The sequence below is a fragment of the Rhodococcus maanshanensis NBRC 100610 genome, assembly GCF_001894865.1.
In the GTDB taxonomy this organism is placed as follows: Bacteria; Actinomycetota; Actinomycetes; order Mycobacteriales; family Mycobacteriaceae; genus Rhodococcus_G; species Rhodococcus_G maanshanensis.
The window spans coordinates 1-55626 of the sequence record NZ_BCXA01000038.1; the positions used below are offsets into that span (position 1 = coordinate 1).

The following is a 55626-nucleotide window of genomic DNA, read 5'->3' on the forward strand; positions in this document are numbered from 1 at the left end:
GGGGAGCTGGCCGAGACCTTGGATCGGCTCGCCGGCGCCCGCCTGGTCACGCTGACCGGACCCGGCGGGGTGGGGAAGACGCGCCTGGCGCTGGCCGCGGCCGAGGCGGCGGCCGAGGGCTTCCCCGACGGGGTGTGGCTCGTCGAGCTCGCCGAGCTGCGCAGGCCGCCGGCGCCGGAGTCGTCGTCCACCCGCGAGGTGGCCGCGGCGGTGGCTGTGGCGCTCGGGCTCCGCGATGATGCGGCCGCGGGTCCACGCCCTGCGATCGAGTCCGCCGATCCGGCGGACCTCCTCGCCGGTGCGCTGCGATCGAGGCGGTCGCTGTTGGTGTTGGACAACTGCGAGCATGTGGCGGACTCCGTTGCGGCCCTTGTGGATCTGCTGCTGCGTCGCGCACCCGGGCTTCGGGTCCTGGCAACCAGTCAGGAACCACTGGCCGTTGAGGGGGAGGTCCTGCTGGCCGTGCCCCCGCTGCGCCTGCCCGACGTCGATTCGGACGCGGAACCTTCGGCCGTGGCACGCTCCTCCGCCGTGCAGCTCTTTGCGGCGCGCGCCGCGGCCGCTGCCCCCGGGTTCGCGCTCGACGCCGGGAACGCGCGCAGCGTCGCCGCGATCTGTCGCCGTCTCGACGGCATCCCGTTGGCGTTGGAGTTGGCGGCGAGCCGGGTGCGCGCGTTGGGGATCCACCAGCTAGCCGACCGGCTCGACGACCGTTTCCGGTTGTTGTCCACGGGCAGGAGGGACGCCCCGGCCCGCCAGCAGACCCTCCGCGCGGTGATCGACTGGAGCTGGGGTCTCCTCGACGAGCGGGAGCGAATCGTATTGCGCCGCCTTGCTGTGCACGCGGGCGGGTGCGCCCTCGATGCCGCGGAGGCCGTGTGTGCCGGTGTCGGCGTCGACACCGTCGAGGTGCTCGATCTGCTGAGCCGTCTGGTCGACCGATCGCTCGTGGTGGTCGCGGACGACGGCGTGGAGCCGAGGTACCGGCTGCTCGAGTCGGTTGCGATCTACGGGCTCGAGCAACTGCACGAGTCCGGAGAGTTCGAACAGGTTCGACTGCAGCACAACACCTTCTACGCAGATCTTGCCGAAAGGTCGGAATCGCGACTGCGGGGCGGAGGCCAACACGCGAGCCTGCGCCGACTCGACGCCGAGGCAGCCAACGTCCGTGCCGCGCTCGACGGCGCCGCGGAGCGCGGGGACGTGGACCTCGCGCTGCGGATCGCCGACGCGATGGCGTGGTATTGGTTTCTGCGCGGTCGGTTGTCAGAGGGACGCCGGGCGCTCGACGGGGCGCTGGCGCTCCAGGGCGAAGCCACGGCCGCCCGTGCCGCCAGGGTCGGCGCCTGGTGTGCCGGATTCTCGATGTGGGTCGGCGAGGGCGCCTACCTTGCGGAGCGGAGCCGGGCTGCGTTGCGGGCGTTCGACGGTGTCGACGATCGACGTGGGCGGGCGCGGGCGCAGTGGTTCCTGGCGTATGTCCACCTGAGGCTCGGCGCGCTGGAGGCGGGGTCCGAGCTGGTCGACGCGGCGATCGCGACGTTCCGTGAACTCGGCGATCGCTGGGGCATCGGGGCGGCGGAGCACGCCCTCGCGATAACCGCGCTGTTCCGTGGCGAACTCGATTCGGTCGGGCGTCACGGCTCAGCAGCCGCGGCCCTGTTCGCGGAACTGGGGGACGGATGGGGACGGATACAGACCACCGACGTGCTGGCCGCACTCGCGGAGATCGCCGGGGACTATCCGGAGGCCGCCCGCCTGCACCGCGCGGGGATCGGCCTCGCCGAGGACCTGCACCTGTGGACAGATGTCTCGTACCGCCTGTCCGGACTCGGTCGAATCGCCCTGCTCACTGGTGATTTCGATGAATCCAGGGAGCTGCACGACCGGGCGATGCGCGTCGCTGCGGAGCAGTCGCACCGGTTCGCCGAGCAGTTCGCCGAGGTCGGGCTCGCGCTGGTGGCCCGCAGGCGGGGCGATCTGGACGTGGCCAGGGCGCATCTGCAGCGCTGGCTCGAGTGGAATCGACGGCTCGAGGCCGCCCAGGGGGTCCCGTTCTACGGGGTGGTGCTGATCCTCGCCGAACTGGGCTTCAACGCCGAGCAGCGCGGCGAGGCCGAGGAGGCCCTGGCGCTGCATCATGAGGGGCTCGCGGCCGTCCGGGAGACCGGCGATCCCCGCGCGATCGCCCTGGCGCTGGAAGGGATCGCAGGCGCGCACGCGGTTGGCGGCCGCCCCGAGCTCGCGGCGAGGCTGCTCGGAGCCGCCGCCGCGGCCAGGAGTTCGGTGGGGCAGCCGCTGCCCGAGGCCGAGCGCGGCGACGTGAACAGGATCGAGGCCCTGATCCGGGACACCGTGTCCGAGGACGTGTTCGCCGAGGAGTTCGAGCGCGGCGCCGCCCGCGGGATCGGCGATGTCCTGGGCGATCCCGAGCTCGCCGCCGGACGCGCGACGGTGCGGTAACGGGACCCGGTTCCCGGCCGACAAACATACTGTCCGTGCTGTTCCACCTCTCCGAGAGGCAGTCGACGATGAACCGCACCCTCCTCGCCGGGTCCGGCGCCCTGGCCATCGGTCTCGCAACCCTGCTGGCCCCGTCCGCTTCGGCCGAGCCGGACAGGGGGCAGGGTGGGCCGGAGTCGCATCCGTGCAGCGATCACTTCGTTGTGCCTCTCGACCCGCAGGCTTGGACCACCGACAAGATGGTCGTCATCAGCCCGTACGGCACGGATCGCATCTCCTGCGGCTCGTGGCACGGGTTCTTCTATGCGAGCCAGACCGATCCCCAGGGCAAGGTGCACGCCCTGCAGAACCCGCTCGCCGCCATCGGGCTCTTCGGCTCGGGATCCGGGGCCGGGTACGGAGGCGGCAAGGTCTACGTCTGGCAACCGTAGCTCAATCTATTGATCACGAACACATGTTCGAGTATAATTCGAACATGGATCTCGACGAGATGCTCACCGCGCCAAAGAAAGTGGCCGCATGGCAGCTCGTCGACGCCGATCTTCTGCGGCTGATTCCCGAGTTGTCCCTGCGGATGCGGCAGCTCGAGGCGCTGCGGGTCCGCCTCATGCACCAGGTCGATCAGCGTTGCGTGGCCGAGCAGGTCGGGGCGTCCTCGCCCGGCAACTGGCTCGCGGGCGCGACCACCATGGCCCCCGGCCAGGCGAACCGGATCGTCCGACTCGGGCGGGAGCTGGCCAAGCACCCGGAGGTGGCGGCCGAGTTCGACTCCGGAAGAACCGATTACGACCAGGTGCGCGTGATCGTCGAACTCCTCGCGAAGGTCCCCGACGGCGACGCCCCCGCCCGCCCTGACAACAACGCCACCGGCACCACCGCGACCGAGGCCGACGGCGACACCCAAAAGGTGTTCGACATCGTCGGAGCCGACGCCACCCGAACACAGGCCTGCGCCCGCTATCTCCTCTACGCAGCCCGCACCGAAGACTCCACCACCCTCGCCCGCCGTGCGAAGGCGCTCGAGCTGATCCTCAACGGAGACAAGAAGAACCCCGACTCCGAAAACGCCGAACTCAACGAGTTCCATGCCTCACCCGGACTCGGTGGCCGCGTCCACCTCAAAGGACACCTCGACGCCGCCTCCGGCGAAGCCCTCCTCACCGCCCTGTCCGCCCTCTCCAAACCACGCCCCGGCGCCGACAACCGCGACGGAACAACCGGCAAAGACCAACGCACCCCCGCCCAACGCCGCGCCGACGCCCTCACCCACATCATCCGCACCCACCTCGACATCGCACACACACCCACCGAAGGCGGCGAAAAACCCCACATCAACGTCTTCGTCGACGCCGACGACCTCGCCGCCACCACCGACAACCACCACCAAGGCGAACGCCAACAGGGGCGACGGCGCGGCCCCGCTTGGATGCCATGGCTCGGACCGATCACCCTCGACCTCGCCGCCCGGATCTCCTGCGACGCCGACATCACCCCCATCACCATGGACCCCGACGGCAACCCCATCGACGTCGGACGCACCACCCGGCTCATCCCACGCAAACTCCGCCGCGCCCTGAACGCCCGCGACTGCGGCTGCGCCTTCCCCGGCTGCGGCCGACCCGCCGCCTGGACCGAAGGCCACCATATTCAACACTGGTCCAACGGCGGCCCCACCAACCTGTCAAACCTGGTGCTGCTCTGCCGCTTCCACCACACCACCATCCACCGCGGCGACTGGACCGTGGCCATCAGCAAAGACGACGGGCACCCCTGGTTCACCCCACCTCCATGGGTCGACCCCCACCGACAACCCGTGCCGGCACACAACCGGCGCAACCAACTCCCCTTCGCCGCCTGAGGCGATACCACCGGGTCTGCGCCCGGGGGATTGGAGCTGAGTCGAACAGGCGCGGGGCGATTGCCGTGGATCACGCTGCATTGAAGTTGCGGTTGCCCGCCTCGCCGGCCCAGTGCACGCGGGAGCCGCGGTAGGTGACCCATGGTGTACGAGGACTACCATGCGGGCTGGTCTGCTCGACTGACCCGCTTCATTCTCGGAAAGGTATGGCCCGATGGACCCGATCGACCGACTCAGGGAAGAAATCGTGCGGACCGGGTTGCTGACGGCGCCCCAGGCGGACGACGGATTCGTCTTCGGGACCGCTCGGATGCGTGCTGTGGGAACCGATGTCAACGTGAACGTCGACCCCGAATTCGACGACCGTTCCGACATGGACACCGGGACGCTTCTCGCTGCCGTCGAACGGGTGCTCACGGTGACCGACGCACGATGGGGTCAGATCGTCCACTCGGTCGCCGAGGAGCTCGAGGAGGCGGTCGGCGATCAGCCCGTGGTCGAGGCGACCGACCTGCGTGATGATCTGACTCTCACCTCGATGGCAGTCTTCCACGACGCGGTACTGCTTTCCTTCGCCGCGCCGAAGCAGTTTCCCGACAGCTGGATCCGGGCCCAGCTCGACGAGGATCTCGACGTCGATGGCGTCGCCGTGGACGAGAAGGACGACGACACCGAGGTCGTCGAGTTCGAGTCGCTCGACGACCTCTTGGACCACCTGACCGACGACCGCTAGGTCGTCCGCACCGGGCGACCAACCGGGCGGGCGTGCCCTCTTGTCAAGGGGGGTGCAGCGGGCTCAGGCACTGGTCGGCGTGGTCTGCGCGGAGGCGATTCGCCAGCGGTCGCCGTCCTCGACCATCACGTAGGTGAGCTGCCCCGAGGTCGCAGGCAGGGCCGTTGTGGCGGAATCCCTTCCGTCGAAGACCCGTTTGACGCAGGTCACGATCGCCACGTCGTCGCGGTGGAATCGGATGTCCTCGACCTCGACCGTGGTGGTCACGTCCGCGAGTGGTGTCGCCAGGGCCTGGCGCATGGCCTCGGCCAGCGCGTCCCGGCCCGAGACGCGGTGGCCACCGAAGTTGACGATGGTCACCTCGGCGGTGTGCAGCGGGATGAATCGGTCCACGTCGTTCTGGAACTCCACGGCGTCGGCGACGAGGCGGCGGATGGCGGCGAGTGCGGATGAATCGGTGCTCATGTCAGTGCTCCCGGTGGGGTCGTGGTGGTCAGGGCAGGTCCGTGCGGCCGTCCAGGTTGGCGACCATGCGCCGCAGGACATTGACGGTCGCGACGTAGTCGGTGGTCGGTACGCCCTCACGCATCTGGCGGTGCGCCTTGGCGTTCCGCTCGTGGGCGCGGAGCCTCCCGGCCTCACCCTCGTCGGTCAGGGCCAGGGTGCCGTCGCTGCCGCCGACGCGCAGCCAGCCCCTGTCTGCCAGATCGTCGAAGACGGCGCCGAAATCTGTTCCTTCCTCGGCGAATTCGCCGAGACGCTGCGCCAGCGTCGTGCGGGTCCAGGAGTCGGGGGACCCGCTCACGTGGTTGAGGGTCCACCAGTGTGGCTGTGTGAGTCGTTCGACCGCGAGCTGACCGCGGAGCGCCCCCATGATCGCGCGGGCGGCCAGGTCGGTCCAGTAGCCCATGGCCTGGGCGGCGATCACGTCGTCGGGGTAGTCGATCATGGCCATGTCGTTGTCCTGTCAGTGGTGGGGCACAGGTCAGTAGGCGGCGGTGAACCGGACGCGGTGATGCCGTGGCCGTTCCGCCTCGTCGAGCAGCGCCACCGCCAGGTCCTCCACGGAGAGCACGGAGGCACCGTCGGCGTCGACCAGCAGGTCGTCCGCGCCCAGCCGGAACAGTCCGGTCCGTGTGCCGGGCTCGAGCAGTGCGGGCGGGCTGAGGTACGTCCACTGCGCGGACGCATCGGCACGGCATACCTCGAGCTGGTCGGCGCACGCCCGCGCGATGCCCCGCAACGAGGCCGGGAAGTCGGGCTCGTCCATCACGGTCACCCCGGCCCTGCCGGGCACGGTCAGGGTCGCGGCGCCGCCGACGACCAGCAGCCGCACCCGGGTCCGGGCCAGGCCCGCGAGCAGTACCTTCGTGGTGGCGACCAGGTCGCTCTCCCGGCCCGGTGTCGGTCGGGTCGCGCTGATCACCAGGTCCTGGCCGATGCTCAGGTCGATGACGTCCTCGAGGTTCGCCGCGTCGCCGATGCGGACCTCCGCTCCCGCAGGCACCTCGTGTGCCCTGGCGGGGGTCCGCAGCACGGCCGTCACCTCGTGGCCTCGATCCAGGGCCTCTGTCACCGCCCGGCTGCCCACCTGTCCTGCCGCGCCGAAAACTGTGATGCGCATCGTTGTTCGCTCCTGTTCGATTTGTTTGTCAGTGGAATGTCGGATTGCCCGGGGCGGTGCGATCACGCCGGAAGGACGGGGCCGCGCCTGGCGCTCACGCGTTCGGCGACCCAGACCAGGAAGGTGGCGAGGGCCAGTGCGCCGCCGAGGGCGCTCACCCCTGCCCACCCGCCGCGCACCCAGGCGACGGCGGTCAGTGCCGAGCCCGCCGCGCCACCGACGAAGAAGGCGGTCATGAACGCCGAGTTCAGCCGATTGCGGATCTCGGGGGCGAGGGCGTAGATGACGTTCTGGTTGCTGTTGAGCACGGACTGCTGCGCGACGGTCAGGGCGATCGCTCCGGCCAGCAGCCACACCAGCGACGTCGCACCCGCGGCGATCGCCACCCAGGACACCGCCAGCAGAGCGGTGCCGATGCCGGCCACCCACTGCACGTAGCCGCGGTCGGCGAGCCTGCCCGCCACCGGGGTGGCGATCGTCCCCGCGACGCCGACCAGGCCGAAGAGACCGATCACCGCTTCCGACCACCGGTAGTGGTCCGCGACCAGCAGGAAGGTGACGGACGTCCAGAACACGTTGAACGAGGCGAGCGAGAGCGCGGCGATGACCGCCCGCCAGCGCAACACGGGTTCGGTTCGGAACAGGACGACGGTGGAGCGCAGCAGTGCCGGGTAGGACATCCCGGCGGGGGTGTGCAGGCGGGGCAGAACGCGCCACAGCAGCACCGCCACCACGATCAGCAGCACCGCGTTGACGAAATAGACCGTGCGCCAGCCACCGAACTCCGACAACATCCCCGAGACCGTCCGCGCCAGCAGGCCGCCCAGCAGGAGGCCGCTCATCACGGTGCCCACCACCCGGCCACGATGCTCAGGATCGGCCAGCGCCACCGCGAAGGTCACCAGCACCTGCGCCGCCACCGAGGTGATGGCGGCAAGCGCGGTGCCGGCCAGCAGGACGGTTCCGTTGGGTGCGGTGGCCGACATCAGCAGGAACGCCGCGGTGGCCCCGAACAGCGCCACCGCGAGGCCGCGCCGCTCCAGCAGGTCTCCCAATGGGAGCAGCATGATCAGGCCAAGTGCGTAGCCGGCCTGAGCGGCGGTGACGACCATCGCCGCCGTCGACGTGCTGAGTTCGAGATCCTGACGGATCACGTCCAGCAGCGGCTGCGCGAAGTAGTTGCCCGCAGCCACGAGTCCGGTCGAGACCGACATGAGCAGCAACAGCCCTCGGCCGATCCCGGCCTCGGCAGCGTTGTCGCGCTGCGTGGTTCGCGTCATCACGTTTGTCATGAAGGAAGCCTGGCCAGAAAAGATCAATGAGTCCAACACATGTTTGTCACCGCAGCGATCGTGATTCAAGATAGATGGGTGGAGCTACAGCAGATGCGGTACGTCATCGCCGTCGCGGAGGAGAAGAACTTCACCCGCGCGGCCGAACGCTGCCTGGTGGTCCAGTCCGCGCTGAGTCACCAGATCGCGCGCCTGGAGCGAGAACTCGGTGCGAAACTGTTCGACCGGACCAGTCGCCGGGTCGAGCTCACGCCCGCGGGTGAGGCGTTTCTCCCCGAGGCCAGGCAGAGCGTGGAGGCCGCGGAACGGGCCAGGGCCGAGGTCACCGCCGCCGCGGGCGAGATCCGGGGCCGGCTCGCGATCGGTGCCATCCCCACGGTGGGGGCGATCGATCTCGCCGCGTCCCTGAAGGACTTCCGGGCGCGCCATCCGCAGGTACAGATCAGCCTGCGCATGGGGGCGAGCGGCGATCTGGTCGATCAGGTCCGGCTGGGATCGCTGGACGTCGCGTTCCTCGGACTGCGCCCCGAGACCCCGCCGACGGGCGTCTGCGGCGTCGAGCTCGCGCGCGGCGAGTTGGTCGCATTGGTCCCGGCCTCGCACCCGCTGGCAGACGAACGCGCCGTTGACCTGAACCGGCTCGCCGACGAGGTCTTCGTCGACTTCCCGGCTGGGTCAGGAGGGCGAGCCCAGACGGACGAGGCCTTCGCCGCAGCAGGCGTCCGGCGTCGGGTCGCCTTCGAGGTGATGGCGGTTGACTTCATTGCGAGGCTGATCAGGCAGGGCCTGTGCATCGGGCTGTTGCCTGCATCCATCGTGTCGGAGTTCCCCGACCTGCGGGTCGTCGAGCTGGTCGACCCCCCGACGAGGGTGGAGCACCTGGTGTGGGGCCGGTTGCGGCCCACGCCCGCGGCCGCTGCCTACCTGTCGGGGCTCGGGGTCGCGGACGAGCAGCTCCTGTCGCCGCCGCGCCGCCGGGACGGGTAGGGGTCGCGGGCCGGGCTCACCGCGCCAGGGCCGACTCGATCAAGCGCGGCCGGCTGATGCCAAGGAGTTCCAATGTTCTTGCGGCGGTGCCGTGCTCGAGCTCCGCGACGCCGACGACCACGTCCGCGCCGGCGATCGGCCTGCGCTCGGACTTGGCGAGCGCGGTCGCACGCCTGAAGGCGGCCTGTGCTGGTTCCGTCAGCCGCAGCGGCCCGGTCCTCGGCCGTTCCAGTGCGCCGGGCAGTGCGCCGGAGCGACCGGTTTCGCTCAAACCCGCAGCGGTGAGGGCATCTTCGTGCACGCGAGCGATCGCGTCGCGGAGAGCATCCCTCGACACCCCTTCCCGGTCGAAGACGCGCTGCGCGGATCCGTCGGGCAGGGACAGGGCCGCGAGGAGCAGATGCTCGGCTCCCGGGTTCTGATCGCCGAGACGATCGGCCTCGGCCTCGGTTTCCGCGAACAGCTGCTTCATGGTGCGCATGTCGCGTAGCGCGCGAGTGATCCTCATCGACTACTCCTTGTCTGCTTGGCGGCCCCGTCGCCGCGCCCGTGGTGGGCCCAGTCGCTTGTGCGCCGCCTGGCCGGAAATGCCGAGCGCCAGCCCGATCTGGGCCCAGGTCCAGCCGGCGTCGAGGGCTTGTTCGACGGCCTCGATCTCGAGCTGATCCGCCCGGCGCCGAAGGGCGACCACGGACGCGAACGACTGGTCGGGACTCTCGCTCATGTCCATCAACTTAAGTTGATACGGTGAGGCTGTCAACCTTTGTTGATGGGAAGCGGTCTCGGCTACCGGTCGTTCAGTGGGCCCGGCGGCTCAGCGGGCCTCGACGGGTGGAGGGCTGCTCTCCTGGTCGTGCCACACGAACAGCAACCGATCCCGCTCGAGGGTCGCCCAGGCGCGGGTGGGCGTCGGGTGCGGGGACCCGCCTGCGGCCTCGCCGTCGCCGTTCCAGCGCCAGCGGTGGATCGGGCAGTCGATCGTGTCGCCCACGACGGAGCCGTGACTCAGGTCGCCGCCCATGTGCGGGCAGCGGGCGTCGAGGACCCGGATCTCGCCGCTGCGGTCGGCGAACGCGACCAGCTTGGTGCCGAAGGCCTCGATGGCATGCGGCTTGCCGTCACGGTAGTTCTCGGCCGGTCCGAGGCAGTGCCATCCGGTCTCGACAGCGGTCAACGCGCGTCCCTTCGTTCCTGGCGTGGGCGCGCGCAGTCCAGGGTCCGGTCGCGCGGCGCATCGACGCCCATCCGCGCAACCGTGTCAATCCGAGGGTGGGGCGTCAATCGGTCCATCCGCTGGGCGGAACGTGCGTGGTTCGGCGGCGACTCGAGGCCTGCTCACCAGTCCCAGCGGGGCACTTCCTGGCAGGGATGAAGGTCGACGTCGTCGGTCGCGTGCGAGTTCTGCACCGCCACTTCGGTCCCGAAGCGGAGGTAGTCGCGCAATGAGGTGCGGAATCGCGTGTCGGAGGGTAGTCCGGCGTCGTCGGCGGCGGTGAGGAACAGGTCGACGAACCGTTGACGCTGCTCCTCGCTGATCTGCTTGCCGCGATGGACCTCGAGGAGCGCGGGGAATCCGCCCAACTCGTCGGTGTAGGTGGTGGGCCCGCCGAACACCTCGGCGAGGAAATCCGTCAGGTGATCGATGTGGCTGGGGCTGCCCGCACCGAACAGCGGGTGCAGGAGCGGATCGGCGAGGACCCGCGGGTACCAGGTCGCGACGAGGCGGTGCAGTCCTTCCCGGCCGCCGACATGCTCGAAAAGTGATTCGGTGGTGTTCCTGTCCGCTGTCATGGCACTCCTCGGTTGGGAATGATTACATGATTACAGAATTACTTCCGGTCTGCGGAGGATCGAGGTGCCGCTCCGTCACCAGCGGTCGGCGACCCCGGGTGCTGTACGGCACCCGGGGTCGCCCTGATGGGCTAGCCGACCAGCTTGGCCTTGAGGGCCGCGATGGTCGCCGGGCTCAGCCCGAGGCCTTCGGTGAGGTAGTTGCTGACACTGCCGTAGTCGGCGGTGATCTGCGCGAGGCCGGCCTCGAGGAAGCTCTGGTCGACACCGAGGACCGGCGTCAGGTTGGCGGCGGCCTGCGCGCCCATGGCCGCGGTGATCTGCGCCAGGGTCTTCTGGTTGGTCTCCGCGAGATAGGTGTTGCTCAGCAGGTAGTCGTCCATGACGGTGGCGGCGGGGACGCCGGCGATCGACTGCAGCAGCATGGAGGTCCAGCCGGTGCGGTCCTTGCCCGAGGTGCAGTGGAAGAGCTGCGCGCCGTCACCGGTGGCGATGTCCGTCAGCACCTGTGCGAAGCCGGCCCGACGGGCGGGGTCGGTGACGAAGCTGCGGTTGGTGTCGATCATGAACTGGCGGCCCTGTTCGGGCGACTGGATGGTCTGGGCGAGCTGGACCAGGTCCGCGAACTCGATCGGGATGCTCTTGTATGCGACGCCGTCCGGCAGCTTGTCCTGGCCGCCGACCAGCGGATTGGCGATCTCGGCCGCGCCACGCAGGTCGTAGACGTCGGCCAGTCCGAGGGTGGTGAGGGTCGCCTTGTCGGCGTCGCTGGTCTTGGTGAGCGCGTTGGAGCGGTAGATGACGCCGCGCTTGAGGTGCTTTCCGTCGGAGGTGGCGTAACCGGCGCCGTCGTTGCCCGCCACATCGCGGAAGTTGGCCACGGACGACAGCTTCGGCGTCGGTGCGAGGACCGGATTGCTCGAGCCCGGGTCGAGCAATCCGCCGAGCGAGCCGGTGTCGATCGAGCTGAGGTCGAAGGCGCCCGCGGTGGCGGGCGCGGTTAACAACAGGCCGCCTGCGAGCAGAAAGGCGGCGGCCCTCGCGGTACGGGTGGACAGCGTTCGGGAGCGTGTGGACATGTGATGGAGCCTCTCTCTGTCTGCGTGGAACGGACCGACCGAAGGGATTGACGGACGGTGGTCGAGCCCGGCGAGGGCCGGGGCCGGTCAGGGGGCGACGTCACCGACCCCGGTGAAGCCGTAGCGCTGGTGGGGGCCGATGACCGCCACCTCGAAGAGGCCTGCGCCGGTGTGGGAGTCGCCGTCCTCGTTGACGGTGAACCGGGCGAGGTTGTCGACCGGGCACAGCATCTTCTTCCACGGCTCGATCGCCGAGACCTTCTCCCGCAGTCCCTGGACCACCAGCTCGCCCTGCCACATCCCGTGGCGCCAGTCCTGCTCGAGGCCGTAGCCGGTGCCGACGCCGAGATAGTGCGGCAGCACCGGTTCGCAGGTGACCGAGAGGATCCGGTCGGGCTCGCCCGGTGCGCCGGGGCGTCGGAAGTGCAGGGTTCCGGTGGCGACCTCCCTGGTGCCGGGAACGAAGGTCAGCTCGTGGTCGGGCCGGCCCAGCCACTCCGGCTCCCTGGTGCGGTCCGACCAGACCCGGGTCGCGTCCTCGACGATGCGACGACCCTGCTGGTCCTCCTGGATGACCGTGACGATGGTGAAGTCGCCGAACTGCATGATCGAGTAGATCCAGAAGAAGTTCTGGCTCGCGGCGAGCGCCGGATCCGCCTTGCGCCCAGGCGGTTCCGCCTCACCGACCGGGCGGACACCCCACGAGCGGTCGCGGTTGCCTCGCCAGGTGTCCGCGGTGACGGGCAGTACCTCGCCGTCGACGGTGAGGGATCCGGACCACGAGCCTGTCTGCACGAACCGCTGGGTGTCGAACGTGACCCGCTCGAGCTGGCGGTGGAAGTGCCTGGCCTCGAGGTTGGCGGGCCCGTCGGACTCGAAGACGAGATCGAAGCCGAGGTCGGGTGCCTCGGTGCTCGGGTCCAGCACCACCCGCAGGCGGTGCAGGCCCTCGAGGATCTCGATCCGCAGCGGTCCGACGGACAGGTCCATCCGGTCCTCGCCCAGTGCGCGGGACGCCCGGAAGACGATGTGGTCGTCCCCGCGTCGCAGCACCGCAAAGCCGTCGCACACACCGAGATTGGGGTACTGACCGAGTCCGATGATGAGGAACAGCGGGTCGGTGTCGCCGTCGAGGCCGGGATGGCAGTTGAAGTAGTAGCGGTCGTAGAAGTTGCGGTCGGAGGTGCCGACGTGCCGGATGGTCTCGGCGATCTGGTGCACCGGGTAGTCGTCGAGCGGGGACAGCGTCATCGGGCGGATCCCGTCGCCACCGACGACCAGTAGGTGCCGTCGAGCATGGCCTCGAGCGTCGCGCGGTGCAGGATCATCTCGTCCGGGTTCGCAGGCAGCTCGGCCTGGCCGAACGCGACGGCGCGGCACTGCACGCGGAACATGATCACGGCGTGCCGCAGCGCGGCGTAGAGGGTGTAGAAGTCCAGGTCCGCCGCTCGGTGTCCGGTCAGCTCCATGTAGGTCGCGGTCACGTCCTCGCGACGCAGGAAGTCGGGCATGCCGGGCAGGCCGGCCATACCTGCGAGGTCCTCGAAGAACCTGTGCAGGAAGATCATCCAGCTGAGGTCGAGTTCGCGCGGCCCGATCGTGGCCATCTCCCAGTCGAGCACCGCCGTCGGCTCGAAGTCTCGGAACATCATGTTGCCGATCCGAGCATCGCCCCAGCAGAGCACCGCGGGCCCTGCCTCGGTGGGCAGGTTCGACTCGACCCAGTCGAGTCCCCGCTCGATCAGCGGGGACCGGGGACCGTCGGCGGTGGCCCACTCGTAGTACCGTCGCTGCGCCGCCACGTGCGCGCGCAGTGTTGCCGCACCGGTCAGTTCGGTGCCCTCGGCGACCAGGTTCGGGCAGGCCTGCTGCGGATGAGCCATGGCGTGCAGCTCGGCCAGAACCCCGACGGAGGCCCGTTGGAGCCGGGACCGATCCTCGGCGGAGGCCTCGGAGAGCCAGGACCCGAACGTGTAGGGCATGACGTCCGGCGGGACGTCCCCGTCGAGCCGTTCCATGACGAAGAACTCGCCGCCGAGTGCCTCCGGGCGGGACTCCGACCAGTAGACCCGGGGGATCGGCACGGAGGTGTGGGCGGCGACCGCCTGCATCACCTCGTACTGCTGGTTCAGGTCGTAGGACGGGAAGAGCGGCGCCGCGCTGGCGGGCGGCGCGATCCTGGCGACCAGGCGGTACTCGGATCGGGCGCCGTCCTCGGTCCAGGTCGCATCGAACAGCACGGTCTCGTTGGACATTCCGTTCGCCGACGGGACCTCGATTGAGGTCACCTCGGGGTTCGCGCCGAGGCCGAGCACGGTCCCGAGCCAGCGCTCGAGGCTCGCCCGCATCACGGCGGGGTCGTTGCGGGATTCGCCGGGCCGGGCGAGTTCGGCGTAGTCGGGATCTACGTCGGCAGTTTCAGAGGTCATCACCACTCCTCGTGGTTCGGGTGGCGCCGATGCGCACGTGGCGATAGTCGATACACGTTGTATCGACTAAAGTCGTGACAGAATGTAACGGCCATCACACGAGGACGCAAGGGGTTTGTCAGAAATGCCGAAGGAAACCGAGGCCAAGCACCGTCTCGGACCGCAACGAAACCCGGCGATCGACGCGGCGGTGCTGGAGGCCACCCGACAGCTGCTGGCGGACAAGGGGTACGCAGGGACCTCCATCGACGCCATCGCCACCCGCGCGGGCGTCGGGCGCCCGGCGATCTACCGGCGCTGGCCGTCGAAGGCCCACATCGTCAACGAGGCGATCTATCCGGTGCTCGACGCGGAGCAGGCCGCCGATCTCGGCGCCGGTCTCGGCGCCGAGGGCCCGATCGCGGACCAGGTTCGCGCGCTGGTCCATGGTGCGGTCGCCCTCTTCGCCGCACCTGCCACCCGGGCGGCCGCCCCCGGGCTGATGAGCGAGGTCCGGACAAACGCGGAGCTACGCGAGGTCCTGGTGGTGCGGATGCTCGCCGGAGTCCGGGTCGAGCTCAAGCGTCGCCTCGAGGCGGCGAAGGAACGGGGCGAGATCCGCGCGGGGGTCGATGCCGACACCCTCCTCGACATCATGGCCGGTGCGGCCATCTTCGCGATGTCCGTCCGCGATGTCGAGGACCCGGGGCCGTTCGCCGACTCGTTGGCGGACATCGTCCTGCACGGCATCATTCCCCCCGGGCAGTAGGCGCGACAGGGTCGGGCCCTGTCCGGAATTCCGGTTTTCCTGCGTGCGCGCACCGGCCGATCGATATCCTCGAGACGAGTCCGTATGCGGTCGAGTGATCGCCGGGACCTGCGAACGCAGTCAGCGTCCGGGGCGGCCCGCTGGACGGAAATTCGGATACACCCGTCGGGAGGGTGACGAATGGATCTGTCGGAGAACCTCGGCGCCGAGGTGGGTCCGAAAGCCAACAGTGTTGTGAAACATCGACTCTCGTGATGCCCTGAGGTGCGCGAGCGCCGGAACCTTCGCCGAAGGAGGCACGATGAGATTCACCCGATTCGCCCGAGCCGTTCTGCTGGTGCTGACCATGCTCGCGACCGCATTCGCGGCGTCCGTGGTGCCGGCCTCCGCCGCGCCACGACCGACGATCGTGCTGGTGCACGGCGCGTTCGCCGACACCACCAGCTGGGACGGCGTCGCGGCCGACCTCCGTGGGCGTGGCTACACCGTCGTCGTGCCCGACAATCCGTTGCGCGGACCCGGCTACGACTCCGCCGCGATCGAGAAGACGCTCGCCGGGATCTCCGGCCCGATCGTCCTCGTCGGACACTCCTACGGCGGCGCCGTCATCACCAACGCCAACAACCCGAACGTGAAGGCCCTCGTCTATGTCGCGGCCTTTGCGCCGGCCCAGGGCGAGCCGGTGATGCTGGCCCTCGATCCGATCCGGTTCCCGGGCAGCCAGCTGCTCCCGCCTGCGCTACAGGTGAAGGTGGTCGACGACGCCCAGGCCATCGGTGGGAAGAACCTCGACGGCTATATCGCCGACGATGCCTTCCATCGCGTCTTCGCGCCCGACGTCAGTGACGCGACGGCCGCGACCATGCTGGCGCACCAGCGCTCGATCGCGTTGTGGGCCAACATCGAACCGTCCGGCCCCACCTCCTGGTCGGCCACGCCGAGCTGGTACCTGGTCTCCGCGGGAGACACGGTCATCCCGCCCGCCGCGCAGCGATTCATGGCCAACCGGATCGGTGCCCACACCAGCGAGGTCCAGGCCTCGCACGTCGCGTTGGTCTCCCAACCGCGGGTCGTGGCCGACGCGATCGTCGCCGCCGCCGACGCCACCTAGGCAGGCACGGGCCGTCGAGCAGGTGCCCGCACCTGCTCGACGGCCGAGTGCCGCGCCGACCTACCGGTTGCGGTAATGCTCCTTGAGCGAGCGCGACAACACCTTGACCTGGCGTGTCCGTTCGGCCTGCAGGCGCGCATCGGTGCGCGCGGCCATCCACTCGTTCTCGCGTTGCAGCTTGCGGTAGCTGTCGAGTCGGCGCTGCGGCAGCTCATCGCGCTCCACGGCCTCGCGTACAGCGCAGCCCGGTTCGGCGGCGTGGTTGCAGTCACCGAACCGGCATTGCTCGGCGAGGACGTCGATCTCGCTGAAGGCCCGGCCGATTCCGTCGGCCGCGTCCCACAACCCGACACCGCGAAGCCCAGGCGTGTCGATGAGGGTGCCGCCGCCGGGCAGCGGCACCAGCTCGCGGTGCGCGGTGACGTGACGGCCCTTGTGGTCGCCTCCCCTGACCTGGCCGGTCGCGAACAGGTCCTCGCCGAGAAGCGCGTTCGCCAGCGTCGACTTGCCCGCGCCGGACTGCCCGACGAGCGCGACGGTGCCGTCGACCGCCGCGACCAGAACGTCGAGGCCGTCCCCGGTCCTGGCGCTGACCGCGAGCACCGTTGCGCCCGGCGCGATCGCCGCGACGTCGGCGAGGGTGTGGGAGACATCCAGGGTCGCATCGGCTTTCGTCAGCACGACCACCGGCATCGCCCCGCTCTCCCAGGCGAGGGCGAGGAAGCGTTCGATGCGGCCGAGGTCGACGTCGGTGTCGAGCGCCGCCGCGATGACGACGGTGTCCACGTTGGCGGCGAGCACCTGACTCTCGGAGCGGATCGACGCCGAGGCGCGCACGATCGCGCTGCGTCGGGGCAGAACGTCTGTGACGGCCGAGTCTCGGACGGTGACCCAGTCGCCGGTGCAGACCGAGTGGGCGCCGGTGTGTGCACGAATCTGCCCGGATGCGGTGACGACGTCGCATTCGCCGCGGTCGACACGGACGATGCGGCCCGGTTCGCAATGCTCGAGATCGAGGGTGCTGAAGGCATGGGAGACCGACTCGTTCCAGCCGAAGCGGACGAGGTCATGGGGATTGGACATGGTGGGGTGATCCTTCGACGGGGCGCCGACCGGGTCACGTCACGTGGGGGCCTCGGTCAGGCGGGAGGGCAGGGGAGCGAGACGGCGCGCGCAGCGCCGAACGGCCAGACGGCCATGAGGTTCGCCTCCCTGGAATCGACTGTCGGATCGGGACACCACCGATGTTGCAGGAGGCGACCGGCCTGCCGCAACCGAATTTCCGGCCGCCCGGCCGCCTCGCTGTTCGAGCATCGACGTGATCAGCCCGGTCTTCATGCGCTGTTCGCTATTTCAGGTGTGCGCGTACGTCGGCCCGCTCGCCTTGCGGTCCGAACAGGTGGAGGATCTCGACCGGGTGATCGCCTGCCGGGCCGAACCAGTGCGGCTCGCCGGTGTCGAACTCGGCCACCTCCCCGGGGCGCAGGACCACCTCACGTTCGCCGAGGATCAGGCGCAGGTCTCCCGCCAGGACATAGAGCCACTCGTATCCGGCGTGGGTGACGAGTTTCGGTGTGCGCGGCCCGATCACCTGTTTGAAGACCTGCACCCGGCCCGGGTAGTGGGTCAGTGCGATGACGACGCTGCCGTTGCGGCGTCGTTGCGGTGTGAGGTGGACGCGCGGATCGCCGGTCGCGGGAGCGCCGACGAGCTGGTCGAGGGCCACCCGATGAACCCGGCACAGGGGCACGAGGAGATCCAGGGTGGGGCGCCGCTTGCCGGATTCGAGCCGTGACAGCGCGCTGATGGAGATGCCGGATGCGGCGGCGAGTTCCTCGAGGGTCATACCGCGATCGCGGCGAAGCGAGCGCAGGCGTGGCCCGATGTCGGCGAGCATTTGCTCGAGTTCGGTGTCCATGCCGGCCATTTTGCAGTCTTCGCAAATCTTCTACCCGGTTCGTGTGATCGACTGCGACGATCCCCTCGACGAATGGGGATCGGAGCGACGGAGTCCCGCGCCCGGTCCGGTTGACCGACCGGAGGAATGCGCGTGCAATCTCAGCCTGGAATCAGCACCACCGCCCCGCCCAGCCCGGTCGGCCCTGCGCCCAGTTCCAGACGGGGCTGGATCGTGCTGGCGATCTGCTGCCTGAGCCTGTTCGTGGTCGGCTTGGACACGACCATGGTCAACGTGGCCCTGCCTGCGATCGGACAGGATCTGGACGTCGGCACTCGCGGCCTCGAGTGGACGGTCAACGCCTACACGCTGGTCCTGGCGAGCCTGCTGATCTCCTCCGGTGCGGTGGCCGATCGGGTCGGGCGGCGACGGGTCTTCCAGCTCGGGCTGCTCGTGTTCGGTGCCGCGTCCGCCGCATGCGCGCTGGCGCCCTCCGTTGGTGTCCTGATCGGCGCCCGGGTCGTGCAGGGCATCGGCGGGTCGATGCTCAGCCCGGTGGCGCTGGCGATCGTGGTCAACGTGATCACCGACCCCAGGGAGCGGGCCAGGGCGATCGGTGTGTGGGCGGCGGTCTTCGGCGTCAGCATGGCCGCTGGTCCCGTGACCGGTGGCGCGCTCGTCGAGAGCCTCGGCTGGCGATCGGTGTTCTGGATCAACGTGCCGGTGGTCGTTGCCGTCCTGCTCTTGACCGCATTGTTCGTTCCGGAATCGAGAGGCCAACGGCCGAGAAGGCTCGACGTGCCCGGTCAGCTGCTGTTGGTCCTCATGGTCGGCGGTGCGGTGGCGATGCTGATCGAAGGTCCGCGAATCGGATGGGTTTCCCCGCTCGCGCTGATCGGATACGCGGTGGTCGCCGCCGCCACGGCAGGATTCGTGTGGACCGAGTCCCGGCGACCCGAACCCCTCATGGATCCGCAACTGTTCCGACGAAAGCCGTTCACCGGGGCCGTCATCGGCGCCGTGGTGGTGTTCGTGGCGCTGAACGCGACCCTGCTGCTCGGCACGCTCTACCTGCAGGATGGGCGAGGGATGAGCGCCCTCGCCGCCGGTGCCGTCACCCTTCCGATGGCCCTCGGTGCCACGGTCTGCGCGCCGCTCTCGGGGATCCTTGTAGGACGGGTCGGTCCGCGGCGGCCCCTGCTGATCGCCGGTACCTTCACCACCCTCGGCGGCCTGTGCCTGGTGGCATTGGACGACGACACCAGCCTCCTGGTGTTGCTGCTGGCCTACCTGCTGCTCGGCATCGGCTTCGGCTTCTCGAACGCACCGATCACCAACACCGCGGTCAACGGATTGCCTGCCGACCGTTCGGGAGTTGCGGGCGGATTGACCTCCACCGCGCGCCAATTCGGGGCCGCCCTCGGCGTTGCTCTCGCGGGCGGCATCGTCGCCACCACCGCCCCCGCCGACCTCGCGCACGCCTCCCGCCCCGGCTGGATGCTCGTCGCCTGCTGCGGACTGCTGGTACTCCTCGTCGCCCGCGTGTCGCCGACCGCGGGGAAGTCGAGTTGATCGCCTTCGCGGCGCCCGAGCGGGATCGCTGCGAAGAAAATTCATGACGGTGTCGATCCACGACCTTCCCCGTTCGACCTATGGATGAGAGGGTCCGAGAAGGACCTGGACACCGAGGGAGACAACGATGAAGTACATGCTGGTCATGCGAGCCACCGACGAGGCCTTCGCGGGAATGATGAACACCGACTTCAACGAGATGCTCGAGACCGTCGGCCGGTACAACGACGAGATGATCAGGGCCGGGGTGCTGCTCGCCGCGGAAGGACTCGACGACGCTGCCGAGGGCGTGGTCGTCGACCACTCGTCCGAGCAGCCCGTCGTCACCGATGGTCCGTACGGCGAGACCAAGGAGCTGTTCGGCGGCTTCTACATCCTCAACGTGGCGTCGAAGGAGGAGGCCATCGAGTGGGCGAAGCGGTCGCCGATCACCGGCCCCGGCTTCAAGACCGAGATTCGCCGGGTCCCCACGATCGACGAGTTCCCACAGGAAAACGAGTGGATCCAGAAGGAGCGGGCGTGGCGTGAGGCCACCGGCCAGCTCTGAGCGGATCGACGGGCGATGGCAGATCCCACCGGCCGTGAGGCCGTCGCCGCCGTCTGGCGGATCGAATCCGCGCGGATCGTCGGCGCGCTCGCGCGGTACACCGGCGACTTCGCGCTGGCCGAGGATCTCGCCCAGGAGGCGCTGGCCGAGGCGCTCGTGACCTGGCCGCGCGACGGCGAACCCCGCAACCCCGCGGGGTGGCTGCTCACAGTCGGCCGTCGCCGCGCGATCGACGCGTTCCGTCGGCGCTCCGCCCTCGACGAGCGGTATGCCGCCCTCGCCCACGACCTGGGCGAGGGTGGCGCCGTCTCGGGGAGCGCGCCGGTCGATCCGGCCCGGGACACCGAGGACGTGCTGTGGGATCCGGACCAGATCGACGACGACGTGCTCGCGTTGATGTTCATCTCCTGCCACCCCGTGCTGTCCCGAGAGGCGAGGGTGGCGCTCACCCTGCGGGTGGTCGGCGGTCTGACCAGCGACGAGATAGCCAGGGCGTTTCTTGTCCCGACCGCGACCGTGCAGGCCCGGATCACCAGGGCGAAGAAGACACTGGCTGCGGCCAGGGTGCCGTTCGAGGTGCCGACGGCGCAGGAGCGTGCCGAGCGGCTCGGCTCGGTGCTCAGCGTGGTCTATCTGATTTTCACGGAGGGTTCCTCGGCCAGCTCCGGTGGCGAACTGATCAGGTTCGACCTCGCGAGCGAGGCGCAGCGGCTCGCCCGGGTGCTGGCCCGGTTGGTGCCGAACGAGCCGGAGGCCCACGGCCTGTTGGCGCTGCTCGAGCTGACCGCGGCGCGCTTCCCCGCCCGCACCGGGTCGGACGGCGAACCGGTGCTGCTCGAACACCAGGACCGCCGCCGCTGGGACCGCGCCGCGATCCGTAGGGGACGCGCCGCCCTGGCCCGCGCCGAGCGGGCCGGACGGGGCCTCGGTGCCTATGGCCTGCAGGCGGCGATCGCCGAATGTCACGCCGTCGCAACGTCTGTCGACGCGACGGACTGGGGGCGGATCGTACTCATCTACGAGGCGCTGGGCCGGCTCGCGCCGTCGCCGGTGGTCGAGCTCAACCGCGCGGTGGCGGTTTCCATGGCCCAGGGGCCTGCCGCGGCGCTGCCGATCGTGGACGAGCTGGTGGCGGCCGGGGCGCTGTCGAACTCGCACCTGCTGCCGACCGTGCGCGGGGAGTTGCTCACCCGCCTGGGACGGACCGACAAGGCGCGCGCCGAGCTGGAGCTCGCCATTCGGCTGTGCGGCAACGAGCGCGAGCGCGCGGTGTTGGAACGTAAGCTCGCCGAGCTCGGCTGACGACATGGACGAGAGTGGTGCCGGACATGTCCGGGTTGGTCCGGATTGTCGTGATTGTGCCCGGAACCTCCACGCCGACAACATGAATCGCTCGTCGGCTGCTTCCGTCCATCGGCTGCAGTCGCGCCTGCGGTCCGGTAGGTTCGCACGATGTGACGAGCACCAGTCGAGTACCTCTGTCCGTACTGATCTGTGGTGGAGGCATCGCCGGAAATGCCGTGGCGCTGCAGTTGACGCGCGCCGGCTTCCGCGTGACCGTCGTCGAACGCGCGCCCGTCCCTCGGCCGGGGGGCCAGGCCGTCGACCTTCGCGGCCCGAGCCGGGAGGTCGCCGAACGGATGGGCCTGGTGCCGGGCATCCGTGACCATCAGCTCGACGAGCGAGGCATGGTCTTCGTCGGCGACGACGGCCGTGAGTTGCTGCGGATGCCCGCGGAGATGTTCGGCGGCAATGGCGTTGTCGCGGACATCGAGATCACCCGCGGCGACCTGAACCAGGTGCTGTTGGACGCGATCGACGCCGCGGGCGGCGGGTTGGACTACCGCTATGGCGAGTGGGTGGAGGGGCTGCGGCAGGACGCGAGCGGAGTGGAGGTCACGTTCGCCTCCGGCGGCGACGCGCGGTTCGACCTGGTTGTCGGTGCCGATGGCGTGCACTCGGCGACCCGTCGGATGGTGTTCGGGGACGAGGATCAGTTCGCGACCTACCTCGACGGCTACATGTCGTTCTTCACGGTGCCGACCCCGGCCGGTATCGATCCGCACTGGTTCGCCATGCACTCGGTGCCCGGTGCCAGCAATGTCGGTCTTCGTGCCGATTTCGACCCCGCGACGTCGAAAGCCGTTGTCATGATTCGGATGCCGGCGGATCCAGCGCTGCGCCGCGACACGGATGCCCAGCAACGGCTGATCCGCGAGCGTCTCGCCGGTGCCGGCTGGGAAGCACCGGCCATTCTCGATGCCATGGCCGTCACGCCGGACTTCTACTTCGACGAGCTGGCCCGGATCGACATGCCCTCCTGGTCGAAGGGGCGCGTGACGCTGCTCGGCGACGCCGGCTACTGCGGTTCACCGCTGTCGGGTCAGGGCACCGCGATGGCGCTGGTCGGTGCCTACGTGCTGGCCGGGGAACTCGCAGCCACCCCGGATGACCCCGCCGGGGCGCTGGCTCGCTACGAGGAGATCCTGCGGCCGTTCGTGGCCGAGGCCCAGAAACTGCCGCCGGGAGGCCTGCGGTCGATGACGCCCAAGTCCCGTTTGGGGATTCGCGCCGGACGGGTGGTCAGCAAGCTGATGATGTCCCGCCTGCTGCAGCCCGTCATGGCCAAGGCGATGACCAAGACCGAGATTTACAGCCTCCCGGAGTACGCGAGCGCGCCCGTCGCGGAGTGACCGCGTCGCGCATGCGGTGACAGCCTTTGAACCGCAGAATGGTTCTGCAAAACCGGCTAGCGGTCTAGTGTGAGGTGATGGCCGAAGCGGGACTGGCGGCGGGCAAGGTGGACGGCGGGGTGCGCAGCATCGCCCGGGCAGTCGACGTGCTCCAGTTGTTCGACGTCGACCACCCCCGTCGCACGCTGCGCGAGATCGTCGCGCTGACCGACCTGCCGAAGACCACCGTGGTGCGGGTACTGGCCACCCTGGACGCGCTCGGACTGATCGTCGATCAACGCGACTCCACCTACAGCCTGGGCGCGGGGTTCCTTCGCTGGGTCGATCTCGCACGGTCGTTGTGGGAGGTCGGAGCGGACGCGCGACGCGTCATGACCCGCCTGGTCGACACCTGCGGCGAAACGGTCAACGTGTACATCCGTCAGGACCTCAGCCGGATCTCGATCGCGCAGGTCGAAGGAACCGCCACCGTGCGCAGCGTGGTGAAGACCGGCGTCCCGTACCCCCTCGAAACCGGCGCCGCGGCGAAGATCCTCCTCGGCGGGGCGCCCGAGTCGGTCCTGCGCCAACTCGTCGAGTGCCGCACGGACCTCGACGTCGACTCGCTTCGCCGCGAGGTGCTCGGCATCAGCCGGGCGGGATACGCGGTGACCCACGGCGAACGCGAACTCGGCGCGTCGGCCGTCGCGGCACCCATCCTGTCCGCCGACGGACGCGTGCTGGCGGCGCTGTCCATCGGCGGTCCCACCTCTCGATTCACCGCCGACCGGGTGGACCGCTACGTCGATGCGGTCACCGAATCCGCGGCAGAGATCAGCAGCATCGGTCTGGGAAGTGTGGAGGCGTTCCTATGAACGAAGTGCACGAACACGACATCGGGGGCGGGGGCTCGGACGCGAGCGCCGGACTGCTCGCCGGCACCCGCGTCCTGGACATGACGAACGTCCTCGCGGGCCCCTTCGCCGGGTATCAACTCGCGCTCATGGGCGCCGACGTCATCAAGATCGAGACACCAGGAACCGGTGATCTCGCCCGCCAGCTAGGCGACAGCGCCGAGCTGAGCGGCGAGCTTCTCGGGACGTCCTTCCTGGCACAGAACTCCGGAAAGCGTTCTGTCACGGTCAACCTCAAGACCGCAGGCGGCAAGGAGGTGTTCGAGCAACTGGTGACCGGCGCGGACGTCCTGCTCGAGAACTTCCGCCCCGGTGTACTCGAACGACTCGGATTCGGTTGGGAACGACTGCATTCCATCAATCCGCGCCTCGTGTACTGCGCCGTTTCCGGATTCGGCGCCGACGGGCCCATGCGGACCAGGCCCGCCTATGACCAGGTCGTCCAGGGGCTGTCCGGGATCATGTCGGTCACCGGCACCCGCGACACCGCGCCGCTGCGGGTCGGCTATCCGGTGTGCGACAGCTTCGGTGGGCTCGCGGCGGCCTTCGCCGTGTCCTCGGCGCTGGTACGTCAGCAGCGCACCGGGCAGGGCGCCTACCTCGACACCTCGATGCTCGACGCCGCCCTCACCTCGATGGGATGGGTGGTCTCCGACCATCTCATCGCCGGCCGAGAACCGACTCCCATGGGGAACGAGAACATCACCTCGGCGCCGTCCGGTACCTTCCGCACCGCCGACGGCGCCCTCAACATCGCCGCCAACAAGCAGGAACAGTTCGAGACCCTGTGCCAGATCCTCGAGCGCCCCGAACTCGTCGAGGATCCGCGCTTCGCCACCCGCGAAGACCGCAAACTCAACAGGGACGTTCTGCGCGAGGAGCTCGAAACCTCCCTCAAGGCCAAGACCGCAACGGAATGGGACGAGATCTTCCTTGGCGGCGGTGTCCCGGCGGCCCCGGTGGTGTCGGTACCTCGGGCCCTGCGCTCCGATCAGGTCGCCGGTCGCGGCCTGGTGGCCACCGTCGAGTCCCCGGCCGCGTGTGGCGGCACCGTGCAGGTCCTCGGGCTTCCCACCCATGTCGACGGACACGCGGTGTCGCCCTCGTCGCCCGCACCGAGACTGGGTGAGCACACCGACGAGATCCTTGCCGAGGTCGGCTATTCTCGGTCCGAGATCGACAGTCTCCGTGGGGATCACGCGATATGAGTAACGCGCGGGAGGACGCGCTGTCCCGCACCAGCAGCCGCGATGTCGTCGACTGGTGGTCCACCGCGGTCAGCGACATCGAACCGGGCGTCATCCGGATGCGCGGGTATCCCATCGAGCAGCTCATCGACGGGGTCGGATTCGTCGACATGATCTGGCTCATGGTGCGGGGCGACCTGCCGACGCGTGCGCAGGCGTCGCTGCTCGAGAAGGCACTGGTGTCCGCGGTCGACCATGGGCCGCAGGCGCCGTCGATCGCGGCGGCCCGCATGGCCGCGACCTGTGGTGTCGGCTTGCACGGCGCCATCTCCGCGGGTGTGGGCCTGCTCGGCGACGACCACGGCGGCGCAGGCCAGCAATGCGTGGAGGTCCTCGACGGGATCCGCCGGGCCACCCTCGCGGGTGACGACCTGACGTGGGTCGTGCGGCGTACCCTCGACGAGTTCGCCGGCGATCGCCGGTACGTGCCCGGCTTCGGACACCGCTTCCATCCACGCGACCCCCGGCGCGACCCCCTGCTCGCCGCGGTGCGGAATCACGTCGACCTCGGCACGGTGTCAGGGGCGCATCTGGCCGTCGCCGAGGAGATCGAACGTCAACTCGCGGAGGGGCATACGCGCCCGGTGCCGATGAACATCGACGGGGCCACCGCGGTCATCTACGCGGAGCTCGGTTTCGCGCCCGAGTTGGCCCGCGGCCTGTTCATCCTGTCCCGATCGGTCGGGATACTCGCGCACTCATGGGAAGAACGCGTGGGAGGCCACCGCATCAAGGGGCCGATGCCGCCGCCGTTGCTCGCCGCCTATGTCGGACCTGGTGAACGGGCGGTGCCCCGCGGCGAGAATGCTGAGCACACCGCTGGCTAGCCTGGGTGGGTGGCCGGAAACTCAAGCGTTCGAATCACGCGCCTGCGAACGTTGATCGAGCATCCACGAACCGGCGCCGGTGAGCGGGCAACGGCGCAGCGGATGCTCGATCGGATCCTGAAGAGGTCAGCCAGGGACGGCTCCGGTGACCCTGCCCACGGTGCGCGGCACGATCGAGTCGGCCGGCACGCGGGTCTCTCGCACATCGCGGACGCGATCCGCGACGACATCGCGTTCGCGCGGGTGGACTTCACGGCCGCCACAGTGCCGGGGCAGCCGGCCGTGCATGATCCGATACGCGATGCCCCTCCCGGGATCACCTACCTCGTCGAGACTCCGCACGATGCCGGCGTTGTCATCACGATCGACGACGTCCCCCGGGACTGGGGGTGGGTGTCCGAGGACGGCATCGAGACCGTCAGCCCGGCCCTGCGGGCGCTCGCCGACGAGCTCGCCGACATCATGGACGGCTACAACCGCGGTGATGCGGACGTCGGGCACCGGTTCTTCGGAAGTGTTCGCGTGAACGGCGAGACATTGGTGTGGGGGTCACCCGGTTCCTGACGCCGCAACCGCCCGCTGGAAGTGCGCGGGTGGGTAGTGCGCATCCCACGTGATGATCGCGTGGCTCTCTGTTGCGCAAGCGCTCTCAGGCCCGCGCACCCCACAGGTTTCGGACCAGCGACCACGGCTGTTCCTGGTCAGGGGAGCGGCCAGCGCGCAATTGGTCCGCGGCCCAGGCGTCACCCGCACGGATGACGGCGGCGGTCGCGGCGACGAGCAGGTCGCGATCGCAGTCGGCTGTGACGATTCCGTTCGCGACTCCGTTGTCGACGACGTCGGCGACCCAGCCCGCGAACGTGCCCTGCTCGCGGAGCAGGAAGGCGGGGTCGATCAGGGCGAGATCGTCGGGGTGCTCGGCCAGATGCGCACCGAGAGCCGTCCCGGCGGCATGTATCGCAGCCCAGAATTCGTCGTGGTCGTCGATCCGCCGCCACGGCCCCAGGGCTGCCGCGAGGCGCACCGCGATGTCGTCGAGCACCGTGTGGAGAAGGTCGTCGCGGCCGTCGAAGTAGTTGTACGCGGACGATTTCGAGATGCCCGCCGCCGCGATGATCTGGTTGTACGAAGCGTGTTCGGTGCCATCGGTGGCAAAGGCGTGCTGCGCGACTTCGAGGATCTGTCGTCGTTCCTCGGCCGGCAGGCGGGTGAATCGCGGTAGGGGCACAGTCGAATAGTAGCGATTCACGCGCGGGGGTGCATATCATCGGTGTGTACTAGTAGTACACACCGATGGTTGGAGGAGGGGTGATGGAATCGGAACGGGAAATGGTCATCGAGGCGGCGGCGTTGTCGAAGCGGTTCGGGGAGTTCGTGGCGCTGTCGGGTCTGGACCTGTCGGTCGCGCGGGGTGAGGTACACGGGTTCCTCGGTCCCAATGGCGCCGGGAAGTCGACCACCATTCGGATCCTGCTGGGGCTGGTGCGCTCAAGCGGTGGCACTGCGCGCCTGTTCGGGCGCGACCCGTGGACCGATGCGGTCGCGCTGCACGATCGGCTCGCCTATGTCCCAGGTGACGTGTCGCTGTGGCCGGCGCTTACCGGCGGTGAGTGCCTGGACGTGCTGGCTTCGGTACACGGGGGCTTTGACCCGCGACGTCGGGTGGAGTTGATCGAGCGTTTCGAGCTCGACCCAGGGAAGCGGAGCCGGGACTATTCGAAGGGGAACCGTCAGAAGGTCGCGTTGGTGGCGGCCCTTGCCACCCGCAGCGAACTGCTGATCCTCGATGAGCCGACCTCCGGGTTGGATCCCTTGATGGAGCAGGTGTTCCAGGACGTGGTGCGGGAACGGGCACACGATGGCGCCACCGTGCTGTTGTCGAGTCACATCCTGGCGGAGGTGGAGGCGCTGGCCGACCGGGTGAGCATCATCCGCCGTGGGCGAACGGTCTCTTGCGGCACCCTCGAGGACATGCGCCGTCGCGCCGCCACCCGTGTGCGTGCGGTGACCGATGCGGCACCGGCGGGGCTCTCCGATGCCGCGGGGGTGACGGCGGTACACGTCGAGCGGGCAGGCGAGCGGTTCGCGGTGTCGTTCCATGTCGATGCGGACGATGTCCGGGAGGCGATGGGCGTATTGACCACTGTCGGCCTGCGCTCGATCACGGCGACCCCGCCCAGCCTCGACGAGATGTTCCTGCGCAGCTACGACGAATCCGCCGAGCCTGCGGTGGTGCGTGGATGAACGGCTACCGCAGGCTGCTTGCGATCCACTGGCGCAGCAATCGCCGCGTGATCCTCGCCTGGGCCCTCGGGCTCGCGGCCGCCTTCGCCGCCACCGCGTGGTCGATCGACAGCCTTTACAGCACACCGGAAGAGCTGGCGGCCTACGCTGCGGCGACTGAGGCAGGTAGTGCCATGGAGATGATCAATGGCACACCGTACGGGGTGACCAACATCGGCGGCGTGATCGCATACGAGTTCGGTTTCGTCAGTGCAATTGCATTCCCGCTGATGGGGATTCACCTCGTGGTTTCCATGACTCGCGCAGAGGAGCAGTCGGGACGCATGGAGCTGCTGCGTGCCGCGAGGATCGGGCGGCTGGCGACGAGCGGTTCGGCAATGACGCTGGTGTCCGGCGGTCTCGCGCTGGTCGCCGCCTCGATGGCAGGGACACTGGCGCTCCTCGGCATCGGGTGGCCGGGCGTCGTGCTGTACCCGGTGTCGTCGGCGTTGCTCGGAGGGTGCTTTGCCGCGCTCGCGCTATTGGGGGCGCAGGTGGTCGCCACCCCGCGCGCGGTCACGGCGATCGGACTCGGCGCGCTGGTATTCGGGTTCCTTGCCCGAGGGGTCGGGGACGTCAGGGACAACCTGGTGGTGTGGCTCTCGCCGATCGGGTGGGCAGAGCAGAGCCGGCCGTTCGCCGACGCGAGGTGGTGGCCGACTCTGGTATCGATCGGCTTCGTGGCGCTAGCCGTGACCGCCGCACTCTGGGCTGCGGACCGACGCGACCTCGGGCAGGGCCTGTTCGCCTCCCGGCCCGGCCGCACCGGGGCCGCACCGAGACTGCTCGGCCCCTATGGGTTCGCCGCCCGCCAGCACAGAGCGGCCACTGTTTCATGGTGCGTCATCAGCGCGCTGGTGGGCGCCTCGTTCGGCTCGCTGGCAGACGCGCTCCGAACGATGATGGCGGACAGTGAGACGTTTCGGGAGGCGTTCGGTGGTGGCGGCACCGACCTGGACGGGTACCTCGCATACGTGGTGACCTTGTTGGCTCTGATCGGTCTCGGCTTCGGGCTGCAGAGTGTCGGCCGGATCGCGGAGGAGGAACGGGACGGCAGACTCGAGATGGTGATGGGGGCCGGGACGGCACGGAACCGATGGCTCGCCGCGCACTGCCTTGCCGTGGCGGGCGGCATGACCGCCGTCGCGCTGTCCGGTGGCCTTGCGCTCGGCATCAGCGACGCGCTCGCCGTCGGCGAGCCAGCCGCGGTGCCTCGCTTCGCCGCGGCGACGCTCGCGTACCTGCCTGCGATGTGCGCTGTGCCCGCGCTCGCGCTGGCGGCCTACTGCATCAGCCCGCGCCTACTCGGAACCGGCTGGCTGGTATTCGTCGTCATCGCCGTCGTCGCGACTCTCGCGGATGCCCTCCAGATGCCGGACTGGATGCGCGATCTCTCACCGCTGACCTGGGTGGGACGGGTCCCCGGGGAGCCGGTGCACATGTGGGCGGTGCTCATCACGTCTGTGCTCGCGCTCGGGTTCGCCGTTCTGGCGGCGACGGGTCTGGGCCACAGGGACATTCCCGGCGGGTCGGTGCATCCGCTGCGGTATGCACTGCGCCGCGCCGGATTCGGAGGAGGCAGGAGAGAGGTGTCGTCGGTGGTGTGAGCTCTGTGACTTCGTTACGCGGCCATGGCGGGCCTGGACTTGGATGCATTTGACCCGCTGACGGGGTAGCGGATGGGTCAGGATGGTCGGTATGCGTGAGATCACCCTTGACCTGGACGAGGTCCGGTTGCGGGCCCTGACCTGGGGGCCCGCGACCGGCCGGCTGGCGCTACTGCTGCACGGCTTCCCGGACACGGCGCACACCTGGCGGTACCTGGGGCCCGCGCTGGCCGACGCGGGTTGGCGGGTGATCGCCCCGTTCACCCGCGGCTACGCCCCCTCGGGGGTGTCGGAGGACGGTAGCGGCCACATCGCCGCCCTGATGGACGACGCTGTCGCCATCCACGCCCGGCTCGGGGGCGTGTCCGACGCGGTGCTGGTCGGACACGACTGGGGGGCGATCACCGCGAACGCGCTTGCCGCCCACCCCGACAACCCCTTCGTCGCCGTGGCGGCGCTCGCCGTCCCGCCGTTCGCTTCCCTGCGGACGCCCGCCGCGCTGCGCGTGCTCCCGCGGCAGCTGCGCAACAGTTGGTACATCCTGTTCAACCAGCTCCCGGTCCTGCCCGAGCGCGCCGCGGAACCGCTGGTCCGTCGGTTGTGGGCCGACTGGTCACCCGGGTACGACGCCAGCGAGGACTTGCCGGCCGTGCTGGAGGCGATCGCCGATCCGGCGCACCGTAAAGCCGTGATCGGCTACTACCGGAACAACATCCGGCCGTTCCCGCGTCCCCCCGCGCGCTACCGGCGCTGGGCCGGAGCCGAGATGCGGCTGCCGGTGGTCCCGATGCTCTACCTCCACGGTGATACCGACGGCTGCCTGGATCCGCGGCTCGCTGCCCTGGTGGGGGCCGGTCTCCCGCCGGGCAGCGAGGCCCACCTGATCGCAGGCGCAGGCCACTTCCTCCAGCTCGAGCAGCCCGCGGCCGTCAACGCCCGCATCCTGGAGTTCCTCGCCCAGCGGTGAGGTCGCCGCGTGATCTACCGGGCGAAGTCGATCTGCCGACGGCCGTTGGACAGCGCGGTGACGACGCACGTGCCGAGCGGTCCGGTGCGGTCGTAGAGGGTGGCGGTCCCGATCGAGATGCCCTCAGAGGTGACGGTGTTGTCGGCGCGGAGGCCCAGTTCATACCCGACCGGGAGTCTCGACAGCGTGAGTGTCATGTCGGTGTTGATGTAGCCGGCGCCGTGGGAACCCCAGTGGCAGACGTGATTTGTGGTGTCGCCGAGGACCGCGGCCCGCTGGAACGGCGAGATCGGTTCGCCGTCGACGAGGGGAGGGAGGCTGTGCCACGAGGTCTTGCGGTCGGCATTCTGGTTCGCCGCGAAGTCGTGCGTCCACTCGCGATCGCCGCTCTTGAACAGCGGTGGCGCACCATAGGGGGACACGCTGCCCTCCGACGGCACCGGCAGGTCGGCCTCCGGGCTCCACATCCGGCCCGCGGGCTCCGGGCCGGTGGTCAGGAACGCCGCCGAGGCACGTGCCCGCACCTGGTCGTCCTGCACGATGGAGGCGTCCGCGACGGTGATCCGGGTGCCCTGGCGGACGACCTCGCTGCGCACCTCGATCGGGGCGTTGAGGACCGGTCTGAACAGGTCAACGGTCATCCGGGCCGGGACGAACCCGGCGGGACAGTGCGTTTCGAGGCTCCTGGCGAGCAGACCGCACACGGCGTGACCACCCACCTGGGTCGGTGTCCAGTGGCTCACCGCCAACTCTTCCGCCACGAGTAGATCTCCACGTCTGGTGAAGAAACTGACCATCGTCACCGAACCCCCTCCGGATACGCGATGAGTCTAGATGCGGCGCCCGGGAACTGGCGCGGGCGGTCGGCTAATCGCCTGTGGGCGAGCGTGTCTGAGCGGAGATGGCGGTCCCCATCCAGCGATGCAGATAACGCCGGAGCTCGTCGTCGCTCCGCGGCGGGTTGCCGGGCGAGATGAAGAACGACTGCATCGTCCGCAGTTGGTATTCGACGAGTTCACGCAGCGCCGGCTCGTCGTATCCGTGCCGGTCCCAGTCGACGTCGAATCGCCTGATCATCGTCATGCCGAAGACGAGGGCTTCGTCGGACGTGATGCCCTCGGTGTGCGAATGCGAACCGGACAACATGATCCCCAGGTGGGGGATGCGGGGCGCCTCGTTCAGCGTGTAGATCACGGCCTCCACGACCGCTTCCCGTGGCTCCTCGATCCCTTGCAGATGGTGCGCCAGGCGGTCGAGGAACCCGCCGACGGAGGCGATGGCCGCGGCGCGCAAGAGGGCATCCGTGTTGGGGAAGTACCGATACACCGTCTGCCGGATGACGCCGAGCGATTCCGCGACGTCGGCGATGCTGACCTCCGCGCCGGTCCGCCCGATCAATTCGACCGCGGCGGACACGATTCGACGAGCCGCCTCGTCATCGTCTGCCGGCGGACTCCCGCCCCATCCACGTCTGCGTGCCACCGAGCGGACGGTACCAGCACCGCATCCGGCCGCGGCGCGAACAGCGGTGGATTCAACCAAAGTGATCATACACAGTTCTGATTATTTGTATGATCACTCGGAATGCGGCCCCACCTGCCCTGACAGGGGTTCGCCGGCGCCAACGGAAACGAGGAATCGCGCATGACAGATCTGAAACCCCGGAAGATGGACTTCGGGTTCGAGGGCGAGGACGTCCCCTTCCTGTGGAACCCGGAGAACCCGGCGTGGTCGAGCATGTCCAACGCGGTCTCGTTCCTCGCTATCGGCTTCGAGAAGATGATCGTCAAGCTGATCCTGCAGGCGAAGCCGCTGATCACCGATCCCGAGGTCGCTGCGGAGGCGGTCGCGTTCATGCGTCAGGAGGGCCACCACTCCACCGCGCACCGCCAGCACGTGAACGCGCTGATCCGGCGGTACCCCGGCCTGCAGAACACCCTCGACGCCGTGACCGGAGAGTTCGATCTCCTCACCGAGCGGACCTCGATCAATTACCGGCTCGCGTACACCGCCGACCTGGAGGCGACGTTCACTCCGGTGTTCAAGCTGATGCTCGACAACGAGGCCACCCTGTTCCGGCCCGGCGACGACCGGGTCGCGTCCCTGTTCCTCTGGCACTTCGTCGAGGAGGTCGAGCACCGCAGTTCGGCGCTGATCATCTACAACTCCGTCGTCGGCAACGAGCTCTACCGGATGCGGATGGCCGCGTCGATCTTCGCGCACGTGATGAAGTCGATCCGGATCGCGTGTGCCGGCTTCAACCAGCACGTTCCGCTGTCCGAGCGGAAGGTCGACTCGATGTCGATGTTCGCCAGGCACCGGGCCAAGCAGAAGGTGCTCACCGCCTTCGCGCCGTACCTGACCAAGGGGCCGATGCCGCGCGCCTTCGATGGCCTGCCGATCGGTGAGCAGCTCACCGCCCTGTCCGGCGCCATCCGCAGCCAGATGCCCGGCCACAAGCCCGAACACGAGAAACTGCCCGTACTCGCCGACGAGTGGTTCACCCGCTACGACGCCGGCTACGACTGCACGCGCTGGTACACCGGGGACTCGCAGAAGCCCGAGGCCGAGCCGGTCTCCGCGGGGGCGAACTGATGTCGGACCACTGCTCGCCCACCTTCTCGGATCTCGCTACCCGCCTTGGCTTCTCGTGTGAGGAGGCCGGTGGGCTCGTTGAGGTCCGTAACCCGTTCGCGCTGGAGAACTGGACCCTGCCGGTCCTCGAGTTCACCATCGTCCTCGGGGCGGTGCTAGCGCTCGTCTACGCGATCCTGCGGCTGCGCAGGCACGGTGATCCCACCAACCTGGTGCTGTGGTTCGGTGCCACCGCGTTCCTGTTCGTGATCGAGCCGCCGATCTACTTCCCGGCCACCTTCGGTACCGAGGAGTACCTGGGAACGATGTTCGCGCACAACGTGTTCACCGTGGACTTCCTGTGGGGTCGGCTGCCGCTGTACATCGTCGCCATCTATCCGCTGATGGCAACGCTGGCGTTCGAGATCGTCCGGATGCTCGGCGTGTTCCGGCGGTACGGCGTGCTCCTCGGCGCAGTGTGCGTCGGCTTCGTCCACCATGCGTTCTACGAGATCTTCGACCAGCTCGGGCCGCAGCTGCGCTGGTGGGAGTGGATGCTGGACAACAAGGTCAACCTGCCGTTCTTCGACTCGGTTCCGCTGCCGAGCGTTGTGGTGTTCGCGGCGCTGTGGCCGATGTCGTTGGCGCTGTGCGTCCAGTTCTTCGTCGGCAGGCACGTCGATGCGGGCCGGCGCTTCTCCGGCCTGCAGCTGGTGTGGCGCACCGTGGTGATCGGTCTCGCAGCCTCGGTCGGGGTGTTCGTGCTCCCGCTCCCGGCGACCGTCTTCGGCATGGGGAGCGACACGGTCCGTGGGTTCCTCTACGCCGCGGAGTTGGCCGTGCTCTCGGTCGTCGCCGTCGTGGTCCTGGTCCGGCAGTGGAGTCAGCTCCGCCGGCACCCGTCGGAGGATCCCGGCTACACCGACCGCTTCGTCCAGGTCTACGCACTCGTGTACCTCGGGGTGATGGCGGTGCTGTGGGCGACCGCGTTGCCCGACTTCTTCGGCGCCGTCGACGGTGTGACCGGCAACGGGGATCCGATCGGCAATCTCTGGTACACGATCGCCTGCTTCGCGGTCGCGATCGCGTGCGTGGCCGCCACCTTCACCGTGCCGCGCGGCCGGCCGACGGACGGCGGCGAATCCGTGCCCGGTGAGAGCGCGGTGCCGCAGTCGGCCTAGGCCGGTTCGATGCGCTGAACGGTTCGGGGCCCGTCGCCACTGAGGGCCCCGAACCGCAAGCTCGAATCGTCGAACTCGGGCAAGCCAACCGTGCCGTCAGACGGCCGCCTCGATGCGCAGGGTGAGGAACGGGTGTGCCCGTCACCAGGGCACTGTTCCTGCGTCGTCGAAGAATCCGCCGGTCGGTCCGTCGTCGGGCAGGGTCGCGAGGTTGATCGCGATCGCCGCTCCCTGTTGTGGGGTGCGGACGCCTTGGAAGCCGGTGAGGTCGGTGGCGGTGAAACCGGGGCAGCCGGAGTTGATCAGGATGTTGGTGTCGCTCAGTTCCTTCACGTATTGGATGGTGACGGCGTTGAGGAAGGTCTTCGACGCCAAGTACGCAATGGGAATCGGGCCCATGTCGATGTCGGGCGTGGTTTGCAGGGCGACCGAGCCCACGCTGCTGGACATGTTGACGATTCGCGGTGATGCCGAGCCGCGCAGCATGGGGAGCATCGCGTTGGTGACCCGGATGACGCCGATCACGTTGGTTTCCACGACAGCTCGCACGGTCGCGAGATCGACCGTGGTGGGTGTCTGTGGCATACCGCCGGTGATCGCGGCGTTGTTGACCAGGACGTCGAGCCCACCGGCATAGTCGGCGATCAGCTCGGCCGCGGCGGCGACACTCGCGTCGTCGTCCACGTCGAGCGGCACGCCGAACGCATCGGTCCCGGCCGCGCGCAGCTTCTCCACCGCGGTGTCGCGGCGTTGTTGATCCCTCGCGCCCACACCGATTCGCCAGCCGAGGGCGCCCAGGCCCGCCGCGATCTCGTATCCGATTCCTTTGTTCGCGCCGGTCACCAGCGCGATCGTCGGTTCACTCATACCGTCGATCATGTTGCGGACTCGGGTGGGGTGTCCAAGACCGGTCGGGTTGGCGGCGATACCGCACGGGTATTGGTCGTGGTAACGCGCCGGATACGATGACATGGTGGAGACGCGGGAGTTGCGATACTTCGTCGCCGTCGCCGAGGAGTTGCACTTCGGGCGGGCGGCACAACGGCTCTCGATGGCCCAACCACCGCTGTCGCGGGCGATCCAGCAGCTGGAACGGCGGCTCGGAGTCGTTCTGCTGCAACGCAGTTCGCGCGCGATCACGTTGACCGCGGCCGGGTCGGTGCTGCTGCGGGAGGCCCGGCTCGCCCTCGAAGCGGTCGAAGCCGCCGAGCGCCGCACTCGCCGCGCCGCTGCCGACCGACCCGGTGTGGTGTTGGCCGCCAAGGCAGGAGCGTCCAGCGAACTGTTGTCGAAGCTGCTGGACGCCTATGCCGCCGAACCCTGCGCCGTCGCGGTCGAGGTGGTGCTGGGCGGGCCCGGCGAACCGGAACGCCTGCTACGCAACGGGAGTGCCGACGTTGCCCTGCTCCACCGGCCCTACGACACGACGGCCGGATTCGACACCGAGGACCTGCACACCGAACAGCAGGTCGTGGTCCTGCCCGCGGGGCACCCCCTCGCCAACCGGCACCACATGTCGATGGCCGAGGTCAACGCCCTGACCGGCCTGCCCCTGCCGCGCTGGCCGCGACCGGATGGTAGTTATCCGGACGGTCCCGGCCCGCAGGTTCGCGACCATACCCAGTTGACCCAGCTGATCACGCTCGGACGGGCCTGCGCGGTCATGCCCGAGTCGCTCCGAGCCCAACTACGCGACGATCACGCCATCGTGCCGGTGCCGGACGCACCGGCCGTCACGACCGTCATCGCCTGGCCACCACACAGCAGATCCAAATCCATCGCCGACCTCGTCCGTACCGCGATACGCCTCTAGCCGATGACATCCGGGAATTCCGCCTATCGCGCGATGTGATGGGTCAAAACGAACGTTTTCGACCCATCAAATATCCGCCCGATTTTCGGCGGATACTACGGCGACCCCGAGGGGGCAGTCGGCGGAGGAGGGTCCGAGCAGGAGGTCGTACGCACCGGGCCGGTAGGACCAGCACCTGCTCTCCTCGTCCCAGAGCTCGAAGGCTCGACGCGGCAGGGTGATTGCGGCCGTCGCTGTTTCGCCCGGATTCGCTTCCACGCTCGCGAATCCGGCCAGCGCGCGAGCGGGCCGATCTCCCGGGTCGCCCTTGGCGGCCAGGTACGCCTGCACGACCTCGCGTCCGCGCCGGGATCCGGTGTTGCGGACGCGGACCGTGACGGTCTCTCCGTCCCACTCGACGCCCTCGTACTCCCAGGTGGTGTATCCGAGGCCGTGCCCGAACGGGTATGCGGGCGCGACATCTGAGCGGTCCCAGGCGCGGTAGCCGATGAACAGGTCCTCGGTGTAGGCGAGCTTGCCGTCGACGGGGGTGACGTCGGTGACCGGGCAGTCCGCGAGTGTGGCGGGCCAGGTGGTCGGCAGCCGGCCGCCGGGCTCGGTCGACCCGACCAGGACGTCGGCCAGTGCCGCGCCCGCCTCCTGTCCGGGGAACCAGCTCAACAACACCGCCGCGACCTCGTCGCGCCACGGCATCTCCACCGGCGAGCCCGCGTTGACGACGACGACGGTTCGCGGGTTCGCCGCGGCCACGCGGGTCACCAACTCGTCCTGGCGCCCGGGCAGGTTCAGGGTGGTGCGGTCGAACCCCTCGGATTCCACCTGCTCCGTGGTCGCGACGACGACGACGGCCACGTCCGCCTGCCGCGCGGCCTCCACGGCCTCGGCCATCAGCTCCTCCGGGTCCCGCTGCGGATCGCGGTGTCCGAGGCTGAAGCTGACGATGTCGATCGGCGAGCCCTCCATCTTCACCGGCGTGTGCCTCAGGGCCACCTCGACGGGCTCCCCGGCGACCAGCTCGACGGCGCCGCGGTCCTTCGGGGCGCCGAAGAACAGCTCGAAGGGGTCGAAGCTCTCGAGCGCCTGGTCGCCGTCGAACAGGGTCTCGCCGCCGACCGTCAGGGTGAACTGCCCGAGACCCTTGGTGCCGAAGCTGTGCGAACCGCTCTCTTGCGGCGTGAACGTACCGAGCACCTCGATCGTGTGCAGCGTCGCGTATTCGATGCCCTCCGGGAGGGTGCCCATCCAGGTGATCGCGCCGCCCGGCAGGTCGAGCTCGCGGAGCAGGGTTCCCTCGGCGTCGTAGCACCGGGCACGCAGCTCGAATCCCCTTTCGGCAGTACCCATCTGGTCGCTCACCATCGCGCCGATGCTGTAGCTGAGCGAGCCGTCGGGCAGCGCGGCCGTCAGCCCGTCGAGCGGGGAGACCACGGCCTCGGGGAAGACCATGGCGGAGCCGCCGCCGAGGACGCGGGCGTCGCGGGCGGCCAGTCCGATCAGCGCGACGGTGGTGTCGGCCGGATCGATCGGCAGGACCGGTGCATCGCCGCGGGTCGCGTTGCGCACGAGGACAAAGGAACGGCTCGCGATCTCGTGGGTGAGCGCACGGCCGTCCACGGTCTCGGGGAAGTCGGTCACGGCCGGGCGGGCGCCCTCGAGCAGGCCCGCCCTCGCTGCGAGCAGCAGGACTCGGCGCACCGCGTCGTCGACCACCGACTCGTCGACCTCGCCGCCCCGGACCGCCTCGGCCAGGAGCTCGCCGTAGACGGAGCGCGGGCCTGGCATCGCGATGTCGAGGCCGCCCAGGATCGCGCCAACGGTCGAGTGCGTTCCCATCCAGTCGGAGACCACGCAACCGTCGAAGCCCCACTCGCCGCGGAGCACGCCGTTCAGCAGCTCGCTGTGCTCGCTCATCGTGGTGCCGTTGACGCTGTTGTATGCGGACATGATCGCCCACGGCCGCGCACTCTTGACGATCGTCTCGAAGGGAGCGAGGTAGAGCTCGCGCAGCGCGCGCTGGGAGACGATGTTGTCGACGGACATGCGGTCGGTCTCGGCATCGTTGGCGACGAAGTGCTTGACGGTGGTGCCGACGCCGCCGGACTGCACCCCGCGGACGTAGCCGGAACCGATTGCGCCCGTGAGGAACGGGTCCTCGGAGTAGGCCTCGAAATGCCGGCCGCCGACAGGCGTGCGGTGCATGTTCACGGTCGGGGCGAGCAAGAGGTGCACGCCCTTGCGGCGTGCCTCCTGCGCGAGCAGCACCCCCGCCCGGGCGATCAGTTCCGGATCCCAGGTCGCGGCCATGGCAGTGGGCGACGGCAGCAGGATGGACGGGTCGTCGGGTCCCCAGAAGACTCCGCGCACGCCGACCGGCCCGTCGGACATCACCAGGGAGCCGAGCCCGATCTCGGGGAGGGCGGGCAGCGTCCACATGTCCTGTCCCTGCAGCAGTCGCGCCTTCGCATCCAGATCGAGCTTGGCGAGCGCCGCTTCCACGGCCTCGCGCGTTGCGTCGTCTTCCATCGTGAACTCCTTCGTCATCGAGCAGGCGTCGTCGGCTCACTGGTCCGCCGGAAGGTGATCCTGACAGCCTACCTTGCGATCGCTAGGTGTTGTTATCTAAGCGTTATATATGGCCTAGTCTCGATCGGCTCGGTTCTCGACGTGGTCGCCCGCGCCGAGCAGGGCGACGAAGTTGCGGAATGCGGCGGGCATGTCCACCTCGTCCGGGGCCAGCAGCCACTGGATCTGCATGCCGTCGAGCATGGCGATGAGCAGCGGCGCCGCCTGCTCGGGCGTGAGTCCGCCCGGCAGTCGGTCGCCGAACTCCTTGCGCAGCAATTCCGCGAACACGACGCGGGCGGCGGCGTAGCGCTCGGTGAAGTACTCGCGCGCCGGGTGCTGGCCGGTGGTGCTCTCCGCGGCAAGTGCGGTGAAAGTCTGGACGATGCCGGGGCGTTCGGCGTTGAACTCCACGATCTGTTCCAGGTGGGAAAGTCGCACATCCGTCGACCTCGTGAGGAGCGCCGCGGTATCCCATTGGTCGCGGGCCTCGAGCACGCCGATCAGCAGGTGCTTCTTGCTGGGGAAGTAGTGCAGAACGCCCGGCTGCGTCAGTCCGACGCGCTCGGCCACCGCGGCGAGGGTGGTGGCGCGGTAGCCGCGCTCCGCGATCTCGGCCATCGCGGCTTCGACGATGGCCTCGCGCCTGGCTTCCGCCCTGGCTGCCCGCCCGCCCTGCTGTCGCTCCGTCACGAGGTGAGCCTAACGACGGGAGCGTGCTCTGGGCGCGCAGGGCGTGCGCGCCTATTAATGTAACGAGTTACTATGTAATGGTGAATTCTGAGATCCCGGCCCGCGCAGGGCGTCCCCGTGACCTGAGCAAGGACCAGGCGGTGCTCGTCGCCACGCGACGACTGCTGGCGGAGGTCGGTTACCAGCAGACGACGGTCGCCGCGATCGCCAGGAGGGCGGAGGTGAACACGCCTGCCATCTATCGGCGGTGGCCCACTCGCGAGGCGTTGATCGAGGAAGCAGTGCACGGGACCGGGGGTCACCCGCTGCCCGAGGAGTCGGGTGACCTGCGCACGGATCTCGCGACCTGGGTGCGGGTCTTCCTGGTTCGTGCCGCACGTCCCGCCGCGCGCGCCGGTGTGCCGGGCTTGCTCGCCGATTCGCAGTCCGCGGAGGCGCGCCAGCGCCTGCTCGCCATCGGGATGCCGGTGCGCAAGGCCTTCCAGGATCTTCTGGACGGCGCTGTCGCCAGGGGAGAGATCGCCGGCGGGGTGAATGCGACGTTCCTGTTCGACCTGCTCTCGGGCGCCACGACCATGCGTGGGCTCACCAGGGGAGTGGAGGACGAGGAGGAATTCGTCGACGCGCTCGCCGGCTCCCTGTATGTCCTCGCCGCGCACGCGACCGAGGCGACGGACATCAAGTCGGTGCGCCGATGAAGGTCGACGTGCAGCTGGACGGACGACCCGAGGACGCGGCCTCGCGGGCGCGTGAGCTCGTCGCGCTCGGTGCCGACGGGCTGTTCACCTTCGAGGGTGCCCACGACGTGTTCGTCCCTCTCGTCGCCGCGTCGGGTGCGGTCGAGGCGGACCTGATGACGAACGTGGCCATCGCGCTGCCCCGAAGCCCAATGCATCTGGCCCACACCGCCAACGACCTGCAGACCCTGAGCCGGGGGCGGTTTCGTCTCGGCCTCGGTTCACAGATCCGTCCGCACATCGAGCGCCGCTACGGCGCCCAGTGGTCGAAGCCTGCCGCTCGCATGCGCGAGACGGTGCTCGCGATCAAGGCGATCTTCGCGGCGTGGGAAGGCCGGGCGCCGCTCAGGTTCCAGGGCGAGTTCACCACGCACACCCTCATGCCTCCCACCTTCGATCCCGGCCCCAACCCGTACGGGCCCCCCGAGATCTGCCTCGGGGCGCTGGGCCCGTTGATGACCCGGGCGGCCGCGGAGGTCGCAGACGGACTGCTCGTCATGCCGTTCAACAGCGCCAGGCACTTCCGGGAACGGACCCTGCCCGCGATCGAGGAGGGCCTCGAGATCGGCGGGCGGTCACGGTCGGACCTCGCGATCTACCCCCAGGTCATCGTGGGAACCGGCCGCACCCCCGAGGAGCTGGACGCGGCGGCGCGCGGTGTGCGGCGCCTGCTCGCCTTCTACGGCTCCACCCCGGCGTATCGGCCGGTGCTGGAGGTGGAGGGGTGGGCGGACGTGCAGCCGGAACTCAACGTGCTCTCCAAGCGCGGTGACGTCGCCGCGATGACGGAGTTGATCGACGCCACCATGATGACCACGCTCGCGGTACACGGGACTCCTGAGCAGTGCGCGGCGGAGATCGTCGCCCGGTTCGGCGACCACGCGGATCGGGTGTGCTGCTACTTCCCCGGCTATCCCGTCTTGAACGACCATGTCGCCGAGTTGATCTCGGCGCTGAAGGCGCCGCGATGACGGTCGGGGTGTCCGTCTCGGTCGAGCAGGGGGTCGCGGTGGTGACCCTCGACCGGCCCGAGCGGCGCAATGCGTTCACCGGTGCGATGGGCCGGGCGCTGAGCGAGGCCTATCGGACTCTCGACCAGGACGATGCGATCCGGGCCATCGTGCTCACCGGCGCGCCCCCCGCGTTCTGTGCTGGCGCCGATCTCGGCGGTGGTGGCGCCACCTTCGACGCTCCCGACGCCGAGTTCACCGCCTCGCCGGTCGATCCGCCTGCCTTCGGTCTGCGTATACCGGTGATCGCCGCGGTGAACGGGCACGCCATCGGAATCGGGTTCACCCTCGCGATGCAGGCCGACATCCGGATCGTCGCCGAGGACGCCGAGTACGCGATCCCGCAGGTTCGCCGCGGGGTGCTCCCCGACGCGATGTCCCACTGGACCGTTCCGCATTTCGCGGGCATGGCGGCCGCGGCGGATGTGCTGTTGACGGGCCGCACCTTCGACGGCGCCGAGGCGGTCCGGCTGGGGCTGGCGAGTCGCTGCCTGCCATCCGGCGAGGTGCTGCCTGCCGCGCTGGAGGTCGCCCGTGACATCGCGGTGAACACCGCGCCGATGTCGGTCGCGTTGTCCAAACGACTGCTGTGGCAGACCGCGCGACATGGGTACGGCCCGGATCGAGTGGCGACCCTCGAGACGGACCTGCACCTGCGGGTGATGGGCACACCCGATGCGGCCGAGGGAGTTCGCGCGTATCTGGACAGGCGCGAACCCCGGTGGACGTCGCGGCTGTCCACGGACTGGCAGGAGGATTCGCCGGAATGACACAACAACCCATCCCTCCGTCGCAGGGCGCCGTCGACCGCGCGCGCACCGCGGACGAGGTCCTCGACGGCGTCGAGCTGAGCGGGCGCACGGTGCTCGTCACCGGGGTGACGAGCGGTCTGGGCGCCGAGACCGCTCGAGCACTGGCAGGAGCGGGCGCTCACGTCGTCCTCAGCGCCCGCGACACCGCCGCGGCAGGCGCGGTGGCGACGCGGATCCGTGAGGCGCATCCCTCGTCGGAACCGGAGGTTCTCGGTGTGGACCTCGCGGACCTGGAAAGCGTTCGCGCCCTGGTCGATCGGATATCCGAGCGGCGGCTGCCGGTGGACGTCCTGATCAACAATGCCGGGGTGATGTACCCGCCGTTCGAACGCACCCGCGACGGGTTCGAGCTCCAGTTCGGTACCAACCATCTCGGCCACTTCGCGCTCACGTCTCTTCTGCTGCCGTCGTTGACGGCCGCCGCCGATCGATCGGGTGTCCCGGCACGGGTGATCACGGTGTCCTCGGACGCGCACCGGGCGCACCCCGTCGATCTCGTCGATCCGAACTTCGAGCGCCGTACCTACGACAAGTTCGTCGCCTACGCCCAGTCCAAGGCCGCGAACGTGCTGACGACCGTCGAGCTCGAGCGACGGTTCGGCGGACAGGGTGTGCACGCCTACGCGGTTCACCCGGGAGTGTGCGCCACCGGCCTCGCGCGCCACATGTCACGGGACGACATGGCGGAGATGAAGCGCATGTCGGCTGGCTCACCGAACGCGCTGACAAACCTCAAGTCCGTCCCGGCCGCCGCGGCGACGTCGGTGTGGGGAGCGAGCGCACCCGAGCTCGACTCGGCCGGCGGCGCCTATCTCGCGGACTGTGGGATCGGCGCGGCCAGCGGCCACGCCACCGACCCCGCCACCGCAGCGGCGCTGTGGGAGTTGTCGGCCCAGCTGACCGCCCCGTGACAGACCGGGTGCGACCGGGTGGCGGTCGCAGCTCCCGGCGGTCCGGTCGGAGGCTCCCTGCTCCACGTCCCCAAGCCAACGAGGCGACGGTGGCATGTTCCAATGGTCGTGGAGGTTCGGTTGGGGGAAACGGACCGAGGCGGGGGCGCAGTGTGCCGACTCGGCCGACTGCGCCACGGGGGGGAGGAGTTGCAGTGCGGATGGTTCTTCGGGGGCGGGCCCGGCGATCGCGTGTCGTCATCGCGGCCGGATCGGCGTTGTTCATCGGGTTCGCCGGGAGTGTCACCGCCATCGCGGCACCGACCCCGGAGCCGGGCGTCCCTCCCGGGTATGCCGAACAGGAGATCCGCTGGCATCCGTGTCCCTCGGACATCCTCGATCATGCGCTGGCCGGCGACGGTTACGTGGCGGCCCGGTCGGCGGTACTACCCGGACTCGACTGCGCCCGGATCCGAACCCCTCTCGACTGGGCGCGTCCCGCGGATGGGCGCGAGGCGACCTTCTGGATCTCGAGGCTTCCCGGCACGGGCGCCGCGTCCACGCCGCTGCTGACCAGTTCCGGCGGTTCGGGCGCCGGTAGCCTCCTTGATCCTCACAGCTTCTCCGGTGGAATGCCGAGACTCCGAGATTCGTTCGACCTCATCGGTTTCGACGCGCGGGGAACATCGACATCGTCGACGGCGCAGGTCTGTGATCCGGCCGTCTCCGGGGATCCCGCGCTTCTGGGAACCGGTCAACGGGAGGGCTATTACGTCCTCGACTTCTCGGCACGGTCCGTTGCCCGTCAACTCGACGATGCACGGCGGTGGACCGAGCGATGCCTCGCCGGGGCGGCGAGGACCCCGGATGGCACGTCGACGGCGCCGTACGTCACCTATTGGCAGACGGTCCGCGACCTGGACCTGGTGCGGTAGCTCCTGCACGCGGACAGGTGGAGCTACCTCGGGGTGTCGCAGGGGACTGCGCTCGGGCGGGAGCTGGCGCGGACCTTCCCCGAACACGTCGACCGATGGGTGCTCGACTCCGTTGTCGATCCGCTCAGGAGCCCGAATGAGGTTCTGCAAGAACGGTATCAGGCTCGGCAGCAGGCGGTCGAGACCGCGTTCGCGCCCTGGGTGGCGACCCGCGGAACCGTTTTCGGCGACTCCGCGGAGCGGGTGTTGGCGTCGATGACGAAGCTCCGCGACGACCTCGCCGCCCGGCCCATCCGACTCCTCGGGGAACGGACCTTCACCTCGAACGACCTCAACCCCATCCTGTTCGGTGTCGGGAACGCCGCGAACGAGGCCGTGTTGTCGAAGCTCCTGACGATTCATGCAGCGGTGTCCGGGGATTCGTCACCCGCATCGGTCCAGGCTGCCATCTTGATGATCTCCCAGTTCCAGCTCTCGCCATTGATCGACCGCGAGCTCGGTGCCGTTCTGTCCGGCGGCCCGCGGCAGGGCTGGTGGACGGCCTACAACTGCAACGCCGCGGAATGGAGCCACGACACGGATGTCGTCCTGGCGGAGCAGAGGCGGGCGGCCGAGCAGGCGCCGCTGACGTACCTCGGGATGGGCTTTCCGGCGGCGTGCGCATACTGGCCGTTCCCCGGGCAGGCGGATTCGCGGTCGGGCTGGGGTGAGGTGCCGGGCATGCTGCTGATCACCAACGAGGATGACGCCGTCACGCCGGCCGGCGGCGCGCACACCCTCCGTGGCCTGGTCGCCGGCTCGCGACTGGTCACGGTGGAGGGCAAAGCCGCACACCTCGTCCTGCCTCAGCGAATGCCGCTCGGGCTTCCTGGCGGCGTGCCGGGAACCAGCTCGTGCGCCACGGACATCGCCGTCCGCTATCTGACGACCGGTGAACTGCCGCCGAAAGACCATATCTGCAAACCCGATTGAGCCTGGAGGCCATCGTGAACGGCATGACGTCGAAGCGATCGCGGCCGCGCCGCGTCCTGCGGATGGTCGGGAGGATGTTCGTCGGTCTCGTCGCACTGGTCGTTGTCGCCGTCGCGGTCTCCGCAGGCATCCACCGGTGGCAGACTCCCCGCGACAAGGCGGCCATCGAGGCGGCGATCGGTTCCGATCATCGCTATGTCGAGGTGGACGGGCGCCGGATGAGCGTCGCGGTCCAGGGTTCGGGACCGCGGACCATCGTCCTGATGCCCGGCCTGGGCACGCCTGCACCGATCCTCGGCTTCGCCCCGCTGGCACGGCGCCTGGCGGGGAAGAACACCGTCGTCACCGTCGAGTACTTCGGGCTGGGTCTCAGCGACGGCACCGATGCCCCACGAACCAGTGAGGCGATCGTCGACGAGACCCGGGCCGCGCTCCGGGAACTTGGGCTGGACGGCCCCTACGTCCTGATGCCCCATTCGATTTCGGGTCTGTACGCGATGTGGTGGGCGACCCACCACCCGGACGAGGTCGCCGCCGTGGTTGGCCTGGACGACGAGCGCTACACCTCGGAAGGAGCCAAGGATGACCCGGACTGGCCGAGTTGGATGTCCGGCGTCAATGCCGTCGGCGGCACCCGAGACCTGATCGCCCTGGACACGAGCGCCGACTATCTCGGACTGGTGGCCGACTACCGGGAGAGCCTCGGCGAATCGGCCGACTACACCCCGGACCAGCAGGATTTGTACTTGCGTGCGTACTCGTGGGTGTTGAACTCCACCATGTTGGACGAGATGGCACGCGAAGCGGAGAACGTGCGAGCGGTCGAGGGCGCCGTGTTCCCGCCGACACTGCCTGCCCTGTCGATCCTCGCCTCCTCCTCGCTCGAGGTGGAACCGGAATGGGAACCCTCGCACCGCGCGGCGATCAGCAATCCCGCAATCCAGCAGGTCACGGTCATGGACGGCCACCACTATCTGTTCCACGCCCACGCCGCGGCGATCGCCGCACAGACGGAGCGCTTCCTCGACGATCACGTGAAGGCGTCCTGAGGCGCCGGAATTCTGGTATGGCTGGTTTGTCTTATTCTGGGCCTGCTGTCCATGCCGCAAAGTGCGGCACGATTCGGTGCATGGACCGGATCAGGAGATACCCAGACCTCGCCCGGAGTGATCGATCCGATCTCGACGAGGTGCTCGACGCCGCGGCGGTCGGCACCCTCTCGACCGTGGTGGACGGATTGCCGTGGGTGGTCCCCATGCTCTACGCCCGAGATGGCGACCGTATCGTGCTGCACGGATCGACGGGTGCAGGCGCCCTGCGGCACGTCGCGGCAGGCGCGCCGGTTGCCTTTTCCGTGACGATGCTCGACGGAATCGTGGTGGCGGACACCCTGTTCGACTCCACGGCCAACTACCGGTCGGCCGTCGTTCGGGGCCGCCTGACCGCCTTCCATGGGGACGGTGCGGTGGACGCCCTCGACCTGTTGTCCGATTCACTGATTCCCGGCCGGAGCTCGGAGGTCCGCACCCACACGAAGAAGGAGCTCGCGGCGACCCTGGCGATCGCCCTGCCGATCGAGCCGGGCTGCTGGACGGTCAAGGTGCGCGACGCACCGCCGCCCGCGCCGTCGGCGAATTCCGGTGAATGGGTGGGCGTGGTCCCGCTGCGCACCGTCGCCGGTGAGCCGGAACCCGCACCGTGGGTGGGTGAGGACGTCCGGGAGCCGGAATCCGTGCGCCGACTGGTAGCCGCGGCGAGGGTGTGATGGCCCCATCGGTCGAGTCACATGTGACAGCATGCTGTCACATGTGACAGAATGCTGTCATGAAGAAGCAAGTGGTGCACCTGGCCATCTACGACACCCTCGCGGACTGGGAGACCGGTCACGCGATCGCACACATCAACCAGCGTCAGTGGCAGCGCGAACCGGGTCGCTACTCGGTGTCCACCGTTGGGCTGACCCTGGACCCGGTGACCACCAGCGGCGGCGTGCGCATGATCCCGGACCTCGTCCTGGCCGATCTCGACCCCGGGGACAGCGCGATGTTGATCCTGCCCGGGGCCGACACCTGGATCGGGGGCGACACTTTGGCCCCGTTCGCGGCCAAGGCGCGCAGGTTCCTCGACGCGGGCGTGCCGGTCGCGGCAATCTGCGGGGCGACCTACGGACTGGCGGGGGAGGGCCTGCTCGACGACCGTGACCACACCAGCAATGTCGCGTACTTCCTGGCCATGACCGGCTACGCGGGCGGCGGCCGGTACCGGGACGAGCCCGCGGTGACCGATCGGGATCTGATCACCGCAGGCGCGACGAACCCCGTCGAGTTCGCCCGCGAGATCCTGGGTCGCCTCGACGTCTACACCCCGGAGGTGCTCGACGCCTGGTACCGGCTGTACGCGCGCTCGGATGCGAGCGCCTTCGAGGTGTTGCAGGCGGCGACCGCGCAATGACCGAGCCGAAGCCGGCCGAGCTGCTCTCCGGCGCCGCCCTGACTGCGTTCCGGCTCAACGGCCAGTTCCTGGCGGTGGCGGAGCAGCTGGCTCGGCCGGCCGGTCTCACCGCCGCGTGGTGGCAGGTGCTCGGCGCTATCGTCGACGAACCCCTGCCGGTCGCGGGCATCGCACGGGCCATGGGCATCACCCGGCAAAGCGTGCAGCGGATAGCGGACCTGATGGTGGACAAGGGGTTTGCCGAGTACCTACCCAATCCCGCCCATCGCCGGGCAAAGCTGCTGCAGTTGACCGCCGAGGGTCGGGCGGCGATGTCGCGCATCACGCCCGACCAGCGCGCCTTCGCCGACCGGCTCGCGAATCAGCTGGGGGTCGAGGAATTCCGGCGTGCCCTGGATGCGCTGGAGAAGATGTCGGCTGCCCTCGACACGCTGGCAGATTGACCCGCCGCGAGAGAGCCCGGTCCCGAATCCGTCAGCGCGGGGCGTCGCAGGCGTTGCGCAGTACCGCACGGTTCGACGCGATGTCCAGGCGCACCAGCGGCGGCGCCCCGTCGGCGTCGTCCTCGCGATGCATCAGGGATACCTGGCGCTGCTCGAACTCGTGGTGCTTCGAGCCCTGGAACACCGCGGTGACCTCCTCGAAGCCGGTCGCCGACACGGTGCGGCCGCCACCACGACGGGTCCACGGCAACATCCGTCCGCCGGTCACCCGATTGAACAGGGTCTCGGCGAACGCGGCCAGGACGAGCAGGCACACCAGCCCCGGAATCGTCATGGCGAACAGCATCCCCATGCGGTCCGAGTGTAGTGACCACCCGCGGCGGGTGCGGTGACAGCGACTCTGCGTCGACCACGCGGACGCGCGACAAGGTCGAGGTCGTGGATCGGACGCCGGTGGTTGGGCATGCTGCTTCGATGAGTACCCGATACCCGCCGATCGAGCCGTACGAGTCGGGCCTGTTGGAGGTGTCCGACGGTCACCTCCTCTACTGGGAGAGCGTCGGTGACCCCGGCGGGGTGCCGGTGCTGTTCCTGCACGGCGGCCCTGGCTCCGGCCGCACCGCCGGTGCCCGGCGGTATTTCGACCCGCAGCGGTGCCGGGCGGTGTTGTTCGATCAGCGTGGCTGCGGCCGCAGTCGCCCGCTCGCGGACGGACCGGACGCGGACCTCGCCTCGAACACCACAGCCCACCTGGTGGGGGACATCGAGCGACTGCGTGAACATCTGGGCATCGACCGGTGGATCGTGAGCGGGATGTCGTGGGGAGTGTCGCTGGCACTGGCCTACGCGCAGCAGCACCGGGGCCGGGTGCTGGCGATGGTGCTCGGTGCGGTGACCGCCGGTACCCGCGTCGAGATCGACTGGATCACCCGCGCGATGGGGCGGGTGTTCCCGCAGGCGTGGGAGCGGTTTGTCGGAGGCGTCCCCGAGGCCGAGCGCGGCGGGGATCTCGCGGCGGCCTATGCGCGGCTGCTGGCCGACCCCGATGCGGCGGTCCGTGAGGAGGCGGCCAGGAGATGGTGCGAGTGGGAGGACGCGCACGTGTCCCTGGTGCCCGACTGGTCACCGAGCCGACGGTACTCGGATCCGTTGTTCCGCAGCGTCTTCGCGCGACTGGTCACGCACTACTGGAGTCATGACTGCTTTCTCGAGGAGGGGCAGATCATGGCCTCGATGGATCGGATCGCGGCGATTCCGGCGGTTCTCGTGCACGGTCGCTACGACGTGTCCGGTCCGTTGGACACCCCGTGGCGGATCGCCGGGGCATGGCCGGCGAGTCGGCTCGTGGTCGTCGACGACGCGGGACACGGCGGCGGTGGCTTCGTCGCGGAGTTCACAGCCGGCGTCGACGCGATGCTGGCCGGCGTTCCGCATTCCTGAGGCGGATGCCCCGGGAGTGCCCGGTGGTTTGTCCGGAATTCGCCCCGGGATTCGGCCGCTTGTGAATTAATGGGTCGTCCCTCGAGTCGGTCGAGGCGACGGCAGATGCCAACGGCAAGAAGGAGTCTCGATGCTGGTGTTCGACCCGATCTTCTCGTTGTTCAACGAGATCGCCGGTGCGCTCGGTTCTAGCGACTCGAGCGTCGAGACCTAGAACCCCTGCGGAAACGGTGGGCCGAGACGCAAGATTCGACCCACCGTTTCCGTGTCCGGGGTGTCCGCAGTCGCGTCGCCCCGAGCGCTCAGATGTCGAAGTACGTGCCGGGTACCGGCGTGTGCAGTCGTGCGTCGAGCCCGGCAGCCTCGAATGCCGCGGTGAACCGGTCCGCGCCCTCGGTGAAGTGTGCCCAGCCGTCGGTGTGCACGGGGATGACGACGGACGGGTCGAGGATCCGGGCCACCTCGACGGCCTCCGCCGACGTCAGCGTTACCGGTACCGGGAAGCGTCCGGGATCCGCGGCCCCGGCGAAGAGGACGGCGATGTCCACGGGGCCCAGCCGTTCCCCGATCTCACGAGTCAGCTCGACCGACGCGTTGTCGCCCGAGATGTAGATCGTGGGAATTCCCTTGCCGCTGAGCACGAATCCCGTGACCGTGCCGGTGATCGGTTCGCATCCGGTGGGGCCGTGCAGCGCCGGGACCGCCGTGACGGTGAGCTCACGGTCGTCCGGGGTGGTGATCGTCGTGTGTTCCCACGGCGCGAGTCCGGTCACCCCTGGCAGTCGTCCTGCCGCCTCCGGCGTGGAGAGCACCGTCTCGACCCGGTCCAGCAGCCGCCTCCCTGCCTCGTCGAGATTGTCCGCGTGCTGATCGTGCGAGAGGAGCACGAGGTCGATGGGGCCGAGTGCCTCCGCGGGCAGTGCGGGCGGGGCCAGCTTGGTCAGGGTGACGCCGCCCTCGTAGCTGCCCGGCTCGTCGAACGTCGGATCGGTGAGGATGCTCAGCCCGGCCACCCTCAGGTGCAGGGTGGGGCCACCCACGAGGACCGCCCGAACTCCCTGCGCCGCTGCGGAACCGGTCGATGTCGTGCTCTCTGTTGTCGAGGTCATGCCACAAGCATCGGCCGATCGCCCCGGCGCGGCCAGTGGCCCGCAGGACAGGTTTCGCTAAGATCGGGCCATGGTCAGATCCGTCGCGGTGATTGCCTTTCCCGATATCAGCCCGTTCCATCTCTCGGTACCCTCGCTCGTTTTCGGGCACACGGAGTCCCCCGACACCGCGCCGCGCTATCGGGTCACCATCTGCGCCGAGGATCCGGGCATCCTGCCCACCAACGCCGGCTACGACATCGCGGTCCGGCGTTCCCTCGACGCGCTGGTCGAGGCGGACACGGTGGTGATCCCGAGCTGGGTGCCTGACAGAAGGCCGTCGGACGCGGTGCTCGAGGCGATCCGGCGGGCACACGGACGCGGGGCGCGCATCGTCGGACTGTGCCTGGGCGCCTTCCCGATTGCCGATTCCGGGATCGTCGACGGGCGGGAGGCGGCGACCCACTGGCATGCAGCGGAGACCCTGGCGCGTCGGCATCCGCAGGTGACGGTCCGGTCGGACGTGCTGTGGTCGGATCTCGGCGACGTGGTGACCTCTGCCGGTACGGCCGCGGCGCTCGACTGCTGCCTGCACCTGGTCCGATCGGACCACGGTGTCTCCGCCGCCACCGCGCTCGCCCGCCGACTGGTCCTGGCTCCGCATCGCAGCGGCACCCAGGCGCAGTTCATCCCGGTCCCCGTGCGCGAACAGGACGGTGAGGACGAGATCGAGCGGGCGATGGCGTGGGCCCGGTTGAACCTGTCCGAGCCCGTCGACCTCGATCACTGGTCGCGCGTGGTGCTGATGAGCAGGCGCACCTTCACCCGGCGGTTCCGCGAGCGCACCGGGTCGAGCCCGCAGCAGTGGTTACTCCTGCAGCGGCTGGATCGGGCGCGCCTGCTGCTGGAAACGACCGAGCTCGGTGTCGACGCGGTGGCCGTCGAGTCGGGCTTCGGATCGACGGCCTCGCTCCGGCTGCATTTCGGGCGCACGTTCGGAATCAGCCCGTCGGCGCATCGCGCCCTGTTCTCGGCCGGGAGCTCGGAGCAATCCACTGCCGACCGGTCACGCGTGTAGCGTTCCGGGTATCCCGCTCCGACACCCGGGGCGATGGGTCGGAGGTCAAGGGGACGACGGTGGACCGGGCGCGAGAACGACGGCCGACCAGCGCAGACGTCGCGCGTCACTCCGGTGTGTCGAGGGCCACGGTCTCCTACGTGCTCAACGGTCGAGACGATCACCCGATCAGTGAGCAGACCAAGCGGCGCGTGCTGGCGAGCGTCGACGCCCTCGGGTACACACCGAACCTCGCGGCGAGCGCCCTGCGCGCCGGCCGCAGCAACATCGTGCTGATGCCGATGCCTGACATCCCGCTCGGCTTCGCGGTCGACGCGATCCTGCAGGGGCTCGATCGCGGCCTGTCCGAGCGGGGGCTCCGCTTTCTCCTGCACGGCGACCGTGGTTCGAGCGGCGTGACAGGGGCTCGTGCGTGGGCGCAGCTCCGCCCGGCCGCGGTCTTCACCGACACCGTGCGGTGCGACGCGGAGGCGGCGGCGCTGCTGCGGAGGGCCGGGGTTCGGGCCGTGCTCCTCGCCGGACCCGAGGTGGTCCCGTACGCGCCGACGGCGCGGTTCCAATTCGATTCGCTGGCCGACTGCGCGGCAAGGTATCTCGCGGGCAGTCGCGGCCATCGACGACTCGCGTGCCTGGTACCGGGCGGCGAGCTCGCCGATCTCGGCGAGCGCCGGTTCGGGGTGTTCGTGTCGGCGGCAACGCAGGAGGGGGCCTCCGTCGAACGGGTCGACTGTGCCCTCTCGATCGACACCCTGCTTCCCGTCGTCTCGGCATGGCGTGATCCGGACCGGCGCCCGGACGCGGTGTACGCCTACGACGACGAGTTCGCGTTGGTGCTGATCCAGGCCCTGCGGGAGGCGGGGCTGGAGGTGCCGCGCGACATCGCCGTCGTCGGGTCCGACAACCTGCCGCTCGGCGCGATTCTGCGGCCGCACCTGACGACGACCTGTGTCGACCTGCAGGCGATCGCGTCGGGCCTGGCGGAGTCGATTTCCCGTCTGGTCGACGGGCGACCCTTCGAACCGCTCGGCGATCTATTCGCCCCGCGGGTGCTGGTTCGGCAATCGGCCTGACCGGGCCCGCGTCGGTGTGCATGGCGCCGGCCGCGTTACCGGTCCGGGGTCACCGCGGGGTGATGACGGCGCGGTCCCCAGATTCCGCACGGACGGCGATGACCCGGCTGGTCAACGCCCATCCGGCATCGGTCCGGGCCCACGAATCGGTGTAGTCGCCGAGGCACTCGTAGACCGCGCCCTCGTTCGCGCCCGCGCCGACGTGGAACGCGCGGAAGTACGACCGGGTTCGGGCCGCGTCTCCGTCCAGCTGCACCTGCACGTTGCCCATGAGGTGCTGGGTCGCGCCGCACACGTCGAGGTGGGCCCGGACCACGGCGAGCACCGCGTCGACGCCCTCGACGAAATACGCGCGGGCGTCCTCGGTCATCGCCGACCGGAGTCCGGGCCAGTCCTTCGCGTCGAGTCGGGCCTGGAACCTGTACAGGCTGTCGACCACCGCCAGGTGGTCTTGTAGCTGCCCGAGATCGGCAGGCGGAGTCGAGCGGAACGTCGGATCTGGCTCATCGGTTCGCACGGTCGCGGCGCCCTTCCCTGCTCGATCGGTCAGGTTTCCCCTGGCCCAGTGGGTGACACGTGTAACAATGCATGCGCCTGCCGCCCGGCGCAGCAGGATTTCCCGCTGAGTGAGACGCGTCACACCGGGGTCGGTTGTCCGGCCGCAGTCTTGTGCACGCACCGGACCTCGGCGGCCGCCTCAGCCGTCAGTACCGCGGTCCCGCCATGGCTCCGGTCGCATTCACCCGAACACTGGAGGATCACCCATGACCCACCCCGATGTCCTGGCGCCGGCGAAGCTGGGCCCGCTGACGCTGCGCAACCGGATCATCAAGTCCGCGACCTTCGAGGGCAAGACGCCGAACGCTCTCGTGACCGACGAGCTGATCGAGTTCCACCGTCGCCCGGCTGCGGGCGGGGTGGGCATGTCTACCGTCGCGTACTGCGCGGTGGCGCCGGAGGGCCGCACCGAGCGCGGGCAGTTGTGGATGCGACCGGAGGCGCTGCCGGGGTTGCGGCGGCTGACCGACGCCATTCATGCCGAGGGGGCGGCGGCGTCGGCGCAGTTGGGGCACGCCGGTCCGGTCGCGAACGAGAAGTCGACGGGACTGCCTGCGTTGGCGCCGTCGCGCTCGTTCAATCCGTTGAGCATGAGGATGATCCGGTCCGCGTCGAAGGACGACATCGAGCGGATCACCGAGGCGCACGGGACGGCGGCGCAGCTGGCCGTCGATTCCGGTTTCGATGCGGTGGAGATCCATTTCGGGCACAACTATTTCGCGAGTTCGTTCCTGAGCCCGAAGCTCAACAAGCGCAAGGACTCCTTCGGCGGTTCGCTGGAGAACCGGGCGCGGGTGGTGCTGGACACCGCGCGCGCGGTGCGGGCGGCGGTCGGGGACAAGATCGCGATCCTGGCGAAGCTGAACATGGATGACGGTGTGCCGGGCGGCTTCTGGATCGATGAGGCGATCCAGGTGGCGCAGTGGTTGGAGGCGGACGGCAGTGTCGATGCGTTGGAGCTGACGATGGGCAGTTCGCTGCTCAATCCGATGTATCTGTTCAAGGGCGACGCCCCGGTGCGGGAGTTCGCTGCGGCGATGCCGCAGCCGGTGCGGCTCGGGGTGCAGCTGGTGGGCAAGCAGATGCTGCACGCCTATCCGTACCGGGATCTGTTCATGCTCGAGCAGGCGAGGCAGATCCGGGCGGCGGTGACGTTGCCGCTGGTGTTGCTGGGCGGGGTGACCGATCGGGCCGGGATGGACATCGCGATGGCGGAGGGTTTCGAGTTCGTCGCGATGGCCCGGGCGTTGCTGCGCGAGCCCGATCTGGTCAACCGCATCGCCGAGGACGCTCGGACGAAGTCGCTGTGCATCCACTGCAACAAGTGCATGCCGACGATCTTCTCCGGCGCACGCTGCGTGCTCGTCGAACGCGCCGGATAGTCGAGGCCGGGCCGGGGATCAGATCGTTTCCTCCGTTGCCCCTGGAAGGACTGCCGGGCGCCGTTGTATCCAGGCAATGGCGATCCCGGCGACTACCACGGTGCACAGCGTGGCTCCCGTTGTCGTCCACTGCCCGGCAGTGGATGACAACGCGGTGTGCGACGAGGTGAGCGGCGTGTATGCGGTCCACCCGAACTGGGCGACGAGTGGCACGGTGATCGCCGTGGGTGCGGCCAAGGCGATCGTGGTGGCGGGCGCCTCCGTCGAGGGCAGGCACGCCGCGATGGTGTACGCGGCAGCCAACGGCAGGAGCAGCACGACCGCGCCGATGCGCAGATTGTCCCAGGGTGGTTCGTCGAAGGCGGCCGATGCCGCGACGACCGCGAGGGCGGCGATGCCGAGGAGAGGTCGGGGCCATCGTCGACCTGCCATCACACCCAGCGCAACCATCGCAGCCGGTATCACCAGCGCGAACCACGACCCGCCGGACCAAGCGTCATTCCCGGAAGCTGTGGCGATGAATGCCAGAGCGGCGAGTAACACCATCCCTTGACGGCGAGGGAGCCACACCGCACCGGCGACGAATAGCGGGATCATCGTGAGCCCCAGCATCCACTGACCCTGGCCCAGCGCGTCGGAATCCATCGTGTGGGTCGCGCGGACGAGGGACCATTCGAGCAGTAGGCCGACCACCGGTACCGCGACTCCGACAGCAAGTAGGCGGGAGCGCCCGTTCTGTTCTGACCTTTCGGCCGGCCCGAAGTCGTCACGACGTATCGCTATCAGCAGCGCAATCGCAGTCGATGCCAGCAGGATCAGCATGAACATGTCGGGTGGCGACGCCGGGAGGTCGTCGGTGGGGAAGTAATCGGCGTACCGGCGGGGAGGTGCCGACTGGTACTCGCCGATCGGGTCGGCGAGGACGATGCCGCCGAGCGCGCCTGCGGCCAAGGCTGTTTGGAGCGTGAGGCGCTCGCGTGTGTTGCACAGGCCGGCGAGCGACCCCAACAGTGCGCCTGCGGCGAGGGAGCGGGGGTAGAGCTCCCACGGAGCCGAGTCGGTAAACGACACGACCGCCAGCAGCACGAGCCCCAGGGCGGCGATCGATGCCAAGGTGAGGCGACGCCGGACGAGAACGACGGTGACGGCTGCGGTGATCGCGCCAAGCGTTGCGCCTGCGGCGGTGCTGTGGAGCAGGACATCCACCCGGCTGCTGTCTGTGACGATGGCGAAGTTCTCGGCCATCGGCGAGGCCAAGGCGAGGGTGGCAGCGAAGCCGCCCAGCACCA

At 69.2% G+C, this 55626-nt stretch carries 58 protein-coding genes; 35 read left to right on the plus strand and 23 right to left on the minus strand.

Annotation, left to right across the window (positions count from 1 at the left end; all coding sequences use genetic code 11):
* The 4 genes from RM1_RS26455 to RM1_RS18385 all read left to right on the plus strand — a co-directional run.
* The coding region (locus tag RM1_RS26455; RefSeq protein WP_072753169.1) for an ATP-binding protein at positions 1–2463 on the plus strand (2463 nt) is incomplete at its 5' end.
* 68 nt (positions 2464–2531) lie between these two features.
* Positions 2532–2894, plus strand: coding sequence for a hypothetical protein (locus tag RM1_RS26460; RefSeq protein ID WP_072753221.1), 363 nt, complete (start codon positions 2532–2534; stop codon positions 2892–2894).
* 44 nt (positions 2895–2938) lie between these two features.
* Complete coding sequence (locus RM1_RS18380; protein WP_169922345.1) at positions 2939–4321, plus strand: HNH endonuclease signature motif containing protein; 1383 nt, start codon at positions 2939–2941, stop codon at positions 4319–4321.
* A gap of 214 nt (positions 4322–4535) precedes the next feature.
* A complete protein-coding gene (locus RM1_RS18385; protein ID WP_072753171.1) occupies positions 4536–5054 on the plus strand; it encodes a cytochrome C5 in 519 nt (172 codons plus the stop codon).
* 63 nt (positions 5055–5117) lie between these two features.
* Here RM1_RS18385 and RM1_RS18390 read toward each other — a convergent pair whose 3' ends face one another.
* From RM1_RS18390 to RM1_RS18405, 4 genes are all read right to left on the minus strand, one after another.
* Positions 5118–5519, minus strand: coding sequence for an SgcJ/EcaC family oxidoreductase (locus tag RM1_RS18390; RefSeq protein WP_072753172.1), 402 nt, complete (start codon positions 5517–5519; stop codon positions 5118–5120).
* 28 nt (positions 5520–5547) lie between these two features.
* Positions 5548–6009: a winged helix DNA-binding protein gene (locus RM1_RS18395; RefSeq protein ID WP_218019718.1), complete on the minus strand. Its 462-nt coding sequence runs from the start codon at positions 6007–6009 to the stop codon at positions 5548–5550.
* Positions 6010–6039: 30 nt separating this feature from the next.
* Positions 6040–6678 (minus strand): NAD(P)-dependent oxidoreductase, encoded by a 639-nt coding sequence (locus RM1_RS18400; protein ID WP_072753173.1) that lies wholly within the window; start codon positions 6676–6678, stop codon positions 6040–6042.
* Positions 6679–6740: 62 nt separating this feature from the next.
* Positions 6741–7970: an MFS transporter gene (locus RM1_RS18405; protein WP_072753174.1), complete on the minus strand. Its 1230-nt coding sequence runs from the start codon at positions 7968–7970 to the stop codon at positions 6741–6743.
* A 78-nt stretch (positions 7971–8048) separates the two neighbouring features.
* Here RM1_RS18405 and RM1_RS18410 point away from each other — a divergent pair, with 78 nt between their 5' ends.
* Complete coding sequence (locus RM1_RS18410; protein ID WP_072753175.1) at positions 8049–8957, plus strand: LysR family transcriptional regulator; 909 nt, start codon at positions 8049–8051, stop codon at positions 8955–8957.
* 16 nt (positions 8958–8973) lie between these two features.
* Here the strand turns inward: RM1_RS18410 and RM1_RS18415 are convergent, their stop codons facing one another.
* The 7 genes from RM1_RS18415 to RM1_RS18445 all read right to left on the minus strand — a co-directional run bounded on the left by RM1_RS18415 (position 8974) and on the right by RM1_RS18445 (position 14256).
* Positions 8974–9465 carry a Clp protease N-terminal domain-containing protein gene (locus RM1_RS18415; protein WP_072753176.1) on the minus strand — a complete coding sequence of 164 codons (492 nt, stop codon included), beginning with the start codon at positions 9463–9465 and terminating at the stop codon, positions 8974–8976.
* Positions 9466–9468: 3 nt separating this feature from the next.
* Positions 9469–9681, minus strand: coding sequence for a hypothetical protein (locus RM1_RS18420; protein WP_245816446.1), 213 nt, complete (start codon positions 9679–9681; stop codon positions 9469–9471).
* 90 nt (positions 9682–9771) lie between these two features.
* The gene (locus RM1_RS18425; RefSeq protein WP_072753178.1) at positions 9772–10131 is read right to left on the minus strand and encodes a Rieske 2Fe-2S domain-containing protein; all 360 of its coding nucleotides are present in this window, start codon (positions 10129–10131) and stop codon (positions 9772–9774) included.
* A gap of 161 nt (positions 10132–10292) precedes the next feature.
* Entirely contained in the window at positions 10293–10748 is a 456-nt protein-coding gene (locus RM1_RS18430) for a group II truncated hemoglobin (protein ID WP_072753179.1), read from the minus strand.
* A gap of 131 nt (positions 10749–10879) precedes the next feature.
* Positions 10880–11827 (minus strand): tyrosine-protein phosphatase, encoded by a 948-nt coding sequence (locus RM1_RS18435; protein ID WP_072753180.1) that lies wholly within the window; start codon positions 11825–11827, stop codon positions 10880–10882.
* Between the two features lie 87 nt (positions 11828–11914).
* A complete protein-coding gene (locus RM1_RS18440) occupies positions 11915–13078 on the minus strand; it encodes an Rv3169 family protein (protein WP_072753181.1) in 1164 nt (387 codons plus the stop codon).
* Positions 13075–14256: a phosphotransferase family protein gene (locus RM1_RS18445; RefSeq protein WP_072753223.1), complete on the minus strand. Its 1182-nt coding sequence runs from the start codon at positions 14254–14256 to the stop codon at positions 13075–13077. Before RM1_RS18445 ends, RM1_RS18440 begins: the two co-directional genes overlap by 4 nt.
* A gap of 124 nt (positions 14257–14380) precedes the next feature.
* Here RM1_RS18445 and RM1_RS18450 point away from each other — a divergent pair, with 124 nt between their 5' ends.
* Both RM1_RS18450 and RM1_RS18455 read left to right on the plus strand, forming a co-directional pair.
* On the plus strand, positions 14381–15004 hold the full coding sequence (locus tag RM1_RS18450; RefSeq protein WP_072753182.1) for a TetR/AcrR family transcriptional regulator: 624 nt from the start codon (positions 14381–14383) through the stop codon (positions 15002–15004).
* Between the two features lie 301 nt (positions 15005–15305).
* Positions 15306–16115: an alpha/beta hydrolase gene (locus RM1_RS18455; RefSeq protein WP_072753183.1), complete on the plus strand. Its 810-nt coding sequence runs from the start codon at positions 15306–15308 to the stop codon at positions 16113–16115.
* Between the two features lie 60 nt (positions 16116–16175).
* On the opposite strand, the gene rsgA is transcribed toward RM1_RS18455, so the two are convergent.
* Complete coding sequence (gene rsgA, locus RM1_RS18460) at positions 16176–17198, minus strand: ribosome small subunit-dependent GTPase A (protein WP_072753184.1); 1023 nt, start codon at positions 17196–17198, stop codon at positions 16176–16178.
* 265 nt (positions 17199–17463) lie between these two features.
* Positions 17464–18033: a helix-turn-helix domain-containing protein gene (locus RM1_RS18465; protein ID WP_072753224.1), complete on the minus strand. Its 570-nt coding sequence runs from the start codon at positions 18031–18033 to the stop codon at positions 17464–17466.
* 132 nt (positions 18034–18165) lie between these two features.
* On the opposite strand from RM1_RS18465, the gene RM1_RS18470 reads away from it, so the two are divergent.
* The 8 genes from RM1_RS18470 (at position 18166) to RM1_RS18505 (ending at position 26355) form a co-directional block, all read left to right on the plus strand.
* Complete coding sequence (locus tag RM1_RS18470) at positions 18166–19584, plus strand: MFS transporter (RefSeq protein WP_245816448.1); 1419 nt, start codon at positions 18166–18168, stop codon at positions 19582–19584.
* A 127-nt stretch (positions 19585–19711) separates the two neighbouring features.
* Positions 19712–20131 carry a YciI family protein gene (locus RM1_RS18475; RefSeq protein ID WP_072753185.1) on the plus strand — a complete coding sequence of 140 codons (420 nt, stop codon included), beginning with the start codon at positions 19712–19714 and terminating at the stop codon, positions 20129–20131.
* Between the two features lie 15 nt (positions 20132–20146).
* Positions 20147–21433, plus strand: a complete 1287-nt coding sequence (locus RM1_RS18480; RefSeq protein ID WP_072753186.1) for an RNA polymerase sigma factor — start codon at positions 20147–20149, stop codon at positions 21431–21433.
* A 152-nt stretch (positions 21434–21585) separates the two neighbouring features.
* Positions 21586–22824 carry an FAD-dependent oxidoreductase gene (locus tag RM1_RS18485; protein ID WP_083576822.1) on the plus strand — a complete coding sequence of 413 codons (1239 nt, stop codon included), beginning with the start codon at positions 21586–21588 and terminating at the stop codon, positions 22822–22824.
* A gap of 77 nt (positions 22825–22901) precedes the next feature.
* The gene (locus RM1_RS18490; protein ID WP_072753187.1) at positions 22902–23678 is read left to right on the plus strand and encodes an IclR family transcriptional regulator; all 777 of its coding nucleotides are present in this window, start codon (positions 22902–22904) and stop codon (positions 23676–23678) included.
* Positions 23675–24925: a CaiB/BaiF CoA transferase family protein gene (locus RM1_RS18495; RefSeq protein ID WP_072753188.1), complete on the plus strand. Its 1251-nt coding sequence runs from the start codon at positions 23675–23677 to the stop codon at positions 24923–24925. Before RM1_RS18490 ends, RM1_RS18495 begins: the two co-directional genes overlap by 4 nt.
* Entirely contained in the window at positions 24922–25791 is an 870-nt protein-coding gene (locus tag RM1_RS18500; RefSeq protein WP_072753189.1) for a citryl-CoA lyase, read from the plus strand. The genes RM1_RS18495 and RM1_RS18500 overlap by 4 nt, the downstream gene beginning before the upstream one ends.
* Before the next feature lie 9 nt (positions 25792–25800).
* Positions 25801–26355, plus strand: a complete 555-nt coding sequence (locus tag RM1_RS18505; protein WP_072753190.1) for a hypothetical protein — start codon at positions 25801–25803, stop codon at positions 26353–26355.
* Positions 26356–26440: 85 nt separating this feature from the next.
* On the opposite strand, the gene RM1_RS18510 is transcribed toward RM1_RS18505, so the two are convergent.
* The gene (locus tag RM1_RS18510) at positions 26441–27019 is read right to left on the minus strand and encodes a TetR/AcrR family transcriptional regulator (RefSeq protein WP_072753227.1); all 579 of its coding nucleotides are present in this window, start codon (positions 27017–27019) and stop codon (positions 26441–26443) included.
* An 83-nt stretch (positions 27020–27102) separates the two neighbouring features.
* Here RM1_RS18510 and RM1_RS18515 point away from each other — a divergent pair, with 83 nt between their 5' ends.
* The 3 genes from RM1_RS18515 to RM1_RS18525 all read left to right on the plus strand — a co-directional run bounded on the left by RM1_RS18515 (position 27103) and on the right by RM1_RS18525 (position 30648).
* Entirely contained in the window at positions 27103–28035 is a 933-nt protein-coding gene (locus RM1_RS18515) for an ABC transporter ATP-binding protein (protein ID WP_083576823.1), read from the plus strand.
* Positions 28032–29681 (plus strand): ABC transporter permease, encoded by a 1650-nt coding sequence (locus tag RM1_RS18520; protein ID WP_072753191.1) that lies wholly within the window; start codon positions 28032–28034, stop codon positions 29679–29681. The genes RM1_RS18515 and RM1_RS18520 overlap by 4 nt, the downstream gene beginning before the upstream one ends.
* 91 nt (positions 29682–29772) lie before the next feature.
* Positions 29773–30648 (plus strand): alpha/beta fold hydrolase, encoded by an 876-nt coding sequence (locus RM1_RS18525; protein ID WP_083576829.1) that lies wholly within the window; start codon positions 29773–29775, stop codon positions 30646–30648.
* Between the two features lie 14 nt (positions 30649–30662).
* Here RM1_RS18525 and RM1_RS18530 read toward each other — a convergent pair whose 3' ends face one another.
* Together RM1_RS18530 and RM1_RS18535 are read right to left on the minus strand one after the other, a co-directional pair.
* A complete protein-coding gene (locus RM1_RS18530; protein ID WP_072753193.1) occupies positions 30663–31445 on the minus strand; it encodes a thioesterase family protein in 783 nt (260 codons plus the stop codon).
* 70 nt (positions 31446–31515) lie between these two features.
* The gene (locus tag RM1_RS18535; protein WP_072753194.1) at positions 31516–32130 is read right to left on the minus strand and encodes a TetR/AcrR family transcriptional regulator; all 615 of its coding nucleotides are present in this window, start codon (positions 32128–32130) and stop codon (positions 31516–31518) included.
* A 162-nt stretch (positions 32131–32292) separates the two neighbouring features.
* Between RM1_RS18535 and RM1_RS18540 the strand changes: the two genes are divergently transcribed.
* Both RM1_RS18540 and RM1_RS18545 read left to right on the plus strand, forming a co-directional pair.
* Positions 32293–33243 (plus strand): metal-dependent hydrolase, encoded by a 951-nt coding sequence (locus RM1_RS18540; RefSeq protein WP_027502392.1) that lies wholly within the window; start codon positions 32293–32295, stop codon positions 33241–33243.
* Positions 33243–34403 carry a hypothetical protein gene (locus tag RM1_RS18545; RefSeq protein ID WP_072753195.1) on the plus strand — a complete coding sequence of 387 codons (1161 nt, stop codon included), beginning with the start codon at positions 33243–33245 and terminating at the stop codon, positions 34401–34403. The genes RM1_RS18540 and RM1_RS18545 overlap by 1 nt, the downstream gene beginning before the upstream one ends.
* A 141-nt stretch (positions 34404–34544) precedes the next feature.
* Here RM1_RS18545 and RM1_RS18550 read toward each other — a convergent pair whose 3' ends face one another.
* Positions 34545–35270, minus strand: coding sequence for an SDR family NAD(P)-dependent oxidoreductase (locus RM1_RS18550; protein WP_072753229.1), 726 nt, complete (start codon positions 35268–35270; stop codon positions 34545–34547).
* A gap of 103 nt (positions 35271–35373) precedes the next feature.
* On the opposite strand from RM1_RS18550, the gene RM1_RS18555 reads away from it, so the two are divergent.
* Positions 35374–36216 carry a LysR family transcriptional regulator gene (locus tag RM1_RS18555; protein WP_218019721.1) on the plus strand — a complete coding sequence of 281 codons (843 nt, stop codon included), beginning with the start codon at positions 35374–35376 and terminating at the stop codon, positions 36214–36216.
* A 66-nt stretch (positions 36217–36282) separates the two neighbouring features.
* Here the strand turns inward: RM1_RS18555 and RM1_RS18560 are convergent, their stop codons facing one another.
* Positions 36283–38739, minus strand: coding sequence for a beta-glucosidase (locus RM1_RS18560; RefSeq protein ID WP_218019722.1), 2457 nt, complete (start codon positions 38737–38739; stop codon positions 36283–36285).
* Positions 38740–38853: 114 nt separating this feature from the next.
* Positions 38854–39471 (minus strand): TetR/AcrR family transcriptional regulator, encoded by a 618-nt coding sequence (locus tag RM1_RS18565; protein ID WP_072753197.1) that lies wholly within the window; start codon positions 39469–39471, stop codon positions 38854–38856.
* Between the two features lie 80 nt (positions 39472–39551).
* Between RM1_RS18565 and RM1_RS18570 the strand changes: the two genes are divergently transcribed.
* The 10 genes from RM1_RS18570 to RM1_RS18615 all read left to right on the plus strand — a co-directional run bounded on the left by RM1_RS18570 (position 39552) and on the right by RM1_RS18615 (position 47721).
* Entirely contained in the window at positions 39552–40169 is a 618-nt protein-coding gene (locus tag RM1_RS18570; protein WP_245816458.1) for a TetR/AcrR family transcriptional regulator, read from the plus strand.
* Positions 40166–41179, plus strand: a complete 1014-nt coding sequence (locus RM1_RS18575) for a TIGR03617 family F420-dependent LLM class oxidoreductase (protein WP_072753199.1) — start codon at positions 40166–40168, stop codon at positions 41177–41179. The genes RM1_RS18570 and RM1_RS18575 overlap by 4 nt, the downstream gene beginning before the upstream one ends.
* Positions 41176–41988 carry an enoyl-CoA hydratase/isomerase family protein gene (locus tag RM1_RS18580; protein ID WP_072753200.1) on the plus strand — a complete coding sequence of 271 codons (813 nt, stop codon included), beginning with the start codon at positions 41176–41178 and terminating at the stop codon, positions 41986–41988. Before RM1_RS18575 ends, RM1_RS18580 begins: the two co-directional genes overlap by 4 nt.
* Positions 41985–42941 carry an SDR family NAD(P)-dependent oxidoreductase gene (locus tag RM1_RS18585; RefSeq protein ID WP_072753201.1) on the plus strand — a complete coding sequence of 319 codons (957 nt, stop codon included), beginning with the start codon at positions 41985–41987 and terminating at the stop codon, positions 42939–42941. The genes RM1_RS18580 and RM1_RS18585 overlap by 4 nt, the downstream gene beginning before the upstream one ends.
* A gap of 200 nt (positions 42942–43141) precedes the next feature.
* Positions 43142–43855 (plus strand): hypothetical protein, encoded by a 714-nt coding sequence (locus tag RM1_RS18590; RefSeq protein ID WP_072753202.1) that lies wholly within the window; start codon positions 43142–43144, stop codon positions 43853–43855.
* Positions 43856–43888: 33 nt separating this feature from the next.
* Entirely contained in the window at positions 43889–44827 is a 939-nt protein-coding gene (locus RM1_RS18595) for an alpha/beta hydrolase (RefSeq protein ID WP_072753203.1), read from the plus strand.
* A 23-nt stretch (positions 44828–44850) separates the two neighbouring features.
* Positions 44851–45876, plus strand: coding sequence for an alpha/beta fold hydrolase (locus RM1_RS18600; RefSeq protein ID WP_245816460.1), 1026 nt, complete (start codon positions 44851–44853; stop codon positions 45874–45876).
* Between the two features lie 80 nt (positions 45877–45956).
* Positions 45957–46592 carry a pyridoxamine 5'-phosphate oxidase family protein gene (locus RM1_RS18605; RefSeq protein ID WP_072753204.1) on the plus strand — a complete coding sequence of 212 codons (636 nt, stop codon included), beginning with the start codon at positions 45957–45959 and terminating at the stop codon, positions 46590–46592.
* Between the two features lie 59 nt (positions 46593–46651).
* Positions 46652–47278, plus strand: a complete 627-nt coding sequence (locus RM1_RS18610) for a DJ-1/PfpI family protein (protein WP_072753205.1) — start codon at positions 46652–46654, stop codon at positions 47276–47278.
* Positions 47275–47721, plus strand: a complete 447-nt coding sequence (locus RM1_RS18615) for a MarR family winged helix-turn-helix transcriptional regulator (protein ID WP_072753206.1) — start codon at positions 47275–47277, stop codon at positions 47719–47721. The genes RM1_RS18610 and RM1_RS18615 overlap by 4 nt, the downstream gene beginning before the upstream one ends.
* Before the next feature lie 31 nt (positions 47722–47752).
* Here RM1_RS18615 and RM1_RS18620 read toward each other — a convergent pair whose 3' ends face one another.
* Complete coding sequence (locus RM1_RS18620; protein WP_072753207.1) at positions 47753–48073, minus strand: DUF6191 domain-containing protein; 321 nt, start codon at positions 48071–48073, stop codon at positions 47753–47755.
* A 122-nt stretch (positions 48074–48195) separates the two neighbouring features.
* Here RM1_RS18620 and pip point away from each other — a divergent pair, with 122 nt between their 5' ends.
* Complete coding sequence (gene pip / locus RM1_RS18625; protein WP_072753232.1) at positions 48196–49161, plus strand: prolyl aminopeptidase; 966 nt, start codon at positions 48196–48198, stop codon at positions 49159–49161.
* Positions 49162–49463: 302 nt separating this feature from the next.
* Here the strand turns inward: pip and RM1_RS18630 are convergent, their stop codons facing one another.
* Complete coding sequence (locus RM1_RS18630; RefSeq protein WP_072753208.1) at positions 49464–50270, minus strand: MBL fold metallo-hydrolase; 807 nt, start codon at positions 50268–50270, stop codon at positions 49464–49466.
* Between the two features lie 70 nt (positions 50271–50340).
* Here RM1_RS18630 and RM1_RS18635 point away from each other — a divergent pair, with 70 nt between their 5' ends.
* Both RM1_RS18635 and RM1_RS18640 read left to right on the plus strand, forming a co-directional pair.
* The gene (locus RM1_RS18635; RefSeq protein ID WP_072753209.1) at positions 50341–51327 is read left to right on the plus strand and encodes a GlxA family transcriptional regulator; all 987 of its coding nucleotides are present in this window, start codon (positions 50341–50343) and stop codon (positions 51325–51327) included.
* A 59-nt stretch (positions 51328–51386) separates the two neighbouring features.
* Complete coding sequence (locus tag RM1_RS18640) at positions 51387–52397, plus strand: LacI family DNA-binding transcriptional regulator (protein WP_072753210.1); 1011 nt, start codon at positions 51387–51389, stop codon at positions 52395–52397.
* A 49-nt stretch (positions 52398–52446) separates the two neighbouring features.
* On the opposite strand, the gene RM1_RS18645 is transcribed toward RM1_RS18640, so the two are convergent.
* Positions 52447–52914: a nuclear transport factor 2 family protein gene (locus RM1_RS18645; protein WP_083576825.1), complete on the minus strand. Its 468-nt coding sequence runs from the start codon at positions 52912–52914 to the stop codon at positions 52447–52449.
* 247 nt (positions 52915–53161) lie between these two features.
* Between RM1_RS18645 and RM1_RS18650 the strand changes: the two genes are divergently transcribed.
* Positions 53162–54337 carry an NADH:flavin oxidoreductase gene (locus RM1_RS18650; RefSeq protein ID WP_072753211.1) on the plus strand — a complete coding sequence of 392 codons (1176 nt, stop codon included), beginning with the start codon at positions 53162–53164 and terminating at the stop codon, positions 54335–54337.
* A gap of 18 nt (positions 54338–54355) precedes the next feature.
* Here RM1_RS18650 and RM1_RS18655 read toward each other — a convergent pair whose 3' ends face one another.
* Entirely contained in the window at positions 54356–55624 is a 1269-nt protein-coding gene (locus tag RM1_RS18655; RefSeq protein WP_143069450.1) for a hypothetical protein, read from the minus strand.
* Positions 55625–55626: the final 2 nt, after the last annotated feature.

Bases quoted from the DNA above. Each gene is read 5' to 3' on its own strand.
- RM1_RS26460 (WP_072753221.1), top strand. From the start codon at position 2,532: ATGAACCGCACCCTCCTCGCCGGGTCCGGCGCCCTGGCCATCGGTCTC.
- RM1_RS18380 (WP_169922345.1), top strand. From the start codon at position 2,939: ATGGATCTCGACGAGATGCTCACCGCGCCAAAGAAAGTGGCCGCATGG.
- RM1_RS18385 (WP_072753171.1), top strand. From the start codon at position 4,536: ATGGACCCGATCGACCGACTCAGGGAAGAAATCGTGCGGACCGGGTTG.
- RM1_RS18390 (WP_072753172.1), bottom strand. From the start codon at position 5,519: ATGAGCACCGATTCATCCGCACTCGCCGCCATCCGCCGCCTCGTCGCC.
- RM1_RS18395 (WP_218019718.1), bottom strand. From the start codon at position 6,009: ATGGCCATGATCGACTACCCCGACGACGTGATCGCCGCCCAGGCCATG.
- RM1_RS18400 (WP_072753173.1), bottom strand. From the start codon at position 6,678: ATGCGCATCACAGTTTTCGGCGCGGCAGGACAGGTGGGCAGCCGGGCG.
- RM1_RS18405 (WP_072753174.1), bottom strand. From the start codon at position 7,970: ATGACAAACGTGATGACGCGAACCACGCAGCGCGACAACGCTGCCGAG.
- RM1_RS18415 (WP_072753176.1), bottom strand. From the start codon at position 9,465: ATGAGGATCACTCGCGCGCTACGCGACATGCGCACCATGAAGCAGCTG.
- RM1_RS18420 (WP_245816446.1), bottom strand. From the start codon at position 9,681: ATGAGCGAGAGTCCCGACCAGTCGTTCGCGTCCGTGGTCGCCCTTCGG.
- RM1_RS18430 (WP_072753179.1), bottom strand. From the start codon at position 10,748: ATGACAGCGGACAGGAACACCACCGAATCACTTTTCGAGCATGTCGGC.
- RM1_RS18435 (WP_072753180.1), bottom strand. From the start codon at position 11,827: ATGTCCACACGCTCCCGAACGCTGTCCACCCGTACCGCGAGGGCCGCC.
- RM1_RS18440 (WP_072753181.1), bottom strand. From the start codon at position 13,078: ATGACGCTGTCCCCGCTCGACGACTACCCGGTGCACCAGATCGCCGAG.
- RM1_RS18445 (WP_072753223.1), bottom strand. From the start codon at position 14,256: ATGACCTCTGAAACTGCCGACGTAGATCCCGACTACGCCGAACTCGCC.
- RM1_RS18450 (WP_072753182.1), top strand. From the start codon at position 14,381: ATGCCGAAGGAAACCGAGGCCAAGCACCGTCTCGGACCGCAACGAAAC.
- RM1_RS18455 (WP_072753183.1), top strand. From the start codon at position 15,306: ATGAGATTCACCCGATTCGCCCGAGCCGTTCTGCTGGTGCTGACCATG.
- rsgA (WP_072753184.1), bottom strand. From the start codon at position 17,198: ATGTCCAATCCCCATGACCTCGTCCGCTTCGGCTGGAACGAGTCGGTC.
- RM1_RS18465 (WP_072753224.1), bottom strand. From the start codon at position 18,033: ATGGACACCGAACTCGAGCAAATGCTCGCCGACATCGGGCCACGCCTG.
- RM1_RS18475 (WP_072753185.1), top strand. From the start codon at position 19,712: ATGAAGTACATGCTGGTCATGCGAGCCACCGACGAGGCCTTCGCGGGA.
- RM1_RS18480 (WP_072753186.1), top strand. From the start codon at position 20,147: ATGGCAGATCCCACCGGCCGTGAGGCCGTCGCCGCCGTCTGGCGGATC.
- RM1_RS18490 (WP_072753187.1), top strand. From the start codon at position 22,902: ATGGCCGAAGCGGGACTGGCGGCGGGCAAGGTGGACGGCGGGGTGCGC.
- RM1_RS18495 (WP_072753188.1), top strand. From the start codon at position 23,675: ATGAACGAAGTGCACGAACACGACATCGGGGGCGGGGGCTCGGACGCG.
- RM1_RS18500 (WP_072753189.1), top strand. From the start codon at position 24,922: ATGAGTAACGCGCGGGAGGACGCGCTGTCCCGCACCAGCAGCCGCGAT.
- RM1_RS18515 (WP_083576823.1), top strand. From the start codon at position 27,103: ATGGAATCGGAACGGGAAATGGTCATCGAGGCGGCGGCGTTGTCGAAG.
- RM1_RS18520 (WP_072753191.1), top strand. From the start codon at position 28,032: ATGAACGGCTACCGCAGGCTGCTTGCGATCCACTGGCGCAGCAATCGC.
- RM1_RS18525 (WP_083576829.1), top strand. From the start codon at position 29,773: ATGCGTGAGATCACCCTTGACCTGGACGAGGTCCGGTTGCGGGCCCTG.
- RM1_RS18530 (WP_072753193.1), bottom strand. From the start codon at position 31,445: ATGGTCAGTTTCTTCACCAGACGTGGAGATCTACTCGTGGCGGAAGAG.
- RM1_RS18540 (WP_027502392.1), top strand. From the start codon at position 32,293: ATGACAGATCTGAAACCCCGGAAGATGGACTTCGGGTTCGAGGGCGAG.
- RM1_RS18545 (WP_072753195.1), top strand. From the start codon at position 33,243: ATGTCGGACCACTGCTCGCCCACCTTCTCGGATCTCGCTACCCGCCTT.
- RM1_RS18550 (WP_072753229.1), bottom strand. From the start codon at position 35,270: ATGAGTGAACCGACGATCGCGCTGGTGACCGGCGCGAACAAAGGAATC.
- RM1_RS18555 (WP_218019721.1), top strand. From the start codon at position 35,374: ATGGTGGAGACGCGGGAGTTGCGATACTTCGTCGCCGTCGCCGAGGAG.
- RM1_RS18560 (WP_218019722.1), bottom strand. From the start codon at position 38,739: ATGGAAGACGACGCAACGCGCGAGGCCGTGGAAGCGGCGCTCGCCAAG.
- RM1_RS18575 (WP_072753199.1), top strand. From the start codon at position 40,166: ATGAAGGTCGACGTGCAGCTGGACGGACGACCCGAGGACGCGGCCTCG.
- RM1_RS18580 (WP_072753200.1), top strand. From the start codon at position 41,176: ATGACGGTCGGGGTGTCCGTCTCGGTCGAGCAGGGGGTCGCGGTGGTG.
- RM1_RS18585 (WP_072753201.1), top strand. From the start codon at position 41,985: ATGACACAACAACCCATCCCTCCGTCGCAGGGCGCCGTCGACCGCGCG.
- RM1_RS18590 (WP_072753202.1), top strand. From the start codon at position 43,142: ATGGTTCTTCGGGGGCGGGCCCGGCGATCGCGTGTCGTCATCGCGGCC.
- RM1_RS18600 (WP_245816460.1), top strand. From the start codon at position 44,851: ATGACGTCGAAGCGATCGCGGCCGCGCCGCGTCCTGCGGATGGTCGGG.
- RM1_RS18605 (WP_072753204.1), top strand. From the start codon at position 45,957: ATGGACCGGATCAGGAGATACCCAGACCTCGCCCGGAGTGATCGATCC.
- RM1_RS18610 (WP_072753205.1), top strand. From the start codon at position 46,652: ATGAAGAAGCAAGTGGTGCACCTGGCCATCTACGACACCCTCGCGGAC.
- RM1_RS18615 (WP_072753206.1), top strand. From the start codon at position 47,275: ATGACCGAGCCGAAGCCGGCCGAGCTGCTCTCCGGCGCCGCCCTGACT.
- RM1_RS18620 (WP_072753207.1), bottom strand. From the start codon at position 48,073: ATGGGGATGCTGTTCGCCATGACGATTCCGGGGCTGGTGTGCCTGCTC.
- pip (WP_072753232.1), top strand. From the start codon at position 48,196: ATGAGTACCCGATACCCGCCGATCGAGCCGTACGAGTCGGGCCTGTTG.
- RM1_RS18630 (WP_072753208.1), bottom strand. From the start codon at position 50,270: ATGACCTCGACAACAGAGAGCACGACATCGACCGGTTCCGCAGCGGCG.
- RM1_RS18635 (WP_072753209.1), top strand. From the start codon at position 50,341: ATGGTCAGATCCGTCGCGGTGATTGCCTTTCCCGATATCAGCCCGTTC.
- RM1_RS18650 (WP_072753211.1), top strand. From the start codon at position 53,162: ATGACCCACCCCGATGTCCTGGCGCCGGCGAAGCTGGGCCCGCTGACG.